The sequence below is a fragment of the Flavobacterium cupreum genome (assembly GCF_003996965.1).
GTDB classification, from domain to species: Bacteria; Bacteroidota; Bacteroidia; order Flavobacteriales; family Flavobacteriaceae; genus Flavobacterium; species Flavobacterium cupreum.
Window position 1 is genome coordinate 115343 of the sequence record NZ_QWDM01000007.1, and the last position, 57671, is coordinate 173013.

General features: G+C 36.6%; 51 protein-coding genes, 3 tRNA genes and 1 pseudogene (1 of these 55 cut by a window edge). 18 read left to right on the forward strand and 37 right to left on the reverse strand.

The features are described from left to right. The 7 genes from D0817_RS12350 to nirB all read right to left on the reverse strand — a co-directional run. Nucleotides 1-848, reverse strand: partial view of an alginate export family protein gene (locus D0817_RS12350; protein ID WP_127338683.1) — the 5' portion only. 409 nt of this gene lie to the left of the window's left edge; the window shows 848 of its 1257 coding nt (coding positions 1-848); it begins with the start codon at nucleotides 846-848; its stop codon lies beyond the left edge, outside the window. An 87-nt stretch (nucleotides 849-935) separates the two neighbouring features. Continuing rightward, nucleotides 936-2414, reverse strand: a complete 1479-nt coding sequence (locus D0817_RS12355; RefSeq protein ID WP_127338684.1) for an MFS transporter — start codon at nucleotides 2412-2414, stop codon at nucleotides 936-938. A 166-nt stretch (nucleotides 2415-2580) separates the two neighbouring features. After that, a complete protein-coding gene (locus D0817_RS12360) occupies nucleotides 2581-3240 on the reverse strand; it encodes a response regulator transcription factor (RefSeq protein ID WP_127338685.1) in 660 nt (219 codons plus the stop codon). A 293-nt stretch (nucleotides 3241-3533) separates the two neighbouring features. Continuing rightward, nucleotides 3534-5339: a PAS domain-containing sensor histidine kinase gene (locus tag D0817_RS12365; protein ID WP_127338686.1), complete on the reverse strand. Its 1806-nt coding sequence runs from the start codon at nucleotides 5337-5339 to the stop codon at nucleotides 3534-3536. Between the two features lie 10 nt (nucleotides 5340-5349). Beyond that, nucleotides 5350-5934: a DUF4202 domain-containing protein gene (locus D0817_RS12370; protein WP_127338687.1), complete on the reverse strand. Its 585-nt coding sequence runs from the start codon at nucleotides 5932-5934 to the stop codon at nucleotides 5350-5352. 212 nt (nucleotides 5935-6146) lie between these two features. After that, a complete protein-coding gene (gene nirD / locus D0817_RS12375; protein ID WP_127338688.1) occupies nucleotides 6147-6524 on the reverse strand; it encodes a nitrite reductase small subunit NirD in 378 nt (125 codons plus the stop codon). A gap of 124 nt (nucleotides 6525-6648) precedes the next feature. After that, nucleotides 6649-9162, reverse strand: coding sequence for a nitrite reductase large subunit NirB (gene nirB, locus D0817_RS12380; RefSeq protein WP_127338689.1), 2514 nt, complete (start codon nucleotides 9160-9162; stop codon nucleotides 6649-6651). Nucleotides 9163-9429: 267 nt separating this feature from the next. On the opposite strand from nirB, the gene D0817_RS26225 reads away from it, so the two are divergent. Further along, entirely contained in the window at nucleotides 9430-9834 is a 405-nt protein-coding gene (locus tag D0817_RS26225) for a hypothetical protein (protein WP_238160863.1), read from the forward strand. Continuing rightward, nucleotides 9759-10199: an META domain-containing protein gene (locus D0817_RS26230; protein ID WP_238160864.1), complete on the forward strand. Its 441-nt coding sequence runs from the start codon at nucleotides 9759-9761 to the stop codon at nucleotides 10197-10199. Before D0817_RS26225 ends, D0817_RS26230 begins: the two co-directional genes overlap by 76 nt. 87 nt (nucleotides 10200-10286) lie before the next feature. On the opposite strand, the gene D0817_RS12390 is transcribed toward D0817_RS26230, so the two are convergent. Both D0817_RS12390 and D0817_RS12395 read right to left on the reverse strand, forming a co-directional pair. Then, the gene (locus tag D0817_RS12390) at nucleotides 10287-11570 is read right to left on the reverse strand and encodes a DUF2130 domain-containing protein (RefSeq protein ID WP_127338690.1); all 1284 of its coding nucleotides are present in this window, start codon (nucleotides 11568-11570) and stop codon (nucleotides 10287-10289) included. 254 nt (nucleotides 11571-11824) lie between these two features. Beyond that, a complete protein-coding gene (locus D0817_RS12395) occupies nucleotides 11825-12709 on the reverse strand; it encodes a LysR family transcriptional regulator (protein ID WP_127338691.1) in 885 nt (294 codons plus the stop codon). 342 nt (nucleotides 12710-13051) lie between these two features. On the opposite strand from D0817_RS12395, the gene D0817_RS12400 reads away from it, so the two are divergent. Beyond that, nucleotides 13052-13759, forward strand: coding sequence for a class I SAM-dependent methyltransferase (locus D0817_RS12400; protein ID WP_127338692.1), 708 nt, complete (start codon nucleotides 13052-13054; stop codon nucleotides 13757-13759). 149 nt (nucleotides 13760-13908) lie between these two features. On the opposite strand, the gene D0817_RS12405 is transcribed toward D0817_RS12400, so the two are convergent. The 3 genes from D0817_RS12405 to D0817_RS12415 all read right to left on the reverse strand — a co-directional run bounded on the left by D0817_RS12405 (nucleotide 13909) and on the right by D0817_RS12415 (nucleotide 15905). Beyond that, a complete protein-coding gene (locus D0817_RS12405; protein WP_127338693.1) occupies nucleotides 13909-14187 on the reverse strand; it encodes a putative quinol monooxygenase in 279 nt (92 codons plus the stop codon). A 2-nt stretch (nucleotides 14188-14189) separates the two neighbouring features. Continuing rightward, on the reverse strand, nucleotides 14190-14795 hold the full coding sequence (locus D0817_RS12410) for an NAD(P)H-dependent oxidoreductase (RefSeq protein WP_127338694.1): 606 nt from the start codon (nucleotides 14793-14795) through the stop codon (nucleotides 14190-14192). Nucleotides 14796-14918: 123 nt separating this feature from the next. Then, on the reverse strand, nucleotides 14919-15905 hold the full coding sequence (locus D0817_RS12415; RefSeq protein WP_127338695.1) for an aldo/keto reductase: 987 nt from the start codon (nucleotides 15903-15905) through the stop codon (nucleotides 14919-14921). 120 nt (nucleotides 15906-16025) lie between these two features. On the opposite strand from D0817_RS12415, the gene D0817_RS12420 reads away from it, so the two are divergent. Next, nucleotides 16026-16871, forward strand: a complete 846-nt coding sequence (locus tag D0817_RS12420; RefSeq protein ID WP_127338696.1) for an AraC family transcriptional regulator — start codon at nucleotides 16026-16028, stop codon at nucleotides 16869-16871. Nucleotides 16872-18354: 1483 nt separating this feature from the next. Here the strand turns inward: D0817_RS12420 and D0817_RS12425 are convergent. Continuing rightward, nucleotides 18355-19116, reverse strand: coding sequence for a C40 family peptidase (locus tag D0817_RS12425; RefSeq protein ID WP_127338697.1), 762 nt, complete (start codon nucleotides 19114-19116; stop codon nucleotides 18355-18357). A gap of 68 nt (nucleotides 19117-19184) precedes the next feature. Next, a complete protein-coding gene (locus tag D0817_RS12430; protein WP_127338698.1) occupies nucleotides 19185-20363 on the reverse strand; it encodes an acetyl-CoA C-acyltransferase in 1179 nt (392 codons plus the stop codon). Between the two features lie 248 nt (nucleotides 20364-20611). Here D0817_RS12430 and D0817_RS12435 point away from each other — a divergent pair. From D0817_RS12435 to D0817_RS12445, 3 genes are all read left to right on the forward strand, one after another. Then, a tRNA-Ser gene (locus D0817_RS12435) sits at nucleotides 20612-20695 on the forward strand. 17 nt (nucleotides 20696-20712) lie between these two features. After that, nucleotides 20713-20787 (forward strand) — tRNA-Pro (locus D0817_RS12440). A gap of 30 nt (nucleotides 20788-20817) precedes the next feature. Further along, a tRNA-Arg gene (locus D0817_RS12445) sits at nucleotides 20818-20891 on the forward strand. Between the two features lie 105 nt (nucleotides 20892-20996). Here D0817_RS12445 and D0817_RS12450 read toward each other — a convergent pair. Next, complete coding sequence (locus D0817_RS12450) at nucleotides 20997-21503, reverse strand: GNAT family N-acetyltransferase (RefSeq protein WP_127338699.1); 507 nt, start codon at nucleotides 21501-21503, stop codon at nucleotides 20997-20999. A gap of 658 nt (nucleotides 21504-22161) precedes the next feature. Between D0817_RS12450 and D0817_RS12455 the strand changes: the two genes are divergently transcribed. Next, entirely contained in the window at nucleotides 22162-22719 is a 558-nt protein-coding gene (locus tag D0817_RS12455; RefSeq protein WP_438590672.1) for a GNAT family N-acetyltransferase, read from the forward strand. A 193-nt stretch (nucleotides 22720-22912) separates the two neighbouring features. Beyond that, a complete protein-coding gene (locus D0817_RS12460) occupies nucleotides 22913-23428 on the forward strand; it encodes a hypothetical protein (RefSeq protein WP_127338700.1) in 516 nt (171 codons plus the stop codon). A gap of 140 nt (nucleotides 23429-23568) precedes the next feature. On the opposite strand, the gene D0817_RS12465 is transcribed toward D0817_RS12460, so the two are convergent. The 3 genes from D0817_RS12465 to D0817_RS12475 form a co-directional block, all read right to left on the reverse strand. After that, nucleotides 23569-23976, reverse strand: a complete 408-nt coding sequence (locus D0817_RS12465) for a helix-turn-helix domain-containing protein (protein WP_127338701.1) — start codon at nucleotides 23974-23976, stop codon at nucleotides 23569-23571. A gap of 221 nt (nucleotides 23977-24197) precedes the next feature. Then, nucleotides 24198-25094, reverse strand: a complete 897-nt coding sequence (locus D0817_RS12470) for an alpha/beta fold hydrolase (RefSeq protein ID WP_161568431.1) — start codon at nucleotides 25092-25094, stop codon at nucleotides 24198-24200. Between the two features lie 102 nt (nucleotides 25095-25196). Beyond that, nucleotides 25197-26336 (reverse strand): helix-turn-helix domain-containing protein, encoded by a 1140-nt coding sequence (locus D0817_RS12475; protein WP_127338703.1) that lies wholly within the window; start codon nucleotides 26334-26336, stop codon nucleotides 25197-25199. A 350-nt stretch (nucleotides 26337-26686) separates the two neighbouring features. On the opposite strand from D0817_RS12475, the gene D0817_RS12480 reads away from it, so the two are divergent. After that, complete coding sequence (locus D0817_RS12480; protein WP_127338704.1) at nucleotides 26687-28060, forward strand: hypothetical protein; 1374 nt, start codon at nucleotides 26687-26689, stop codon at nucleotides 28058-28060. 640 nt (nucleotides 28061-28700) lie between these two features. On the opposite strand, the gene D0817_RS12485 is transcribed toward D0817_RS12480, so the two are convergent. From D0817_RS12485 to D0817_RS12495, 3 genes are all read right to left on the reverse strand, one after another. Continuing rightward, on the reverse strand, nucleotides 28701-29825 hold the full coding sequence (locus D0817_RS12485; RefSeq protein WP_127338705.1) for a hypothetical protein: 1125 nt from the start codon (nucleotides 29823-29825) through the stop codon (nucleotides 28701-28703). Then, complete coding sequence (locus tag D0817_RS12490) at nucleotides 29815-30873, reverse strand: hypothetical protein (protein ID WP_127338706.1); 1059 nt, start codon at nucleotides 30871-30873, stop codon at nucleotides 29815-29817. Before D0817_RS12490 ends, D0817_RS12485 begins: the two co-directional genes overlap by 11 nt. 229 nt (nucleotides 30874-31102) lie before the next feature. Continuing rightward, entirely contained in the window at nucleotides 31103-32404 is a 1302-nt protein-coding gene (locus D0817_RS12495) for a beta/gamma crystallin family protein (RefSeq protein ID WP_127338707.1), read from the reverse strand. A gap of 623 nt (nucleotides 32405-33027) precedes the next feature. Here D0817_RS12495 and D0817_RS12500 point away from each other — a divergent pair. After that, nucleotides 33028-33849 (forward strand): phospholipase A, encoded by an 822-nt coding sequence (locus D0817_RS12500; protein ID WP_127338708.1) that lies wholly within the window; start codon nucleotides 33028-33030, stop codon nucleotides 33847-33849. 92 nt (nucleotides 33850-33941) lie between these two features. Here D0817_RS12500 and D0817_RS12505 read toward each other — a convergent pair whose 3' ends face one another. Further along, complete coding sequence (locus D0817_RS12505; protein WP_127338709.1) at nucleotides 33942-34151, reverse strand: hypothetical protein; 210 nt, start codon at nucleotides 34149-34151, stop codon at nucleotides 33942-33944. A 16-nt stretch (nucleotides 34152-34167) separates the two neighbouring features. Beyond that, entirely contained in the window at nucleotides 34168-34458 is a 291-nt protein-coding gene (locus D0817_RS12510) for a hypothetical protein (RefSeq protein ID WP_127338710.1), read from the reverse strand. A 131-nt stretch (nucleotides 34459-34589) separates the two neighbouring features. On the opposite strand from D0817_RS12510, the gene D0817_RS12515 reads away from it, so the two are divergent. Then, nucleotides 34590-34910 carry a helix-turn-helix domain-containing protein gene (locus D0817_RS12515; protein WP_127338711.1) on the forward strand — a complete coding sequence of 107 codons (321 nt, stop codon included), beginning with the start codon at nucleotides 34590-34592 and terminating at the stop codon, nucleotides 34908-34910. Between the two features lie 39 nt (nucleotides 34911-34949). On the opposite strand, the gene D0817_RS12520 is transcribed toward D0817_RS12515, so the two are convergent. The 4 genes from D0817_RS12520 to D0817_RS12535 all read right to left on the reverse strand — a co-directional run bounded on the left by D0817_RS12520 (nucleotide 34950) and on the right by D0817_RS12535 (nucleotide 37795). Beyond that, on the reverse strand, nucleotides 34950-35846 hold the full coding sequence (locus D0817_RS12520; RefSeq protein ID WP_127338712.1) for a PhzF family phenazine biosynthesis protein: 897 nt from the start codon (nucleotides 35844-35846) through the stop codon (nucleotides 34950-34952). 26 nt (nucleotides 35847-35872) lie between these two features. Continuing rightward, nucleotides 35873-36490, reverse strand: coding sequence for a DapH/DapD/GlmU-related protein (locus D0817_RS12525; RefSeq protein ID WP_127338713.1), 618 nt, complete (start codon nucleotides 36488-36490; stop codon nucleotides 35873-35875). A gap of 142 nt (nucleotides 36491-36632) precedes the next feature. Continuing rightward, nucleotides 36633-37118 carry a hypothetical protein gene (locus tag D0817_RS12530; RefSeq protein WP_127338714.1) on the reverse strand — a complete coding sequence of 162 codons (486 nt, stop codon included), beginning with the start codon at nucleotides 37116-37118 and terminating at the stop codon, nucleotides 36633-36635. Continuing rightward, nucleotides 37115-37795 carry a DUF4386 domain-containing protein gene (locus D0817_RS12535; RefSeq protein WP_127338715.1) on the reverse strand — a complete coding sequence of 227 codons (681 nt, stop codon included), beginning with the start codon at nucleotides 37793-37795 and terminating at the stop codon, nucleotides 37115-37117. Before D0817_RS12535 ends, D0817_RS12530 begins: the two co-directional genes overlap by 4 nt. A gap of 329 nt (nucleotides 37796-38124) precedes the next feature. Here D0817_RS12535 and D0817_RS12540 point away from each other — a divergent pair, with 329 nt between their 5' ends. Then, on the forward strand, nucleotides 38125-38772 hold the full coding sequence (locus tag D0817_RS12540) for a M15 family metallopeptidase (RefSeq protein ID WP_127338716.1): 648 nt from the start codon (nucleotides 38125-38127) through the stop codon (nucleotides 38770-38772). Here the strand turns inward: D0817_RS12540 and D0817_RS12545 are convergent, their stop codons facing one another. From D0817_RS12545 to tsaD, 8 genes and pseudogenes are all read right to left on the reverse strand, one after another. Then, nucleotides 38773-39339, reverse strand: coding sequence for a hypothetical protein (locus tag D0817_RS12545; protein WP_127338717.1), 567 nt, complete (start codon nucleotides 39337-39339; stop codon nucleotides 38773-38775). A 2-nt stretch (nucleotides 39340-39341) separates the two neighbouring features. Further along, complete coding sequence (locus D0817_RS12550) at nucleotides 39342-40523, reverse strand: THUMP-like domain-containing protein (RefSeq protein WP_127338718.1); 1182 nt, start codon at nucleotides 40521-40523, stop codon at nucleotides 39342-39344. Nucleotides 40524-40525: 2 nt separating this feature from the next. Further along, nucleotides 40526-41617 carry an AI-2E family transporter gene (locus D0817_RS12555; protein ID WP_127338719.1) on the reverse strand — a complete coding sequence of 364 codons (1092 nt, stop codon included), beginning with the start codon at nucleotides 41615-41617 and terminating at the stop codon, nucleotides 40526-40528. Between the two features lie 111 nt (nucleotides 41618-41728). Next, the gene (locus tag D0817_RS12560; RefSeq protein ID WP_127338720.1) at nucleotides 41729-42679 is read right to left on the reverse strand and encodes a zinc metalloprotease; all 951 of its coding nucleotides are present in this window, start codon (nucleotides 42677-42679) and stop codon (nucleotides 41729-41731) included. Between the two features lie 158 nt (nucleotides 42680-42837). After that, a pseudogene (locus D0817_RS12565) lies at nucleotides 42838-43331 on the reverse strand (TrmH family RNA methyltransferase). Nucleotides 43332-43341: 10 nt separating this feature from the next. Continuing rightward, a complete protein-coding gene (locus D0817_RS12570; protein WP_127338721.1) occupies nucleotides 43342-43980 on the reverse strand; it encodes a DUF4159 domain-containing protein in 639 nt (212 codons plus the stop codon). Between the two features lie 135 nt (nucleotides 43981-44115). Further along, the gene (locus tag D0817_RS12575) at nucleotides 44116-44826 is read right to left on the reverse strand and encodes a 16S rRNA (uracil(1498)-N(3))-methyltransferase (protein WP_127338722.1); all 711 of its coding nucleotides are present in this window, start codon (nucleotides 44824-44826) and stop codon (nucleotides 44116-44118) included. A 2-nt stretch (nucleotides 44827-44828) separates the two neighbouring features. Further along, complete coding sequence (gene tsaD / locus D0817_RS12580) at nucleotides 44829-45851, reverse strand: tRNA (adenosine(37)-N6)-threonylcarbamoyltransferase complex transferase subunit TsaD (RefSeq protein ID WP_127338723.1); 1023 nt, start codon at nucleotides 45849-45851, stop codon at nucleotides 44829-44831. Between the two features lie 205 nt (nucleotides 45852-46056). Between tsaD and D0817_RS12585 the strand changes: the two genes are divergently transcribed. From D0817_RS12585 to D0817_RS12605, 5 genes are all read left to right on the forward strand, one after another. Beyond that, nucleotides 46057-50544 (forward strand): translocation/assembly module TamB domain-containing protein, encoded by a 4488-nt coding sequence (locus D0817_RS12585; protein ID WP_238160866.1) that lies wholly within the window; start codon nucleotides 46057-46059, stop codon nucleotides 50542-50544. 304 nt (nucleotides 50545-50848) lie between these two features. Beyond that, a complete protein-coding gene (gene pfkA, locus D0817_RS12590; protein ID WP_127338724.1) occupies nucleotides 50849-51835 on the forward strand; it encodes a 6-phosphofructokinase in 987 nt (328 codons plus the stop codon). An 89-nt stretch (nucleotides 51836-51924) separates the two neighbouring features. Then, nucleotides 51925-52929: a type I glyceraldehyde-3-phosphate dehydrogenase gene (gene gap / locus D0817_RS12595; protein ID WP_127338725.1), complete on the forward strand. Its 1005-nt coding sequence runs from the start codon at nucleotides 51925-51927 to the stop codon at nucleotides 52927-52929. Between the two features lie 130 nt (nucleotides 52930-53059). Beyond that, nucleotides 53060-53911, forward strand: coding sequence for an N-acetylglucosamine kinase (locus D0817_RS12600; RefSeq protein ID WP_127338726.1), 852 nt, complete (start codon nucleotides 53060-53062; stop codon nucleotides 53909-53911). An 8-nt stretch (nucleotides 53912-53919) separates the two neighbouring features. Then, entirely contained in the window at nucleotides 53920-54294 is a 375-nt protein-coding gene (locus D0817_RS12605) for a methylglyoxal synthase (RefSeq protein ID WP_127338727.1), read from the forward strand. 143 nt (nucleotides 54295-54437) lie between these two features. Here the strand turns inward: D0817_RS12605 and D0817_RS12610 are convergent, their stop codons facing one another. Further along, a complete protein-coding gene (locus tag D0817_RS12610; protein ID WP_127338728.1) occupies nucleotides 54438-54818 on the reverse strand; it encodes a RidA family protein in 381 nt (126 codons plus the stop codon). Between the two features lie 86 nt (nucleotides 54819-54904). Then, the gene (locus tag D0817_RS12615; protein ID WP_167470942.1) at nucleotides 54905-57613 is read right to left on the reverse strand and encodes a putative LPS assembly protein LptD; all 2709 of its coding nucleotides are present in this window, start codon (nucleotides 57611-57613) and stop codon (nucleotides 54905-54907) included. Nucleotides 57614-57671: the final 58 nt, after the last annotated feature.

The window sequence follows — 57671 nt, forward strand, 5'->3', positions numbered from 1 at the left end:
GTGCTTCCGTCCGTAGTGTTTTTTCCGGATAAGAATTCATATCCTACACCAGCTTTAAACGACTGGGTTATATTGTAACCGAAATTTGCAGCGGCATTCCACGCACTTACTTGTCGGTCTGTACTTTTTCCGGTTTGTCCGTACACCCAAAGATTAGCATCTATTTTGTCCGTTTTATAAGTTAAATAGGGTCCGAAAGTTTGTTTGTAATCAACGAGTAGTTTTTTATCAATATTGGCATATTCATATCCTGTATTCAATGCTAGAAAACTAAATCCTAATTTATCTAAATTAGCATGGTACCAGGCGTATTGTAGGGCTTTATAATTTGCGACAGTATACGGAGTCTGAAAAGTGTTCTCTGCATCAGAATTATAAGCACCCCCAAAATCCAGTTGTTGTTTTTCAGTATGAAAAGAAAACGTTAAGGCATCATGGCTTTGTGCCTGCTGCCCCCAGTCCTGTTCACCTAAAATACGCTGATTGTCGTAGGAAAGGACCTGACGCCCCATTCTGGCACTCCATTTTTCTGTTAAATCATATTGCGCCCATGCTTCGAAGACAGCAATACCATTTTTATCAGCGGTTGCAGTAGTGGCAACATCTCCCCAGGTTCTGGTATTTTGTAAAGTCAGTTTTACCGTAAACTGATCTTGTTTATAATTAAAATTTAATCGGGAACGCTGTGAAATTTGTGAGGTACCTTCCTGTCCTTCAGGCAAAAGTGTTTTATATCCGTTTCTATATTCAAAACGCGGCCTTATCTGTAAATTTACATCTAATTCCTGAGCCTGAACTTCGAAGCCTGTTACTGCCAGTAATAAAATAATTAATTTTAGTTTTTTCATGAGTATTTTGTTTAATTCTGCGGCAAATTTAGAAGTTTAAATGATTTTTTACGGATAAAAATTACAAGTTTTTACTTTTTGTTGTACTTATTGTCTGTCAATCACCTTTGCTAAAACAGGTTGTTTTTCATTCATAATTTTAGTGATGGTATAATGCATCCAGATCAGGCAAATCGCTGAAAAAATTAAGATAAAAATCCATGAACTGGACCAGATTCCGGTTGCAGTCAGTAAGTATCCGAAAATTATGGGACCGAAGAAACCGCCCAATCCACCAATCATGCCTACCATACCGCCCACAACACCGACTTCCGTAGGGAAATATTCGGGGATATGTTTGTATACGGCTGCCTTTCCGATTCCCCATGATATTCCGATTAGGATGACCAGCACGAGGAAAACCCACATATTGGCATCAAACTTAATGACGGTGATTCCTTTGGCCAGCAGTTCTTTTTTCTTAACGGTTTGATTTTGCGCTACAACAACTTGTTGCCAGGAGGTGCTGGTTGGGAAAATTGAATTTTCAGCACCGTTTTCTTTTTGCTGGGCAACTGGAAATTCAGTTTCGCCAATCTTAATTTTTTCTTTGGAAACAGCGGTAACAGTTCCTTTTTTAGTTGCCAGAACGCCGGGTCCCGTAGTTGTAATTTCCATTTTCGGAATCATCAGTAAAGCGCTTAAAATAACAGAAGAACTTAAAACCCAGTACATGACTTTTCGTGCGCCGAATTTATCCGATAAATAACCTCCGAATGCTCTGATAACACCGGAAGGCAAACTGAAAAGCGTTGCAAATAAACCGCCCATTACTAAACTGGTCTGATATACGTTCATGAAATTGGGCAGCAGCCACTGGGAGTACGCTACAAAACAGCCGAAGACTAAGAAATAGTAAGCTCCGAATCGCCAGACACGGGCACTTTTTAAAGACTGCAGCATTTGGGAAACCGTTTTGGTTTGGTTTTCTATTTTTTTGTTTTTGGCGAAAATTAAAAAGGCTGCTCCAATGACAAGAAGTGAAACAGCATAAATTACAGGAAGTATTTTCCAGCCATTTTGTGGATCTTCTATCGAGAAGTGATTCAATAAGGAAGGCGCTAAAAAAGTCGTTATGGCGGCACCCGCATTTCCCATTCCGAAAATGCCTAAGGCGCGTCCCTGCCATTCTTTCGGGTACCAGATAGAAGTATATCCAATTCCGACCGCAAAGCTGGTACCGACCATTCCGAAAAAGAAACTAAGTAAGGCAAACATAAAAAAACTATCGGCCAGGGGAAGCAAAAACAGCGGAATGGAGCAGAGGAGGAGCAATAGCGAGAAAACATATTTCCCGCCATATTTATCGGTCAGGATTCCAATGGGCAAACGCATGATGGAACCGGTCAGGATCGGAATGCCAAGCAACCATCCGACCTGTACAACGCTCCAGTGGAAAATACCGTTATCGACCAAAAAAGTCACCAATACGCCATTTAAGGTCCAGCATGCAAAACATACTGTGAAGGCCAAAGTATTCAGAAATAGAATCTTGTGTGATTGTGATAAAGGGTTTGTGTTTTTCATAGTACTCAGATTTGTTTTATCAAATATAAGTACTGTATAAGTATTAATACGTATTTTTAATTAAGTATTTTTATCTAATTCGATAGATTTGCCAACATCCTAAAATTGATTCCGTATTTTGTTAAAACACTATTTTTAAAAGGAGATTTTTAACTTTTAAACAGAATTACAGAAGTGAATATTCCGTTGCTTTATTCGAAAGTTCCATTAAATTCTTCACTTTCAGCTTTTTCATCAAATTAAAGCGATGCACTTCGGCGGTACGTTTGCTAATATCAAGGGCTTCAGCGATTTCTTTATTTCCTTTTCCGGATAATAATAGTGTCAGGATTTCTTTCTCCCTTTTAGTAATCATCATTTCTTCGCCTATCGTTTGCTTCGGTTCTAAGGAATTCGAGGCGTTTGTCAACTGATTGATCAGGATAGAAGAAATATCCCCGCTAAAATATTTTCCGCCTAAGGCTACGGTATGTAAGGCTTTTAAGAATTCTTCCTTGCTTGAACCTTTCAGTAAATAACCGTCGGCTCCGGCTTTGATCGATTTTAATACGTATTCTTCGGATTCGTGCATAGAAAGCATGATAATTTTGAGATTGTTATTATCATTTCTAAGTTTTTCTACTACTTCTATCCCCGTCAGCTGAGGCATACGAATATCTACTATAAGTAAGTCGGGTTTAGCAGCAGCCACTACTTCAAGAGCATCAGCTCCGTCAATAGCTTCTCCCACAACCTCAATGTTTGCTTCGTTTTCCAGTAAAGATTTTATTCCATCTCGTACAAATACATGATCATCTGCAAGAACTACCCGAATTATATTGCTCATCTTTTACTTAATTTTGATTCTGAATGTTTACGTATTTTCATCTAAAGAAGATGCTAAGATACGTAATTTTTGAATTGGAAAATTTGATAATTTGATAATGAGATAATGTGCTAATTAGAAAATTAGATAATTAGATAATGGGATCATTGGAGGATTGGAAATGATTAAATGAAAATCTAAAAAAAAAATCAATCAATTCGACATTATAAAATTGCATACCTAAAAAATGACCGACACCTAAAACAGCTAATCATCACATCATCTAATTGTCAAATTATCTAATTATCTAATTGTTAAATCGGTATATTAAAAGTAATCCTGGTCCCTTCGCCCGGAATAGATTTGATAAAAACGCGTCCGTTAATATATTGGACCCTTTCTTTCATAAATAACAACCCCATTCCGGACTGGCTGTTTCGTTTCTTGTCAACCGCTGTAATGTCAAAACCTTTTCCGTTATCATCCACAATAACACTGAGTAAAGTCTGGCTGTGGGAAAGCTGCACAATAATATGGGATGATTCGGCATATTTTATGGCGTTGTTGATGGCTTCCTGCGTCAGACGGTAAATATTGATCTCTATTAACGAATCCAAACGCTGGTTGAAATCCGTTTTGTTATAAAAAAGAATTTCTTTTCCGGTTAGTTTTGAAAGTTCCTGTGTCAGTTTAGAAAGGGATGAAACAATACCGTGATCACTTAATTCGGGAGGCATTAAATTGAAAGTTGCCGTGCGTACCCCTTTGATGATGTCGAGTGATAGTTTTTTTAAATATTCAATTTTTTGGGCCGATTTTTCCTTATCGTCCAGATTGATGCTTTCTAAACTAAATTTCAGGCCAGTAAGCATCTGTCCAATCCCGTCATGAATTTCTTTGGCAATCCGGTTTTGTTCGTTCTCCTGGTTTTCGACAATTCTGCTGGAGATAATCTTTTGCTGGTTGATTTTTTCGGTGCTGTTTTCAATATTCAGGCGTTCCACTTCACGCTGTGCTTTTTTGCGTTCCGTAATATTAAAACAAATGATTAAAAGTTCAGATTCCTCTTTTTTGATGGTCACGGGAACCATAGATAAATCCAGCCAGATATTTTGTCCTTCTTTATTGATGATATTAATTTCGCCCTGCCAGCCGCTGCGCTGTTTCTCAAAAATAAGACGGTCCATGTTAAGCTGTTCCTTTTCATCTGTGGTTAAAACCTGGGAAAACGTTTTGTGCGAAGAGAAACGGGTGTAGTTTAAAAGCTTGGCAAATTTTTCCCCAATATGAATAATCGAGCCATCCGGTGCTATACGGCAATACAAAAGGGTATTTTCCATGGCATAATTCAGTGACTTTAATTCTTTGACCGAGTTTTCTTTGATCTCACTAATGATTTCGGTATCGTATGCGAGTTTTAAGGCTTTCTTTTCAGAAGTTAAAAGCTTGGCAATGAGTTTTTCGATTTTTTTATTGGTCGGTCTAAAGATGAAGAAAAATTCCATCAGCAGCACAAATAGCGTAAAGGCGAAAATCCAGTATTCTATTTTGCGTTGTTCGGTTACTTTTTCGTGCGCTTCAAGATCGTACTGGCTTACGATTTGGTTCATTTTCGAAAGAAAAGCACCTTCGTTCTTCAGGATATCCTGAACGAGTTTCTGATTATGGGCCGGATTCTGTTTGTTTTTTAAATTTAGAAGAAACAAATCGGTATCCTCAGCAATACTGCTAAAAATCGGATTGATGTCGGAGTATAAGTTACTAAGGGTTTCGCTTTTTTCTTTTGGAAAAGCCAGGCTGTCGCTCCCGTTTTCGAGTGCATTTTGAGTTGTTTTCCAAAGTTCCAAAACACTTTTTAAATGCGAAATTTGTTTGGCAGGTACTGTGTCGGAAACATAATGTAAAATCAATATCTCTTTGACAATTTTCTGGCTGAGCATTCTTTGCTTTCCGGAAATATTGATGATTTTAGAATCACTGAGCTGCTGTTTTAAGTTGTACTGCACTAAAACCTGACTTAAAATAATGGTTATGGCAATAGTCCAAAGTGCAAAAAAATACAGACGGCGTAAATTTTTGAAGGTAATTTTATCCGCTGCTTCCTGATTGCTTTTTTTCATAAAAAATAAGTTACAACCCTAAAGACGCTTTTATTAAGTTTAGGTTTTCTTCAGAATAATTGATTTTCAGGGCTTCCTGATGTCCTTTGTCAGACATTTTATCCCATGTTTTTTTGATGATATTTTTGAGTTTCTCTTCATCGTGTTTGTGTACAAACGGATCAAGGTAATATTCTAAAAATACCAGACAGATGATATCTTCCAGTAATTGTGTTTCGGCATCTTTTTTAAGTAATTTTTTTTCAATCAAAAAAGAAACACGATCAATAAAATCCTGATCGTAACCCGCTTTTTCTAAAATTCCGGCTGTAGTTTTAGCATGAAATTTTTTCAGGTCTTCTCTCCATCTCAAATAACCCACACGATCCATTGGGTAGGATTCGCGTGCAACTTTCCATCGGCAGATATGCTGCGCTTTTGAAGCAATCTGAATTTCTTCGGAGGCTTCAGGTTCAAACTGCATCAGCCTTTCGTACATCCTGTTGGAATACAGTAATTCTTTCGGATATTCGGTATCCTGATCGGATTCGATGTTAGGATCCTGAGCATTTTCGGCATCAATCCACTCGCTTGCTTTTTGAAAAGGTGTGTTCATTTTTTTGGTTAAATAATAGATTTCAAAGATACAGAATTAACTTGTTCGCGTAAATGTTTTGAAAATGTACTTTTATTGAAATTAGGAGCTGTGTTTTTTCCCGCAGATTTTGCAGATCAGGCAGATTACTTATAGCTTCCTTAAAAAAATCTGCAAAATCTGCAAAATCTGCAAAATCTGCGGGAAACAAAAGAATATTGAGTTGAAAATAATCAATCTGTAAAACCAACAAACACTTCGTTTTCAATTACTTTAACAGGATAGGTGGCAATTTTAAAATCGTCTCCGTTTAAGTTGGAACCATCTACGAGGGAAAACGTTTTTTTATGCATCGGACAGGCAATTTTCGGGATATCATCTGCGGATCCTGTCATGCCTCTGGCCAAAACCATTTCCATTTTATGCGGGCAGGCATTCTGGCAGGCATACCATTCGTTACGTCGGGCGAAATTGAAAATGGCAATTTGTTTGTTTTTGTATTTAATGCAGCCGCCGCGATTGGTTGGAAAGTCATCTACTGTACCCACTTTAAACCAGGTCGTTGCATCCTTTAACTGTACGGTTTGGTATTGATTTAAGATTTCTTCCATTGGAATATTTTTTAAGTTCCTGTTTCTTAGCCCTCTTTTTACAATCATAAAGCTGATGGCGCAGTAAAAAGAGGGTAAGAAGGACAGCAAACGTTTTTGATTTTTTTCTTTTTTTTTGGAGCTTTTACGACCAGGATTTTGGCATTTTCTGATCTCTTAACGGAACAAAAACAACATTGTCGTCTTTCTCTTCAGAGTTCACAAAATGGTTGAAACGTTTTAATAATCTTGGTTTTTCGAGAACTTGTTTCCATTCGCATTCAAAAGTATTCACCAGGGTTTGCATTTCAGCTTCAAGAGTTTCGCAGATTCCCAGGCTGTCTTCGATTATTACTTCTTTCAGATAATCCAAACCTCCGTCGAGTTTTTCAAGCCAGGTGGCAGTTCGGACCAGCGGACCAGCGGTGCGGATGTAATACATTAGAAAGCGGTCCAGGTATTTAATGACAGTTTCCTTACTGATTTGTTCTGCCAGTAAAACGGCATGTTTTGGGTTTGCACCGCCATTTCCTGCGATGTATAAATTCCAGCCCCCTTCAACAGCGATTAACCCGAAATCTTTTCCACGCGCTTCGGCACATTCGCGAATACAGGCTGAAACTCCGCCTTTGAGTTTATGAGGAGAACGGATTCCCTTGTATCGGTTTTCCAGTTCAATGGCAAATCCGGCACTGTCATCCATTCCGTAACGGCACCAGGCATTTCCGACGCAGCTTTTTACGGCACGAAGTGATTTTCCATAGGCATGGCCGCTTTCAAAACCGTTATCAATTAAAATTTTCCAGATTTTTGGCAAGTCACTCAGGTGTGCTCCGAATAAATCAACACGCTGGGCGCCCGTTATTTTGGTGTATAAATCAAATTGTCTGGCCACTTCGCCGATTACGATTAATTTCTCGGCAGTAATTTCACCACCGGCCACTCTTGGCACCACAGAATAGGTTCCGTTGCGCTGAATATTGGCCAGAAACCTGTCGTTTGTATCCTGGGTTGTGACATGTTTATTGGCTGTATCATTGTAAATGCTGGAAAAGATTGAAGCAATAACAGGCTTGCAGACTTCACATCCGTCACCTGAACCATGATGGTCGATAACGTCATAAAAATTTTCATATTTATTGATTTTTACCAGATCGAATAATTCCTGACGCGTATAATTGAAATGTTCACAAATAACATCTTTGACTTCTTTGCCTAACGATTTTTGCGTTGCTTTTACCAGATCCGAAACCATAGGTTTACAGCCCCCGCAGCCAGTTGTGGCTTTGGTTTGTTTGACGACATCTGAAAAACCGGAACAGCTTTCGTCCAGAATTTTGCAGCAGATCGCTCCTTTGGTCACATTTTCGCAGGAACAGATTACGGCGGTATCCGGCAAATCCATTACGCTTCCAATAGAAGAGCCTTCCGCACCATCACGGGAACCTAAAATCAGGTCCTCCGGATTTTTGGGTAAAGCCATTGCATTGCTGAAAATCTGAAAAAGAGAATTATAATCGCTGGAATCTCCTACCAGAATTCCGCCCAGCAGGGTTTTGGAATCTTTAGTAACATTTATTCTTTTGTACACACCGCTTAGTTTGTTTTCATAAATAATGGCGGTAACATTTTCATTTTCTATAAAAGGATCACCGAAACTTGCCACTTCCACACCAATTAATTTCAATTGTGTAGACATGTCGATGATTTCTCTCATGGTTTTAGAACCTTTTAGGATCTGTTCGGCAGCCACATCGGCCATTTCGTAACCCGGAGCTACAAGGCCGTAAATGTTTTGATTGTAAAGTGCCGCTTCGCCAATCGCATAAATAGAAGGATCTGAGGTCTGCATCTGATTGTTTACCACAATTCCGCCTCGCAAACCAACTTCAAGCCCTGACACCCTGGCCAATTCGTCACGCGGTTTAATTCCGGCTGAAATAACCAGCATGTCCACTTTCAACAATTCATCATCGGCAAACATCATTCCTGTTATACATTCTTTCCCGTCAATGTATTGGGTACTTTTATTAAGATGAATTCCGATGTTAAGTTCTTCGATTTTAGACTGGAGCATGTCACTGGCACCTTTATCCAGCTGTCTTGGCATTAATCTCGGTGCAAATTCAACCACATGTGGGTTCAGGCCTAAATCTCTCACCGCTTTTGCTGCTTCAAGACCTAATAACCCGCCACCCAAAACCGCAGCTTCTGTTGCCCCTTTTAGTTTTATTTTTTTGGCATACGCCATGATCGCATCCAGATCTTCGATGGTGCGATATACAAATACACCTTCTTTTTCTACGCCGTCAATAGGAGGAACAAAAGCAGAAGATCCGGTGGCCAGCACTAAGTAGTCGTACTGATGTGTTTTTTCTAAGTGTGTATGTATGGTTTTATCTTCCCGGTTAATATCTGTAATGAGTTCGGAAGTGTTTAAAGTAATATTGTTTTCTAAGTACCATTCGCTGGTGGATAGCGATAAGTCATCTGCGGTTTTTCCTCCGAAATATTCGCTTAAATGAACTCTGTCATAAGCACGCCTTGGTTCTTCACCAAATACGGTAATCTGATACTTTTCCTGTCCTGATTTTGCAATGAATTTTTCGCAAAACTTGTAACCCACCATTCCGTTTCCAACTACTATTACTTTAATCATCACTTCTTTAATTAAGTATTACTGAGCAAATATAAGTATTTATACTTATAAAAATACGTAAAATATTTATTTTTTAAGTATTTAAAAAAATCATATATTACGTATTTTGACGTAATCTTTTACGTAGTGCGGATTTTGTGCAAATTTAACTGGGAGTATTTTTATAAATTTGAAAAGATTCTAAATAATAATTTCAAAAAAATGTTGTAAATTCATAAGAATTTTACAGCTGTTTTAGCAGAATAAAATAGTCTTAACATAAATGCTATGAAAAAATCACTTTTAATATTGCTATTACTTTCATTGATAACAGGTTGTAAACCAACAGCCGGTAAAATTTCAGAGACAAAAGAAACCACTTCTGAATATGGAACTCAGGAAGATCAAATGAAATATTACTTTACAGGAACCGGAAACGAACCTTTCTGGGGAATAAAAATGGGAAGGGAAAATATCGAATTTACATCTTTAATTACAGGGAAAGAGAAATTGATTTTTCCTGCAGGGGAAGCCATAAAAGCGATGGATGCCAATATAAAAATGTATAAAGTGGCTAATGAAACAGCAACGGCAACCATTTCGATTCAGCAGCTGGAATGCCAGAATTCGATGTCGGGAGTCATTTCTCCATTGAAATTAAAAATAATGCGGAACTTACTTTTACAAAATTAGAGGGCTGCGGCAATTACAATACTGACTATCGCCTTCATGATATCTGGGTTCTGGAAGAACTAAACGGATTCAAAGTTTTTGTAACTGATTTTCAAAAGGAATTGCCAAGAATCGAAATCAATTCCTCAGAAAATAAATTTATGGGTTACGGAGGGTGTAATGCGATCAGTGGCAGTATTTTTTATGAAAAAGACCTGTTGCGATTTTCAAAAGTAATTTCGACGATGATGGCCTGCGCGCCCGGAAATAAAGAAAGCGAATTTACCAAGGCGCTGCAAAGTACCACTACCTATTCTATCGAAAATCTGAGATTGACACTTTCTAATCCTTCCGGAAAACTTCTCGTTTTCAGGAAGGTTGATTAGCTTTTTTTTGTTTTCACAAGCAAAGAAAAAAGAAAAATCCGTGTCATCCATTTAAATCCGTAAAACCCGTGTACAAAGAATCAGGTATTATTCTAACAATTCCTTAGAATCTTCTTCTTTATCGTCTTCAATAAAATCCAGTTCTAAAGCCCTTACGGTCTGAACGGCGTTTCCGGCGATACCGCGAATCGAACCGTACATTCCTAACGTATTATGGACTACCTTCTCGATTTGTTTTTCGCGTTGTTTCCAGATCCGCTGCATGGCTCTTTTTTCGGAATCGAGGTCACTTTGCATTTGCGTAAAACCTTCCACAATTCCCTCTACCTGCAAACGGAATTCGTTGCTGGTTAAAAAATCATACAACATCGACATTTTATCGCCTTTGTTTTCCTGTGCCTGAACCGCCTGACTCACTTGTATCAAAGATTGACGCAAAACGGCACTTAGACCTTTAAATTCTTCGTACGTACAAATCCAGATGCCGTCACGCATTCCCATTCGGTCCATTCCTGCCGGCATCACTTCGGTCACCAGCACACCAATATTAGCCCTTTTGGTCCGGATATCATTTTTGAATTTCTCAATCCATGCGGGTTGGAAGGCTTTGGTACGCTTGCTTTCGTAATAGATAGAACCGCAATTTTGCAGCTCGCGGGTATTGACAATCTGAAGGCAGTCGGCCCCGTTGGCGCCTTTTTTAACTTCGTCTATACTGTCCAAAGGGAAATTATTGGCCAGCCATTCCTCAATCGCTAATTCCATTACTTCACCCTGCAACTGCATGGAACCTTGTTCCTGCTTGCGTTTCATTTCCTCAATCAGTTTCTTTTGATCGTCTGATTGCTTTTGGTATTCTTTTATTTTGAGTTCGTTTTTCTCCTCTTCCTGTTTTCTTATTTTATCTCTTTCTAAAACCAAAGTAGCATTAAGCTGTTTTTGTGCTTCGGCTTCGATGGCTTCTTTCATTTCCAGTTTTTCGCGCTGCAATTTGGCAATTTCACCTGTCATTTTATTTAATTCGCGAAGTTTTTCCGATTTCTCCGAAAGTTCCTTTTCCATGGCGAGTAAGCGATCTTTGTTTTCTTCGTCCAGTTTGGTTTTTAGTTTTTCGGTGATTTCTTTTTCGGCTACTTTTTTCTCACGGTCCAGACGTTCTGCAAAAAGTTCGTTTTCCTGTTTCTTTTTGGCTTCAAATTCCAATTTGGCTTTTTCGAATTGCTCATTTTTAAGCTCCATTTCTCTCGATTGGGCGTTGGCCTTTTGCTGGAATTCCTTACGGATACTGTCTTCTAACTGATGTTTCAGTATGTCATTTACATCGATAGTCGTTCCGCAGTTTGGACACTGAATTGAAGATTGCTCCGCCATTTTTGTTGAATTTATTTAGGTATTATAATAATCTGCTAAGGTATTTAAAAGTTCATTCTTTTTAAGTGATTTCAATGTGATAAATTGTAACTTTTTTGCCACGAATTTCACAAATTTTCACGAATTGTTTTTGTGCTTATTTTTCAAATTTTAGTTTTAAAAAGTGCAATTTAAATGTTTTGTAATAGTAAATTTTACGGATTTCCATATTAAAATTAATTTGTGAAAATTTGTGAAATTCGTGGCTAACTTTTTCATTTCTTCGGAAAATTCAATAAAAAATTAATTGCTGATTTTGTGATTTCCGACTCGTCTCCTTTTGAGGTAATCAGGGAAACATCGGTAAACAGATTGACTTTTTTCAATTCGATAAAACCGATTTCGGGGTCAGAATTGTTTCGTGCAATATTAGATGGGACAATCGAAATTCCCAAACCATTTTTAACCAGCTGTACAATCGAATTGATATTGTTGGATTCATGAACTACTTTGGGTGTAAAACCGTAAAAAGCACAGAGTTCCAGTAAAACTTCGTGATAATGCGGCGCATAATCTTTGTTGAAAAACACAAAAGTTTCCTCTTTCAGATCCGAAATCTCTTCCTCAGTAGTAATTTGAATCAGCTTTTTGTTATAAACTACCGAAAACCCATCCTGAAACCATAATTGCGATTTTATTTTAGGTGATTTTACGGGAGAACGAATGATTCCCAAATCTATTTTTCCCAATTCTAAAGCGGAGATTTGTTTGGTGGTGGAAATTTCAAACAGCTTAAAGCTGACATAAGGAAATGCGGCTTTTAAATGTTGTATTAATTCTGAAATCACACCGGAATAAATCGAACTGATGTAAGCGATGCTGAATTCTCCCGAAACATTTTGTGCTATCTTCTTCGTTTTGATTGTAATTTGTTCCAGGTCCTGAAAAAGTGCTGTCACTTCTTTTTCGAAATATTTTCCGGCTTCGGTCAGTATTACTTTTTTATTATTCCGATGGAATAAACGGGCACCGATTTCCGTTTCCAGTTCAATGATCTGACGACTTAAAGGCGGTTGTGAGATACAAAGTTTCTCTGCGGCTTTTGTAAAGTTTAATTCTTCGGCTACCGCCAGAAAGTATTTGAGATGACGTAATTCCATAAATACCTTTTAAGTATTAATAATTTACAAAATAAGTATTTTTGAAGTATATAAGAAAGAAATACTTTTACAAAAAAAGTAATACCCACGGATTTTAATGGGTTTGCGTGGGTTTTTTTGCCACGGATTAAAAGATTAAAAGGATTTTTGTTGGCCACGAATTGCACTAATTTCCGCGAATTAAAAATGTGTAAACCCATTAAAGCCCTCGTTATCAGTGATAAAAATAAAAAATTAGTGCAAATTCGTGGAATTCGTGGCAAACATATTTCCACACAGTATTAAAAAAATCTTTTAAATCTTTTAATCTGTGGCAAAAGCAAAAAGCTAAAACTAAAAATTATGAAAAAATCAACTATTGAAGAAATCAGAACACGTTTTGACAATGATGTCGAACGGTTTTCGAACTTAGAAACGGGTCAGGTGGCTACGATTGACGCTACAATTTCTTTGGAGCTCATCACGGAAGCTTCAAAAAGAATTGTTCCGAATGCCAAAAATGTCCTGGATATTGGCTGCGGAGCCGGAAATTATACTTTAAAGATGCTTTCTAAAGTTCCTGACTTAAATTGTACTCTGGTCGATTTGAGCTTGCCGATGCTGGAAAGAGTTTTAGAAAGAGTGTCAAAAGAAACAGGCGGAACGGTAGAAGTAAGGCAGGGAGATATTCGCGAAGTAGATTTACCGGAAAACCATTTTGATATTATTCTTGCCGGAGCTGTTTTACATCACCTGCGTGATGATGCCGATTGGGAAACCACTTTTACTAAAATATTTAAATTACTGAAACCCGGAGGCTGTTTTATGATTTCGGACCTGATTATCCAGGATACCGAGTTGCTAAACGACTATACCTGGCAACGATACGGCGAATATCTGGAAGGAATCGGCGGCGCAGCGTACCGTCAGAAAGTATTGGATTATGTGGAAAAAGAAGACACGCCAAGATCGATGAATTACCAGTTGGACCTGATGAAGAAAGTTGGTTTTACGAGCGTTGAAATTTTACACAAGAATATGTGTTTTGGTGCTTTTGGCGGGATTAAGTAATATTTAAAAAAGTTTGCCACAGATTATAAGATGAAAAGGATTTTTTTGTTTGCCCCGAATTACACGAATTAGCACTAATTTTTTTCGCAATTTTAAAAGCTTAATTCGTGAAAATTCATGCAATTCGTGGCTAAAAAAACTTTATTTCTTTACAAAATTTGTGTTGTTTTATACACCTGAATCGGAGTAGATACCAGTGCTTCGCTTTGTGCAATAAAATTAAGTAAATAGGATTGATTGTTGTGTATATCAAGTCCCGGCTGATCCTGCCATTCTTCCCAGAGAATAAAAATATTTTCAGACTGGTGAAGATCGTAACGCACGCAGGCGGCTTCTTTTCTGGTTTCGGTCACCAAATGATGTAACATACTTTGTAGTTTTTCAGTATGCTCCGTTTTGCTGTTAAAGATTGCTGTAATTGAAATCATGATTATAAATTTTTAAAAGTTGCTTCTAAATGTCTCGTATAATCTTCCTTAAAGATACTAATATTTTCAGCGGTCGCGCCCTTTTCGACATCGTGAAAATGAAAGCTGTTCAGTTTTTCCATTCCTGTAAATTTGTTCATTTTGTGAAAACCAAACATGGCACCGTCATCCACAGAAGTTTCTTCGAAGAATTCCCCCGGTAAGGTAAAAGCTGTTTTTGGAGCGTTCCAGCTTGTGGTCAGCATGTATTTTCGGCCGTGTAAAAGTCCGCCTGTTCCGTAATTGATATCGGGATTTACGCGGCTTCTTCCGTCACTTTTGTAAATTCCGTTGTTGTGGCCCTGCGTAAAAACATCGTCAATATATTTTTTGAAAAGGTTCGGCAACTGAAACCACCAGACAGGCGTATGATAGATGATTACATCTGCCCAGACGAATTTTTCGACTTCTTCCTGAAGATTGATTTCGTTGTTGATATTGGTTGTTTTTATTTCGTAATTGTTGTTTTGGGAAAGAAATTCAGTTGTCCAGTCCTGAACTGTCTGGTTGAATTTTCCGCCTGAATGAGCAAATTTTTGCCCGCCGTTGATGATAAATATGTTCTTCATAATGTAAATGTTCTGCTGTATTTGTAAGGTTGTGTGAGGGATAGAGGCGGTATCCTTTTTTTGAGGAACGAAAAAAAAGATATAGCCGAAAGCCCGACCCGAAGGGACACACCCAAATTATTTTTATTTTAGTTTAGAAATGGCCTGATTAATGAATTCTAATTCGGAAACGGATAGGTCGAAATGCATTGCTTTGGCATTCGAAATTGCCTGTTCTGCATTTCTTGCTCCGGCCAGCACTATGGTAATGCCTTTTTGTAAAGTGGTCCAGCGTAAAACCAACTGCGCTAAACTTGCTTCTTTGTCATGTGCTAAGGAAGTTAATTCTTCGACTAAAGTTTTTACTTTTTGAAGATCGAACTGACTGAAATATCCATTTCGGTGATCGTTGTCTTTTAGTTTGCTGTCGGTGAAATATTTTCCGGTCAGTAAACCTCTTTCCATTGGGCTGTACGCAATGATTCCGATATTTTGGGCAACCGTAAGCGGAATCAAATCAGCTTCGATACTGCGATTCAGCATGCTGTAGGAAACCTGATTCGATGCCAGCTGAATGGTTTTTTGCGCTTCTTCCAATTGCGAAACGCTGTAATTACAAACTCCCGCAGCCCTGATTTTTCCTTGTCGGATCAGTAAATCCATAGCTTCCATGGTTTCGTGAATTGGAGTAGTGGCGTCAGGCCAGTGGATTTGCAGTAAATCGATATAATCGGTTTTAAGTCTTTTCAGGCTTTCTTCAACTTCTTTGATGATGTTTTCTCTGGAAGCGAATTTGTATACCGGTATTTTTTTTCCGTTGTCAGCGGCGTCAAAGAAAAATTCACCTTTGCCGTTATTGCTTCCGTCCCAAACTAGACCAAATTTGGTCAGTATTTGCACTTTTGAGCGGTCTTGTGTTTTTAAAGCTTCCCCAATCATTTCTTCGCTTAAACCAAATCCGTAGAACGGAGCGGTGTCTAAAGTGGTAACGCCATTAGCTATTGAAGCGTGAATGGAGTTGATTGAATCCTTTTTTTCGTTTCCGCCCCACATGTTTCCGCCAATTGCAAATGCACCGTATGTAATGGCTGATAATTCGAGTTCGGTAGTACCTAATTTTCTATATTCCATATTGTTGTATTTTGTGTTTGAAAAATTATGGAGCAAAATTATACCATTTTTACAACCTTTAATTTGTATATATTTGTGTTTTTTAGGTATATTTGCATCCGCAATCAAAATACCATCTAAATGAAAAAGGAAAATTTATACGAACCGTTTACGGTTTCATTTGAGACACTGGAGGAATATCCGGATGTTGGAGATCGTCATAACTTTTTTGAACTGGTGTATATTTTAGAAGGTACCGGATCACAATGCATCAACAAAAATATTTTCACCTACGATGCGGGGCACATGTTTTTACTGACGCCTGAGGATTGTCATAATTTTACTATTGAAACCCAAACGACCTTTTTCTTTTTGCGGTTTAATGATATTTATCTGAAGAATTCGAGTTTGCAAAATGAAAATATTCAGCGCTTGGAATACATTCTTCAAAATGCCAATCATCAGCCGGGCTGTATCTTAAAACTGGATTCTGATAAGTGCCTGGTAAAAGTGATGATCGAAGCGATTATGCGCGAACATCAGGATAAAGATGTGTATAATAAGGAACTGATTCAGCAATTGGTCAATACGCTGATTATTATTGTAGCCAGAAATATTGCTAAATACCTGCCGGAACAGGTCAATATTGGCTGTGAGGCTAAAGCAATGGATATTCTGCAATACATTCAGAACAATATTTATTATCCGGAACGACTAAAAGCGGAATCGCTTAGTGAATATTTTGGAATTTCGAATACGTATTTAGGACGATACTTCAAGAAACACGCCAATGAAACGATGCAGCAATATATCAGTAATTATAAAACGAAATTGATCGAACACCGTTTGCAATTCAGTGAAAAGCGCATCAACGAAATTGCGTTTGAATTTGGTTTTACGGATGAAAGCCATTTTAATAAATTCTTTAAGAAACAAAGAGGGAATAGCCCTTCGGAGTTTAGGAAAACGATTCGGATTAGTGCTTAAGGTTTTGCCACGAATTGCCCGAATTTCTCGAATTTGATTTTTGCCACAGATTGATGGATTGGAAATGATTTAAAAAAATCTGTGTTAATCTGTGTAATCCGTGGCTAAATAATTAATGCGTAAAATTAAAACGCGGATGACACGGGTTTAAAATTCTCTCGCAGATTTAACTGATTTGGCAGATTTTCTCTTTATAGATCTCCGTGATCTGCGAGAAAAAATTATATGATTTTCTTGATTATCCTGAGGTTATGTGTGTGTTTGTTGAGTTCAGGATTGTAAATTACTGAGTAGTCTAAAGTCTTACCTTTTTGAAAAGATAAGCGTATGGCGCGGGTTTAAAAGAATTTTTTTGCCACAGATTGATGGATTGGAAATGATTTTTTAAATCTGTGCTAATCTGTGTAATCAGTGGCTAAATATCTAATGCGCAAAATTAAAACGGGGATGACACGGGTTTAAAATCCTCCCGAAGATTTAACTGATTTGGCAGATTTTCTCTTTATAGATCTGCTAAATCTGCGAGAAAAAATTATATAATTTTCTTGATTATCCTTAAGGTATGTTTGTGTTTCTTGAGTTCGGTATTGTAAATTACTGAGTAGTCTAAAGTCTTACCTTTCTGAAAAGCTACGCGGATGACGCGGGTTTAACGGATTTTTTGTCGCAGGTTAATCGTATTGGAAATGATTTTTTAAATCTGTGTTAATCTGTGTAATCCGTGGCTAAATATCTAATGCGTAAAATTATAACACGGATGACGGTGGTTTAAAATCCTTCCGCAGATTTAGCTGATTTAGCAGATTTTCTCTTTATAGATCTGCGTGATCTGCTAAATCTGCGAGAAAAATTATATGATTTTCTTGATTATCCTTAAGGTATATTTGTGTTTGTTGAGTTCAGTATTGTAAATTACTGAGTAGTCTAAAGTCTTACCTTTTTGAAAAGATAAGCGTATGGCGAGGGTTTAAAAGGACTTTTTTGCCACAGATTGATGGATTGGAAATGATTTTTTAAATCTGTGTTAATCTGTGTAATCAGTGGCTAAATATCTAATGCGTAAAATTATAACACGGATGACGCTGGTTTAAAATCCTCCCGCAGATTTAGCTGATTTGGCAGATTTCTCTTTATAGATCTGCGTGATCTGCTAAATCTGCGAGAAAAAATTATATGATTTTCTTGATTATCCTTAAGGTATGTTTGTGTTTGTTGAGTTCGGTATTGTAAATTACTGAGTAGTCTAAAGTCTTACCTTTCTGAAAAGCTACGCGGATGACGCGGGTTTAACGGATTTTTTGTCTCAGATTAATGGTATTGGAAATGATTATTTAAATCTGTGTTAATCTGAGTAATCAGTGGCTAAAAAATTAATGCGTAAAATTAGAACACGGATGACGCTGGTTTAAAATTCTCTCGCAGATCGGGCAGAGTCATTTAAGGAAAAAAATTCTACGATATCTGCAAAATCTGCGGGAAAAAATTAAATAATTTTCTTGATTACCCTGAGGTTATGTGTGTGTTTATTCAATTCAGGATTGTAAATTCCTAAGTGGTCTAAACGGTCAATGCGGACTTTTCCACTGGCGTGAATGATGTAGTTGTTGTCCATAATAATACCGACATGAATGATTTTTCCTTCCTCGTTATCAAAAAAGGCCAGATCACCGGCTTCACTTTCTTCAATAAAACTCAGGGGTTCTCCGTCAAGTGCCTGTTGTGAGGCATCGCGGTGAATTTTGTAGCCATTTAGTTTATACACCATTTGCGTAAAACCGGAACAATCGATTCCGAATGGTGTTTTTCCGCCCCAAAGATAAGGTGCGTTCAGATACATAAAAGCAGTATTGATTAAAGCACTTTTAGGTTTTATACCGCTGGTTTTGGTTCCTTCAAAATCAAAATTAGAAGTATTGATTTCGCTGTTATTCAAAAAAGATAGAGAAGCACCAAGCGGAATAGGTAATAATAGATTTTCCGGCGCACTGATATAGTCAATTAAATCCGCATTAAGAATTATGGCTTCATTGCTTAGTTGCTTATAATTGGCCTCCGAAATAATCTGATATTGTTTGGAATCTACCCAGCCTTCATAGTCATCGAACTGAATTTTTATTCGCGCCCATTGGTTTTGACGTTCTACTATTTCGATGTGCTCGCCAAACAAAAGTTGCGTAACGATTTCACTTCGGTCACTTGGTTCAGCTCGAACAGGTACTATGGCAAGGTTGCAAATTCCGAACATTTAGGGTAATTTATAAGATGAAATCAGGAGTTATTTCTATTTGAAACAACTCCTGAAATAATATAGTTTTAAGCTCTTTCGATAACAATTGCCGAAGCACCGCCACCACCGTTGCAAATGGCTGCAGCACCGGTTTTAGCATTGTTTTGTTCTAAGACATTTAATAAAGTTACGATAATTCTCGCTCCCGAACATCCCAGCGGATGGCCTAAAGAAACGGCACCGCCATTTACGTTTACTTTGTCGTTATCAAGACCAAGAATTTTTGAATTGGCCAATCCAACTACCGCAAAAGCTTCGTTGAATTCGAAATAATCCACATCGCCAATGGCAATTCCTGCTTTGTCTAATGCTTTTGGTAATGCTTTTGCCGGGCTTGTGGTAAACCATTTTGGTTCCTGTGCGGCATCGGCGTAGCCTTTTATATAAGCCAGAGGTTTTAATCCAAGGGCGATTGCTTTTTCTTCAGACATTAAAACCAATGCAGCAGCTCCGTCATTGATTGTAGAGGCATTTGCAGCAGTAACTGTTCCGTCTTTTGTAAAAACGGCAGCCAGAGAAGGTATTTTGTCCAGTTTTACATTGGTGTATTCTTCGTCTTTGGAAACTATAACAGGTTCTCCGCGTCTTTGCGGAACTTCGACCGGTACAATTTCATTGTCAAATTTTCCGGCATCCCATGCTTTGGCGCTTCTTTCGTAAGACTGAATGGCAAAATTATCCTGTTCTTCACGAGTAATTTTATACTCTGATGCACATAGGTCAGCGCAAACTCCCATTGCGTTGTTATCGTAGGCATCTGTCAAACCATCTTTTTGCATTCCGTCCAGCATGGTAGCAGGACCAAATTTGTTTCCGTTACGCATTTGTACGTAGTGCGGAATGAGGCTCATGTTTTCCATTCCTCCGGCCACTACAATTTCAGCATCTCCGCAGGCAATAGCCTGAGCGGCGAACATTACAGCTTTCATTCCGGAAGCACAAACTTTGTTTACGGTTGTAGCCGCAACTTCTTCAGACAAACCGGCAAAAAGTGCCGCCTGACGTGCAGGTGCTTGTCCAACTCCGGCTTGAACTACGTTCCCCATGAAAACTTCATCAACTAATTTTGGGTCCAGGTTAATTTTTTGAAGGGCTCCTTTTATAGCGGCAGCGCCTAATTTTGGTGCGGGTACGGTAGATAAACCTCCCATGAAACTTCCGATAGGTGTTCTAACGGCAGAAACGATAACAACTCTTTTGTTCATTTTCTGTTAATATTAGTTAATCAAGCAAATTTACGGTTTATTTGAATATATTCAAATTTTGAGTCAATTTGTATTAATTGACTGAATTTTAAATTTAATATCAATTTTTTGTTAATTCTATTCGTTTGATTGTGAAGCGGTTTAAAAAAAATATTGAAAAAAGATTAAAAAAAGCGCAGAAATAGTTGTGAGATATGGAATGTTGTCTTACATTTGCAACCGCAAAACAGGACACGTTCCTTGAGCTTGGAGAGGTGCCAGAGCGGTAATGGAGCAGATTGCTAATCTGTCGACGGGTAACCGTCGCCAGGGTTCGAGTCCCTGTCTCTCCGCATAATAATTTGCTTTTCGGGGTGTAGCGTAGCCCGGTTATCGCGCCTGCTTTGGGAGCAGGAGGCCGCAGGTTCGAATCCTGCCACCCCGACTAAACTTTTCCATAAGTTTTAAAACAAATGGACGCATAGCTCAGCTGGATAGAGCACCTGCCTTCTAAGCAGGCGGTCGAAGGTTCGAATCCTTCTGCGTTCACAAAAAGCCACTCAATCGAGTGGCTTTTTTGTTTTGTGTTAGATTTTGTTTTAGTGGTATGTGTCGCTTAATTGTGCTGAGTGATTTCCTTCGTCCGAAATCCGTTTAAAACAAGGGTCTTTCTATTCTGAAGTAGGCCAGCTCTTCTTCATTTCTTATTAGATTATTCAACCGCTCAAATCCGGATTTTTGTAAAACATTTTGTGAGCCAGTGTTGTTTAGGTCTGTTATAGCTACCACTTCTTTGGTATCTGTATTGGTAAAACTATATTCAGTCATAGCCCTGCATACTTCGGTAGCAATGCCTTTTCCCCAGTAGGGTCTGCTAAGTACGTAACCGATTTCTATCTGGCTGGTGTTGTGTATAAAAATGCGGGCAACACAGATTCCTATGAAATTATTATTTACAGTATCGAAGATCCCCCATCGGCTAAGATTTTTGTTTTTATAATTTTCAATGAGTTCCTGAAACATCTCCACATATCTTTCCGGTGAAGTTACAGGGAGGTACTGTGTAACCTGATTGTCTTTAAAGAGATCTAAAAATGTTTGTTGCTCCTGAGGTAAAAATTCGCGAATAATTATTGCTGGGCTTTGGTAAAGAATATGCATTGCTGAGTTGATTAATAAATTAGGTAAGAGTTTTTAAAGTTAGCTAAAATTAAGTATTGGGGTTTTAAGGATTCGACAAAATCACTGATAGATTTTGATTAAGTACTAATCTTATTGAAAATTGGCATTTACAAACCACCTTCTGCAAAAGTCCGGTTATACCTATCATTTTGAATGTCCAATCGTATCATTTTGATAAGGATTTGAAAGTGAAAACAGAACCGTTTTTTGTATTTGATTGTTGGTCAGTGTTTTGACGTGTGTTAAGTTCTTTGGCATACCGTTTGGGTTTTATGGAGCAAAAATAAATTCAGATGTACTAATAATAAAAAGAAATATGAAAGCAAATAAGACCACAAACAAGGAGATTACGAAACAATATGTAACAAAGAAATCGATGCGAAATAAAGACAGTATCATCAACTTAATAGTGTTTACCCTAATTTTCTTTATTACTGTTTTGCTAATCTCTCAAATAGTGTAGGTACAATTTTTATGTCCAGTCCTTCCGTATACCAATAATTAAAACAGCATTACACAAACTATTATGAAAATTATAGACCCTGTTATAGACCCTAAAATTAATCTAACGAAGAAAAGTTCTTTGTTTTCCAGCCCATTTCGCAGCAAAATAAGTTTTTCAGCCGACGAAGCTGTAGTGGATCCGGTTGAATTTACTATTGAAAAGGCCAGATCTGCTCACACTTTTTGGATCAGACAAATTTGTGAAGTGACACTAGCATCTGCTATAGCCCGTGGAACCGGTATTTCCGGGCGTTCTCAGGAAATGCTGGAAACAAAAATGAAAAAAGGAGAAGCTGTCATCGCTTTTGCATCAGATGGCAGATGGGCAGGTTTTTCTTTTATTTCTGCCTGGGAAAATGGAAAATATGTTTCTAATTCAGGATTAATTGTAGCGCCTGAATTCAGACATACCGGACTTGCAAAAAGAATTAAAAGAAAGATTTTTGAACTCAGTCGCGAGAAGTATCCGGATGCCCGTATCTTTAGTTTGACCTCCGGTCTTGCCGTAATGAAAATGAACCATGAGCTCGGTTTTTCACCGGTTACCTTCTCAGAACTTACTACTGACGATCTTTTTTGGGAAAATTGCAAAACCTGTGTCAATTGCCCTATACTCGTCAGCAAAGAAAGAAAAAACTGTTTATGCACCGCAATGCTTTATAATCCGAAAGGGACTGGTACAACGAGTTAAAATATAATTAATTTTCCGTAAGATGCTCCCGGTTAGCTTTTCTGTTAGGTTGTTTCAAAATAGAATTACAATAATTTTAAAACAGAAACTGTTTCAAAAAAAGTAAAATAAAGATTCGAAACCATTTTTGTTTCAAATAAGAAAGTAAGTAAATTTGAAACAAGACTAAAATATAAACCTAAAAGAAGGAGTGATGAAAAAGGAAGAAAATGTTGTTATGGGGTACTTTAAAAAAACGAAATTGAAAATGACAAAAAAAATATTTCATCTACTTTTATTATTTTGTTTTATATCGTGTGGAAAGTCAGGATCAGAAAGTAAGAGTATTAAATCTGGATTTATTAGCGAGCCTGGAATTTATTATATTCATAATTCCAAGCACCGAAATGTATTAGTAAAAGAATTAAAAGATGATTCGATAATATTTGCTATTAGAGATTCACAAAATAAAATTCTATTTCAACAGAGCCTAAATGAAACTTTTAGTAACTATCATTACTGGTGTTTATACGTTGATGAAAACTCAAATATTTGGTTTTATAATTCAGATTATATGTCGTCAAAAGCAATACTATTCAATGAAAATAAAAAGCTTTATGAAATGAAGGACTTTTGCAATGTGAAATTAAAAATGCCTAAAGAATTTCAAGAAGAATTAAAATTAAAAAATTCATTCGAAAATTATAATTGTAAATCGTTAAGTAAATAAAAAAGTGTCCTACGATAGCTAGTGTAACGGATTTTTGCCCCCATGCTATCCCGAGCGTCCCGCGCGTGCATTACTTTGTGAATAAACAAATAAAGAGACTCGAAAGTCTCTTTTTGTACTAAATATTTTTTTTATAAAGCTTATTTATCTTTTAGTAATTTCTCCAAAGTCTTAATATGTTCCTCTTTGGTTTTCAAAAGTTCTAAATTTAATCTCTTAATTTCGTCTAAAGCCTCTATCCATTTTTCTATTGGATTTACATTAAAAGTCGAATGATAATTGTATCCGTAAGACTGATCATTGAAGGTGTTAGTTATTATATTTACAGCATGCTCCTCATCAAAATTTTGAAAAGCTTCAACCGGAATTCGTAATGAGTTTGAGATCTGTTTAAGCAGGCCATGTTCAATTACATCTTTCTGCTCCAGTAGGGAAATTTTTTTCTGATTCCATTCCTCTCCCAAATCATAAGCCAGCGCTTCCTGTTTGATGCCAAGCATTTCTCTGAAACGTTTTACGTTTCTTCCCTGATGTATTTTCTGTTCCATAATCGGTATCTATTTTCTAAAGGCTCAAAGATAAAGCCATTTGGATTAAAAATTGTGAGTTTCAAAGATAAAAAATTATCCCATAAAATATTTTTTTTGTCAGAATATTATATCTAATTTTGGAATAGCTTATCTTCTTGAAAAGACTAGAATGACTCATTCCCATTCCAGCAGAAATTTTTTTAGGCTTTCAGTACCATTCACTTAATTATCGATACATTTTAAAGCGGCAGTTTTGCTAACAATGCTTTAATGTTCCCCAAAACAAGTTCAGGCTCTTCAAGCTGGATAAAATGCCCTGAATTTACGGTTGCAATATGAGTAAAATCAGTCACACCGGCTTTTAGTGCTTCTTTAGAATCATACCATAGTTTTCTGTCGGCGGCATCATGTTCGGCATCAGTTTTCATACTGGTTAGGGCAATAACAGGGACGTCAGGCAGATTAGGAAGCGTGGCGGCGTATTTAAAATCCGCAATCAGCTGCAGTGTTTCCAGGGCGATACCGGAATTTGCACCGTAAGTATTTTTATAGGTATTGTAAAACCCATCGATTTGGTCTTGTGAAAAATGATTGTACTTTTCGTGAGAAGCATCAACAAATACCAAACCAGCCACTTTTGCCGGATTTTTTATAGCATAATCACGAATGATCACGCCTCCTAGCGAATGCCCAACCAGTATTATTTTTCTGCCTTGTGCAAACTGATCCACGACTTTTTCAAGTTCAGATCGTAAGGTATTTATATTTCTGGGTGCCGTGCTAACACCTGATTTCCCATAGCCGGCCCTGTCATATAGCAAAACATCCGAATCTAAAAAATGGGCTATAGACAATATCTCTGATGATTGTCCGGTGCTGTACCACGAGGTGTGATCATTTCCGTGACCTGATTCAAAAACAACCAGATATTTAGATTTATCCAAAACCGTATAGGTCATGAGTTTATGGGTTCCTAAGTCTACAGCAGTTCCAGAATATTCTAAAGCAGCCTTTTTATTATCGTCTGAGCAGGAGATAAAAGAGAAAGTACCTGTAATTATTATAAAAAGAAAGGGTAATCCGGCTTTTCGCAGCTTTAATTTTGCTTGTGTTTTTTTTAAAATTGTCAATACCATTTTGGTTTTTTTTAAGTAGATTTCGATACAAATATTGGTATTATTTGCCATCCTGCAGTTCGGATTGATAAATCAGAACCTATTCTTAAAAACCTAAAATGTTTATACAGTTTTGGCAGCTGTTTTTTTAAATTCGGACGGCGTCTGATGGGTCGTTTTTTTGAAAGTAGTATTAAAGACGGTCTTGGAATTAAAACCGACTTCAAAAGCAATTCCCAATAAACTTAAATGATTCATGTCAGGATTCTGAATCAATTTCTTTGCCTCTTCGATTCTATAGCGGTTAATGAACTGATAAAAATTTTCATCAAATCCTTTGTTAATAATGTAAGAAAGAATATGAGATGAAATATCCAGTTGGGATGCCAGTCTGAACAAACTCAGTTCAGGGTCCAAAAAAGGTTTTTTATCTTCCATCACTTGAAGTAAGAGCGATTTCAAGACTTCTAAGTCCGTATCGGAAATTAGTTTTTTCTGTTTTACCTCCGGATTTGAGGCTTCAGTGATAAGGACTTTAATTTCTTCTTTTTCCTGTTTATCAGGCTGATAAAATTCCTTTTGTTGTAAAGAAAAATAGGTAATAAAAAAAATCGCACCCAGATAAATCAGACTGGCAAAATGGTCAAAAAAAGCATTGGTTTTTGCTGCTTTAAAAACAATATCAAATAACCAGAGACCGGTGATTATCAACACGCAAATCACCACTTTCTGTAACCATTTTAAATTGATTGCCCTGGTATTGGAAGTGTAAAGAAACAAATGCTTCTGATAGGCAGTAATTTTGCGGTAAGCTGCAATACAATACGCAGTAACCTGAAAACAAAAAACAAAATTAAAAACGGCAGTAATTACGGCGGCATTCTTTTTATCGGCTGCTGTAGGCGGTGGTACTTCGATCAGGAGTGACAGAGAGAGTAAGAGCAGGATTATCAAAGCAAATGCAAAATGCAAATTATCTTTTACCCGCCATTGCCGGTCAGGCTGAATAAAATAAAGGATGCTAAAATAAAAAACAGGTGCTACTATAAAATCGGTTATGCCGAGAAAATCGTTGAGAAGCTTTCTTGTTTGTAAAAACTCAGTTTTCTCCAGTAAATCGTTAAACTGAATCAGGAAAATGCATAAAATAAAGGCACCAAACCATCGGTTAACGGTACCATTTGCATGATTGATATTGGCAAACAGCAAAAATGCCAGTAATAAAGCTGTTCCCGCAACAAAGAAGCTAAGTAGTTGATCCATTTAAGGCAATTTTAAATCTGGTATTTTTTAAATGTATTTTCTGCAAAGATAAAATTACTACTATTTTTTTCAGCATTGCACTATATTTTTCACATCTGTTGGAGCACCAATTCAATAGCAAATAGTTGGCGTGGCATTTATTGTTCTTGTTTGTTGAAGAACATCTTTTCCATTTATGAGTGCAAAACTATATTTCCCAATAATTATCAATTAAATACCACTTATTACAGTAAATAGCCATTTATTGTAATTAGGAAACCCTGCTGCTTATTAGGTTATAACTTTGTGCTCGATTTAAAAAAGCATGAAAATTTAAACTAAATTTTTTTAAACATTTTAAAAATAAAACAATGAAAAAGATACTATTTTTAAGTTTCGTTCTAGCGTTTATGTCTTGTTCTAAAGACGAAGATATAGCTGTTAAAGGGGACGATAAGCCGGTTGTAGTGGAAGAAACGAATGGTGATCTGTTAAAGGATTATTCTTCTTTTGAGGTAACATTACCCGAGAACCTGAGAGCATTGACTTCTGGCGCAAATGCGACATTTGCTGTATGGCCAAGCATCTTCTTTTCTGCAAATGACGATAATACGATTGATGTATATTGGGAGGGAAGCAATACGGCACTGGATGGACACAGGCATTTTACAAAGATTTCATTGCTGAGTAAACAGATAGTCGCAGAGAATCCGTTGCCGGCAGCTTTAAATCTTGGGAACACACGCTTTTTGGGTTATGATAAAATCAGTGGCGGGCGCTATATAATGGGAACCTCCGATGTAAATTCCGATAATACATTGCGAAAAAATCCAAAGCTTTATTGTTTTGATAGTAATGGAACTGTAAAATATACTATCGATCTATGGAAAGACTGCGATCCGGCCAATATTGCTACAGGACAGGCCGGACAGGCGATAATGACATACAATAAAGCAGGAGATACTTTCGGCGTTTACATGGGGCACAGGGCGTCAGGACATCAGGCCGGCTGGTTAGGTTTCTATAAAGCTGAAACAGGCGAAAGAACTTTTTTGAGGGACTGGTATATTTCGCACAACTTCGATCAAAGACTTCTGCCGCTTCCGGATGGTCGTTATGTGGCACTTGCCCATGGTGATGCGCTTCCGAAACGATCTTTGTTTGTTGAGGGCTGGGATGTTAATAAAGGGAGATTGGGCTGGCTGAACTACTTTGATATTCCCGGCAAAAGTGGTGAAAACGTCACCAAATCATCAACCGGAGAGGTCATTAATTTACCGAATGGTAATCTGGCTATTGTGTATGCTACGCAAAGGGATCATAGTACAGATAAAATCGTAAGGGATGTTCGCGTTGCTATTGTTTCGGGTATTGCAACCAGTGCACAGAAAGTAATCAAAGAGAATTGGCTGACCAATTATGCGAGTACAGCTATAGACGAAACAGCAGGCTGGGGAATGCAGATTGGACGTTATTCTGAGGACAAACTGTTTTTAGCCTGGAATGTTTTTAAGACTCAGCAAAGTGATAAAATTCAAAAGACCACTTTTGCCCTGCTGGACAATGAGGGGAATCTGCTAAAAACAAAAGATACCATACTAAATACTTCAAAAAAGGAAGGCATAAAAATGATTCAGCCGGCACAGACCATGAGAAGAACCAGTGACGGGAAGTATTTGGTTTTCCTTTCAGAAGGTTCTGATCCTAATAAGCTAAGGATTAATATGATGCAGGTGAAAAAGTAAATAGGTTTTGTAGCGTTTCAGATGAGGTTTTTTACAAAATAGCGATATAATTAACTGAAAAAGAAGAGATGATCTTAATAGGTTGTCTCTTTTTTTTGATTTAAAAGACTAATTAATGGAATTATAAATATTCAAGCTTACACCCTCTTTTTTTTAATTTTACTTCACCAAACTCAGTAAATAATTTATTCTGTCTTTAAAATATTGGGCGTTTTTTTGGTAAAACACCCTTGCATCTGCTGTTATTCCGGGGCCTTTAGTCCACACAAATTTACCGGGATGTGTTTTCTGGAACTCTTTCATCATTTTGGCTAAATACCAATAAGAGGAATCTTTCCATTTAACTTCTGCTTTGATGAATTCATCTGTTTGCGCTTTGGTATTGGTTTTATCCCTGATTTTAGAAACTGCATAATAAACTTCTTTCTCGTAATATTGCAGGGCATGATAATATTCCTTTCGACAATCGAGTTCTTGATCGCTATGTTCTTTGATTCATTTTACTAAATCCTTTTCCAGCAGCACCAGTGAATCCTGATAACGGACATTAATTTCCTGTGCCAGGCAAGAGCCCAGCGGAAAAATCAGCAGCAGCATTATTTTTAGATTCATAGAAACTTTTTAAAATAGGGAACTGGTTTTATTGAAAGTATTCAATCTTTCTTTCTGCGATGGCAGTTGCTTCATTCTTGTTGCCCTCCAGGTACATTTTACATTTGATCCAGTTTTTGTTACTGTCGTATTCGTATTCATAATACCGAACAAGAGGCTGATTAATTTCATCTTCAGTAACAAACCTTGTTTCTAGTATGTCCCTGTTCTCGTTATAGGTATATTCCACATTGTCAGACGGAAGATAGGATAACAACCGATTGGTTCTGTTTAGCTTTTTTACAGTTGAATTTTCAGGGTCATACGTATAAGTTTCCGCTACGAAGATTTCTTTAGTGTCGTCTAAGCTCTTTTTGATCAGTTGGTTTTTGTCGTTGTAATAATATTTTAAATTAGCCCTGCAAATATTAAAACGATTATCGAACAGGTACGATTCAAACTCGATACCCGGATCACCACGTAAAAAAGTACATGTAACCAAATTACCTTTGGTATCGTATATGAATTTTTTCAGATAGCATAAATTATCCGGAACAGGTTTCTCATCTTCATCATAAAGAGCAGCCATTTTTTCATCCATTTTTCGGGGTTTGTCTTTATACATTTTCTCTTCTGTTATTTTATTATTTTCAATTTTGTATGTAAAATAATAATATTCTTTTTTACCGGAAGATTCGCTGTTTTTTCCGTTTTCTCCTGTTTGTATGACTCTTGAAATGTGTTGGTTTGTTTTTACAAAATTGTCCACTTCAAAAGAATTTAACGGGGTAAGAAAAGGAAAGAATTTCTTTTTTTCTTCAGAATCATTTGGCTCATACTCATACATAAAAACAACGGTAGGGATCATGACCTCCAGACTTTTTTCATCCCGATGGTAGTTGATTTTTTTGGTGACAAGGCCATCTGTATTAAATTGATACGCGATATCTTTTGTCACATCATTTTCAAAAAATACCCTGAATTTTCTTTTATGATCAAGATCTTGTTTGATAGAGGAGTATACCGTATTTACGGATTTAACGGGTCCTTTTAGGTTTAACTCTGCCTTGCTTTTAATTTGCATTTTCGAAGTATAGTCTCCCTGAGCACTTGCCGATAGAGTGAAAATCAATAGAATCCAAACTAAAATCGTCTTTCTGAATTTATTTTTCATAATATAATATACTTCTTTTTACGCTGGCAGTCACTTCATTGTTTTTGGAGTCGAATCTTAGTTTGCAGGAAACCCAATTGTTATGGGAGTCAAATTCATATTCATAAAATATTTTTTTTGTAGTGACGGAATTATCGTAATCACTTTTTTTAAAATAATCAGACTCCATAACATCCCCCGACTTATTGTAAAACAGATTCAGGGTTTTGAAATTTTCATATAAAGAAAAACCTAAGCCATTTTCTTCAAAGACATACTTTTCCGTAATATAATTTTCGGTTGGATGGTATTTGTATTTTTCTTCAAATATGGTTTCTCCTCCCTGCGATTTTGTAGTTCGGTTCAACCTGTTTTTGGCATCATATTCATAATTCCAGACCTCGTAGGCGCCATCTTTATACGTGTAATAAGGTGGATTCTCTTCTTTAGGAAATAGTCTTTGCTGGATGAGATTGCCTTTTGCATCATAAATATACTTTGTAGTCTCATAAAGATCTTTTTCGTCGTATTTCGTAGTTATGGTATCCCGGTCTCCCAGCGGGAAATATTGTTTTTCAGCGGTAATATTGCCGTTTTTATCAAATAGATATTTATAGGATAATTGTGTTGTGCCCGAGAAAGAGTCATTGACATAACAATGTGAAATATTCCAGGTAACCGTATTGGCTTTTAGCAGGTTATTTTTATAAGCGGGAGAAGGCATTTGTGTTTTTACCGTGTGCCCTGCCTTTATCTGAAGGTCTTTTTCATCATATTGAATAGTATCACCGGCTAATGATTCATCTAATGACATTCCGTATCTATTGAAATGTAAAACGTGATAAGTGTCTCTGTATGAAAAGGCATCGCTATATAAGTCATTCCTTGCTTTCATGTCAAGATCTTCCTTATAGACAATTCTTGAATATTTTACGGATTTTACGGAGTCTTTTAAATGGTATCGGTACAAATCTTTATCAAGGGCACTATTTTTTGGATTATTACCCTGTGAATAACACACGACTGTAAAAAGCAAAACCGCTAAAGCCAGATTAATTTTTGTATACATGAACTTTATATTTGACATGAAGGAATTAGAAGAGTTTGTGGCAGTACTTTATTTTTTATTGAAATTTAAGAAGCTAATATAGAATTATTTTATTTACAATAAATAAAACGATTTCAGTATTTCATTATAATTAAGTTTCCATCAGTTAAAATCAAAAGCCACTCTATTGAGTGGCTTTTTTGTTGTATAAATTTAAAATTAATGTAGAGACGATAGATAAAAAGAAAATTTAAAGAGCACTAATTTTTACAGAACTGGCTTTATCATTAAAACCTCCTAAACAACCATTGTTTGCTGTTACTACAACAGCTTCTCCTCCAAAATTGTCATTTTGATACAGGGTAATTTTATAACCATTTTCCAAACGAACAGAAGACAGGTCATCATTGACAACCCCATACGATTTTAGCTGGGCCAATGTATAATTTCCCACAGGCAAAGCAATCGCATAACCTGTGTAATTGCAATTTTGGTAAACGGTTACAATACCCCCGGCTGCTGCATTATATTTATTATCAGTGTAAGTACGGGAAAAATTGCCCACACCATCAAAATAATTATCTGCTAATTTGGCTGGGTCCGTTGCAAACTCGCCACCTTGTACTATGGCATCATTTCCGTCATTCCATGCCCATGGCGCGTTGGCACCACCGGTTTTAAAATCATTTCCTGTAAATCCACCGGCCGGGCTGGAAAACAATTGGGTGTTGAATCGCTGGTCCCATAATCCTCCGGTTTCAAAAATATCGACCAGTTTATACTCCACATAGTTGTCGTAATTATCAGATGGTATTTGTGCTACTCCACTTGCAGAAGGGTAGTAGATAATGCCATCTCCGTCTATATCATGCTGTGGCCACGCTTTAAGACTATGTCCTTTAGCGTCCTGGGCTGTAACAGGATGCAATTCCCCGTTATAATCTCTCATTTGTAATGTTCCGTCAATACTTTCCAGTCCGTTTACAAAAGAACTTCCGGAGGGTACATACGAAAAGAAGTCGGAATGGCTTACCGTAACAGCTCCTCTTAAGGTACCATAGGCAGAACCATTTTTTTCGACAATCATTAAAACACCTTCCAAATCATTCTCATGCTGGTCTAATTGGTACAAAAGGGCATTATCTGTCCAGTCTCGCGGAGAGAAAAATGCATATGTAATAAAGTAATGTGTATTTGATTCTACTACCGAATAATAACAATGTGCGGCTAGAGAATTGGCATAAGCAGGAAGATTGTTCCAGTTGTTTTCCCCGTTCCAGTCATTGTCATAGTTAATAGCCGTAAGGTAATCTGATTTCCCTCCTTCGGCATAAGTTCCTGTGGCATCTACATCTTTGTAGTGGATAGGCGCCCATCTTCTGGCCAGGTCAGAACTTGCTGCTGTACTCATTTTTTTGAAATTTTGTTCTTTTTTTACCGTAGCGGTAACTTCTGCTTCCTCCAATGTTGTGTCCTGACAGGAGAATGTAAGAGCCGATAGCATCATAATGAAGACCTTACCTAAAATCTTTTTTGGATTCTGTTTTTTCATAATTCTAGTTTAATTGTTTATAACCTATTTAAAATTCAATTGATAAATTATGGGATAGCTATAACCGGCAGACAATTAAAAAATGCTTATCGGTAGTAGCAACTTTGCTTTTGAAAATGGCACTTCTAAATATTTTGAATTATAATTCTTACTTACTTTTAAGTACTTAAAAAGAGAAATCGTACTATCCGGAAATATTATGATACTGTTACTAAAAGGTTATTGGTCAGAAGTTAATTTTAGTTTTTTTGGGAAAGGGTAGATGAGGCGTTTGAAAGCAAGATGGAAAGTGCAGATCAAAGTATATCCTACTCAAAAGCGATGTATGTTTTATAAAAATGTACAAATCCTTTTCAGGTAAAATGGACTCAGGTGCTGTTCTGTTTTGCAGTCAGTTATGAAATTCGTAATCTGTTATCAAATTTCATGAGATACTCAGATTACACGATTAGTTTCTATTGTCTTTAAGGAAGCTATGTCCGAAAAAAAACATTGTTGTAATAGGCGAATAAAATGCAGATGGTTTTTGGGTTAACTCTTGTATTTATTGAGTTAATTGCAGTCATTGAAATAGCGTACCTTAGTATCGAAACTTAAGATAACTCCAATTTACACCCTAAAGAATGTATTTAAAATACCTATTGATTTGCTTCGTTTTGTTTTCAATCACTGCAAATTCACAACTAGTAGAGCCTAAAAAAAATTTCCGCGCCGCCGATTCGCTGCTGAAAGAGCCTAGTTTTTCGGTTCACAAAGACAATTATTTTTTAACAGGAGTGCCAGTCAATACAGACATTACCCGCAATACTGCAGATGTAAAATACCAGGTAAGTTTTAAGCTTCGATTAAACTCAAAGCCATTATGGGGTGGTTTTTTCCCGTACCTGATGTACAGTCAAAAAGCTTTTTGGGATATATATGCCAGCTCAAAACCCTTCTCAGAAATTAATTTTAATCCCGGTGTGGCGCTGGTACGTCCCTTTTATTTAAAAGGAGGAAGGCTGACCTATGGATCGGTTGCTTTTGAGCACGAATCAAACGGAAGGGATTCCATTTATTCCAGAACCTGGAACATGCTTGCTTTTTCGCTCAAATCACAAGTTTCCCCGCGATGGATTGTAGGGTTAAGAGGATGGATCCCGCTTGTTGATAAAGACGATAACCCAGGACTAACCAAATATGTGGGCTACGGTGAAGCGAGCGCCACTTACCAGATACAACCCGGAAGATGGAGTGCCGATATCCTTTTCAGAAAGGGTAGTGGCCTTATCAATTACGGATCCTTACAGACACAGGTAAACTGGCGGCCTTATAAAAGTGAAAATTATTATCTGACACTGCAATGGTTTGTAGGATACACAGAAAGTTTAATTGATTATCAGGAACATAAAAGCATGTTACGACTGGGATTCACCATTAAACCTGAAAATATGGGGATTTTTTAATCTTTGAATTTTCGAACACGTAGATTTTTCCCGAAAATAGTACTAAGAAAACCACTCAATTAGCGGTTTTCTTAGTACTTCTTAAATCCGGATCAGAGCTGTTTAAGCTTATAAAAGCATTCGTTATGTTTCCTGACTCCTTCCAGATATTCCTCCGGTGACATTCCGTATAGCGGTTTACTAAAATCGATGCAAATTTCTGTACCGCTCAGGTCTTGCTGACAGTTTTTAGCTGAAGTTAGCTCCTGGCAGTCTAAGGCTATAAGTACAGCATTTGATGTTTCTGGATTTTGGTGTGACATACTCGCCTTCATTAAATTAACATTCGTCAGTACTTTTCTGAGACGTTAAAAGTTTTATTTTTTCAACAGCTTCTTTGTTTTCGTTAGCAACTTCAACCAATGCAAGAAGAATGTCGTTCCTGAAAATTATTTTATTTCTTACATTTCTGATAATAGTTTTGCTCGGAGCTTTGATTCCTTTTCTGCTTAAATATTGAATCGTTGGCTCAACATAGGTATACGGCAAATACTCATCTATAAAGTTATAAGCTTGCACAGTGTGTGAAGACGTTTCATCATCCTTATTATTTTTTACTAATTTTGACATATATTTGATATTTATTACTTAATCTTGCATTAGAATGTAAATGTAAGAAAAATAATATACAAAACATACGTTTTATCCGAAAAAATGTACGAATTGTTTTATTTTAATTAAAATTATAAAAATTTATAAATATGTATAATGTAAAATTGGCAAGATTTTTTAAAGCGAAGGGTCTTAAGCAAAAAGAGGTAGGATTGATTATGGGTTTTAGTGAAGCTATGGTTGGAAGATATTTGAACAGAACGGCTAAGATGAGCCCTGAATTTTTAATGAGTTTAAGCAGGAATTTTCCGGAAGTAGATCTGAATGATCTTTTTGCTGCTGATAATGGAGATCCAAATACCCTTAATGAACCACACGAAAAATATCACACTACGGTTTTGAGTGATATAGGAGAAATTGAAGCCAGACTTCAGATCATAAAGAAAAAATTGTCGCAAAGTAAAGACTAAAAGAAATGCGCTAAATTTTGTAATGCAATTTTTCAGGATTTAATCTTCGATATAAATTTTTCCTTCCATTGTAATTACAGAAGATCCCCCCACCAATACGCCATTATCTTGTACTGCTATTTCTAGTAAGGAGGGCTGATTTAACTTTACACCCTGCAATATCTGATAGCTGCTGTTTTTCTCGATGATTTTTTTATGCAGTAATAAACCTGCCAGCGGACCGGCGGCAGTTCCTGTTGCGGCATCCTCATCAATACCTATCAAAGGATTAAAAAAACGGGTCTGGACCATAGTGCCATTCTTTTCGCCGGTAAATGCAAAACAGTAGAATCCCTCAAAATCATATTGTTTTGATAGTTGTATGAGCAGCTTGTTGTCGGGTTTGATCAGATTTAATATTTCAATATTTTGTATCGGTATCATGGCATGTGCAACCTCTGTTTTTACAATAACAGGAGCGAAATTTCTAACATCGAGGTCTTCTAAGGATATTCCGAGGGCTAGTGCAATTTGTTCAGCCGGAATTGAATCTCCGATAACCGCCGGTTTTTGCAGCATTTTTACAACAGGTAACTCATTTTGTTCGTTAAAGCTTATATAGATAGGAATCGATGCCGTTTTCATGATTACATGCTGCAGCGAATTTTCAGGAAAAAGATCTTTGTCTTTTAACATTGCTGCACACACTGCCCCGAGTAAATTATGTCCGGCTCCGTCTACCTCAAAGCCAATTGGTGTAAACGACCTGACACACAGTGTTTGTTTTTGTTCGGAATAGGTTACAAAAGAAGTTTCAGAATAGCCAAATTCCCGGGCAATATTTTCATAATCAGATAAGGGTAGTTCATTTTCTGTAAAGACCACAGACAACGGATTTCCCTTGTAGCTCTTGTCGGTAAATACATCTAATACAAAATAGTCTAATGCTTTTTTCATGAACTGTCAATTAAAAGAAGAAAATATTATTGGGCTGTAGGTACCACCTGTTCCACCAGTTCAAGCCTTTTTACAATAGACTTTTTAATTAGTAGTGTTCCGGGAGATAAGACGGCATTGGCCCCAATTTTGGAATGGTCGCCCACCAGTGAGCCAAATTTTTCGGAATGGGTTTCGATTATTTGGGCATCATGAAGCACAGAGATTTTTTTGTTTTCTCTTTCATTATAATGATTGGCAGCAATCGAACCGGCTTCGAAATTGACATTTTTACCAATAATACTATTTCCGATATAATTAAAATGAGCAATTGCAGTGTTCGAAAAAATAATGCTGTTTTTGATTTCACAGCCCGGACCAATTCGGACATTCTCCTCTAAATAAACACCTTCCCTGAAATAGGCATGCGCCCCAACATAACAATTGGCGGAGATGATTGCCGGGTTTTTTAGGGTAACGTCTTCCTCAATAATGGCAGATTTATGAATAGCGACCTGATCTGTAATTACGTAATCTTCGTTCAGGGTTGGAATTATGTTTTCAATAATACGTTTCAGGTCATTGGTAATTTCCCAGGGCTGGAAATCTTCAAAACCTTTGAAAGTAATGAAGAAATCTTCTATATAATGTTTAATGATTATCATTTAAAATGTTGTTTGCAGGTTGTTGGCTTTTTTTTTAATTGCGTTTCAGAATCAAAAAGTGGATTTCTTTTCGACGGGTAAAAACAAATTTAAGGAATTATAGTTTTCGATAGATTAAAAAATTAATGGCCGATTAAGCATTTTACATCCATTCTTTAGTAACTAATACTATTTTTTTGTTCCCATAGTCTACTGCAATAAGAGGATAATCACTTTCTCCTTCACCGGTAAGAATTGCTTCTTTGTTCAGAATTTGGCTCATATCATTCATAAACTCAATAATAATCTCTAAATCACTATTTGAGTTTATTTCCTTGGGATCAATATCAAATTCTATTTCTTCATCAGAAAAAAAATGAAGGTTTATCATTATCTTATCGATGAAAATAGATGCCGATTTTGTTTCCATCTCTGCAGTTTCATCAATAAAATATTTAAGAATGTACTCTTTATCTATTTTATTTATGCTTTTGTTCTCAATACTGGGACCATACCTTATATTATAGTTTTGATTGAGATGATCTATTAATACAATCCAGTCTTCAGCCCTTACATTTTTAATATAAATGTCTCTTAATGAGCCTTCAGGTTCAAAAATCCAATTAACGTCGCTCCAGTTTAAATTCATTTTTTAGTTTTTACTCCTTTTATCAATAACCAGCCAACCATGGCAGACTCTGCGGTTGCAGATGTAATTCCGACTAAGATACCGGTTATGGAATGATATTCGGGAAATAAAATAAAGGCCGTTGTGTCTATCAGATAACATAAGCCGCCAAGAATCAAAAGCACACCAAGGATTTTTGGGATAAACCCCGACTGATACGATAATTGCCCAAACGGAATAAGCCAGAGTCCCCAGAAAATTCCAATAATAACGTTTCCGTTGCCATACATTTTTAAGCTTAACATCGCCAGTGCATTTTGCTGAACAGAAGGGAAGTTGTTCATAAAATTCTCTTTCAGGATAAGCAGGATATAATATTCATTAAAAATGATAAAAAACGCAATCGGAACACCCACAATGACTAACGCGACCAGAGTCCGGGCTAAATGGGCATTCACATTTTTAAATAAATTGTATAATGTCAAAGCCAAAAATACAAAAACGGTCTGACAAACTAAATTGCTAAAGATCCCAAAACGGAAGAGTAATTCGTTTTCCAGAATGTTTTTTGCAGTCAGGTTAATGTCATCGCCCGCAAATAATTGTGTCGGAACATACATGATTCCAAAAGCACCGGTAATTGCAATGATGAGATACAATAAACCTGCTATTCTTGCTGTTTTTTTCGCTGATTCCATATTTATATAAATTGGTAACGATAAGACGATTATTTAATGCCTTTGTTACAGTTCAAATTTATTATCGGATGGCTTTGCAAAGATTGTACTAAAAATAAAAAGCGCTGATCCAGCCCCGATAGCAGCGGCATCCTTTTGCTTTTTTCTTTAAAAAGCAAAAGATACAGCGGATAGCGGGACGAGATGTCTTTTGAAAAGGAATTTTGTGCTGCAAAAAACAAATAATACCGAAACAGCCTTTTTACTTTTTACGTTTGAATCCACTTTAGATTAATTTCCTTAAATTCGTAAATCCGTTTTTTGATTATTTACCTTACAACAGAAATTTCATGAATCCAGATATAAAAAAAATATTTTTTGCAGGCATTTTTTTAGTGGCTTTTGCCGTAAATGCCCAAAATGAAACGTACACCAGCAGTCCTGAAGTTGCCGATACCACCTTTGTCAACTTAAAAGAGTACAGTGATGATTTTATTTATGACATGAAATACGCCACAGCAGATAATTTCCTGAAAGCGAAAGTCTATGATTGTGCCGAATGCATGCTGCGGTATAAGACGGTCAAAGCACTGATAGCCGCCAATAAGGAATTTATGAAAAATGGCTGCAAAATAAAGCTTTTTGATTGCTACAGGCCTTTGTCTATTCAGGAGAAAATGTGGGAGATTGTGCCGAATCCGGAGTATGTGGCAGACCCTAAAAAAGGCTCCATCCATAATAGAGGAGGAGCCGTAGATATTTCGTTGGTGAATGCTGAAGGTACAGAACTGGAAATGGGAACCAATTTCGATTTTTTCGGAGCGGAGGCCGGTCATAATTTTAAGAAGCTTCCGACATCGGTCCGTGCAAACAGAAAGTACCTTAAAAGTGTAATGGTACAAAGCGGTTTCAATTCTTTTGATTCGGAATGGTGGCATTATAATTTAAAAACAGGTCTGAAAGATCCTGTTTCTAACCAAAAATGGAAATGTGACTAATTATTCGACGCATCTGATGTTTTCCATGAAATACGTATTCGGATGCGATACTTTGCCATTGAGTTCAGACGTCAATTCTCTTTTTACGATATAATCTTCCGTATCGGTTAAATACTTAATTCGCATAATGGAGATCGGAGATTTTTTAAGCTCTTCGTAATTGTCTTTCATAAACATAAAAATCCCGGTATTGACACGATTGCTAAAATCTTTTTCATCCTGAATAAGCGTACCGCAGCTTTCCTGATTAATGTGCATCAGCGTTACTATTTTGCCGTTTTCCAGCTGAAGGAATATTTTTGAGTTTTTGTCGAAACAATTTGCTTTTATAAAATCTTTGCTTTTCTGGATAAGCTGTAAGTTTAAAGTAGGCAGGCCGTCTGTCTGTGCGAGCGAAAAGAAAACATAACTGAAGCTGCCTCCAAAGTATTTTTCGCTCATCAGGTATTCATTTGTTACTTTATAAGTACCAATGGAGTCGTTTACGTTTACGCTGTATTCACAAGGTTTTTGGGCAAAGGCAGTAAGGGTTAAAAGAAAAAAAGTTAAAGTAATTAGTTGTTTCATTTTTAAGTAATTTTTCTGCAAATTAAAACTATTTTATGATCATTTTTATCAGTTGTGAAAAAACAATAAACATTTCCTCCATTTTTTATTTTCCATTTTTTTCTAATGTTCTCTACCGTGTCCGGAAAATTTCTGGTGGTCACATTGGCCTGTTGGTTGTGGAGTTCCGTTTTCATCTCATTTTTGGAGTACGAAATGGATTTTTCAATCTCAAAAACTCTTCCGGGAAAATCGATTAGTTCGTCTGAAGTATATAAATGGGAATGTTTATGCAGCTTATTGATTTCGAAAATAGTACTGACTTCATCAAAGCCACCCGATTTCATAATAGCTGAATTGGGCTCGTACAGGTATTTTTGAGGTAAATGGTACGATGGAAAATTCGAATTGTCACCCAGGATGAATTCAAATGTTTCGGTTTTGTCCTTCAGGATATTGGCCGTCTTTATGGCTATTCGACCTGAATATTTATTATGGATTTCGAAAAGTAGTTCTTTGACCTCATTTTCAAGCGCGATGATATGAATGTTTTTTACGTATTTCAATTCAGAAAGGCCGGCTGAAATATCCAGTAACGGGGCGGTTTTTATTAAGACAGCATCCGTTTTTTCAAAGTAAAAATCTAATAATTCCGGTACATTCGGTAAGCAGTCCCTAAGCATGAAAACCTTGCCTTTTGCATCATTTCTTCGGGAGGGATCAATATAAATCCAGTCCCATTTTTCGCTGGAGTCACTTAAAACAGTGGTAGAATCAGCAGCATAAAAGGTACAGTTCTCCACTTTTAACTGTTCAAAATTATGTTGTACGATTGCTGATAAATCTTCACTGATCTCGCAATGCGTGATGTTCCTGAAGTTTTTTGAAAAATAATAATCGTCGACACCGAAACCTCCCGTAAGATCGATTAAGGTTTCTCCGGAAATTAATGAAGCTTTGTAAGCCGCAGTACGTTCGGAAGACGTTTGTTCAACCGAAATTTTGCCGGGATAAATAATATTTTCTGTTGAAAACCAAGTTGGTAATTTGTCTTTTGCTTTTGTTTTGGCTTCAATCTGATTCAAAATTAAAATCCAGTCCACGTCCGGAAACGGATTTTTTTGTAGGGCTAATTTTGAAATCGAAGCACCACTATTTTCGGTTATAAATTCCTGAATAGGTTTGCTTAAAATTGAAGTGTTCAAGGCTAAATTCTTTCGGTTAATACGGAGACAATTTTGTTGTCAGGAAAAAATTCTTTTAAAATTACTTTTATCATCGTAAAAACCGGAATAGCGATAATCATTCCGACGATTCCAAAAGTGATTCCGCTGATTAATGTAATCAGGAATATTTCTAACGGGTGCGAATTTACACTTTTTGATGAAATTATAGGCTGACTTATGTTATTATCAATCGCCTGAACCACTAAAAAACCAATAATTACATAGATGGTTTTGGGCAGGATTTCGCTTTGGAAATCCATTCCTATCATACTAATCATCGTTAAGATTCCTGCCAGTATCGTTCCGATAATTGGCCCAATGTACGGAATGATATTTAAGATGGCACATAAAAAGGCAATGACAAAAGCATTTTTATTTCCGAAAATGATCAGAACGATTAAATACAAAATAAAGACCACCGTTAGTTGCAGTAGCAAACCAATGAAATAACGGGTTAGAAAATGATTTATTTTGGTAATCGAGTTCAGGATTTTTTCTTCATTACTGTCCGGAAGAATTCTTCTGGCCGTGGCTTTAAAAGCATCCTGATCTTTCACAAAGAAAAAGGTGATGAAAAACACAGATACCAGTCCCATTCCCATATCTGCCATAAAACCTAAAATAGAATTAAGGAAGGACGTGAAATAACTAAGATCAAGCATGGATGTTACCCTGGAACTTTTAAGGACTTTATTTAAATCAACATGCGGAATATTGAAATAGAGTTCAATACTGCGTTCCGTTTCCATAAATTGTTTCTGTAAGTTATGGGTATCCAGTAAAGATAAATTATTGGCCTGCGAGATAATCAGCGGAACAAATAAGAAAATAAAACCAACCAGTAACAACAGGAACAGGAGGAGCGTGGTTGTTGCCGCTAACGAATTACCGAATTTTAATTTATTTTTTAAAAATTGTACGAACGGATTGGCAATAAGACACAATAAAAGTGAAATGCATAAATAGACAATTACAGTTTGTATCGAATATAAGAAGTACAGAACAATCCCAATAATCAGGATGGTTGCCAAAGCTCTTAAAATTCCGTTAGATATAATTTTAGATGTGATCATGTTTGATTTTTAGAGTAAATATAGGCAAAAAGCTTTTGAATATATTCCGGAATACAAAAAAAGCGGGATGAAATAACATCCCGCTTTTAATCATACCATTATTTTTTTGGATTAAATTCCAAAAGCAGCTCTTGGCCCTCCGGAAAGGAAAACAGCAGCCATTCTTGTTTTTTGTCCATTAGAGAACATGTACATTCCGTTATCATCAGTATAATCCATGTAGTTCATTGTCATTTCAACAGGAGTTCCTGAACAAGTACTGTAATGTGGGTAAGCTGGTACACCATAATTTGCAGTATTGTGGGTTGGAGTATCAGATACTAAATCGCTTCCGCAAGTTGCATCTCCCCAGATGTGACGTAAATTCATCCAGTGTCCCACTTCGTGAGTTCCGGTTCTTCCTAAGTTAAAAGGAGCATTTGCACTACCTGATAATCCGAAATATTTTGAATCAATTACAACACCGTCAGTAGCCGAAGATCCGCCTGGAAATTGCGCATAACCTAAAATTCCTCCACCAATAGCACAAGACCATAAGTTAAGTTTTGTTGTTGGAGAAGTAGGTGCTAAACCGCCCTGAGCTGTTTTTTTCATAGCATCATTGGTTCCCCATGATGTTTTTGTAGTCGATTTTCTAATCACCTGATCCAGTACAAAACTAATTCCTACGTTAGCTTTAACTCCGGCAAATAAAGCAGGAACGCTATTGTAATCAGAATTTAAGGCATTAAAATCTTTGTTTAAAACATCAATTTGACTTTGAATCTGAGCATTAGAGATGTTTTGAGCAGTCGTTCTGTAAAGAACATTTACGACAACCGGAATTTGAACCTTGCCATTTACCAATTTACCTGTTAGCATAGCTTTGTTGGTAAAAGCTTCAATTTCATTCATTCTGATCGCTAATGTCGGATCAGCTTTTAATTGGGCTTCTAAAACTTCCTGAGAGGCGCATCCTCTGCGGGCAATTGCACTTACATCTGAACCTTTTGATTCTGTCTGGTCATTTTGACAAGAAAACAGCAACAAAGCTGTAATTGCGGATAAAAGAACTTTTTTCATAATAATAGGGGTTTTTGTTATAATATTGTTGATTAGTTAAACAATGTAACAATTTTATAACAAAAACTTTACGTAACAAAATATTTACAAATAATTATTTGTGAGATTTTTACAAACCCTTGTATAGTCTAGTTCTTACAAAAAAATCAACTATTTTTTTACGAAGTAATTTCGTACAAAGCAATACTTGCAGCTTGTACAACGTTCATACTACTGTTGTTACCAAACATGTTTATGTGTACAATCTGGTTCGAAATTTTTAACAGTTCGTCAGATATTCCGTCAATCTCACTTCCGATCAAAAGTGCTATTTTTTTGTGTTCAGGAATTGTAACTTCTTTAAGGGGTTTACTATTGCTGGCAATTTCCAGGGCAATAATTTCGAAGTTGTTTTCGATTAGGTACGCGATGAGATCGCTTGTTTCTTCAATAATGGAATGCGGTACATGAAGATGTGTACTTCTGGAAGTTTTGTTTATTTTTCGGGGTGTCAGCGGGATATCTTTTCCTAAAAGATAATGTTTTCCACACCAAATGCTTCACCGATTCTAAAAAGCGAACCGATATTCTGCTGGAAATAAATATGGTCACAAACCAGCGTTATGGGAAACGTTTTTCTTTCAAATTGATTTTCTTCGTGGGTAAGCTGCACTTGTTGACTCTTAATTGGTAAATATATAATTGATAATGTTAGCGCCCATTTTAAGCGCTTTGTCTCTTACCGCAACGGGATCATTATGTACCTCCGGATCTTCCCAGCCGTCACCCAAATCACATTCGTAAGTGTAAAGCAGCACCAGTTTGTTTTCGATAAAAATCCCAAAAGCCTGTGCGCGGGTACCATCGTGCTCATGAATTTTTGGCAATCCATTCGGGAAAGGATAAGGTTTCTGAAAAATAGCGTGATTCGCCGGAATTTCAACCAAATTAGTATTGGGAAATATTTTTTTGATTTCTTTTCGAATGTAATGGTCCATTCCGTAATTGTCATCAATATGCAAAAATCCTCCGCCGGTTAAATAATTCCGAAGATTGCTGATATCACTGTCGCTAAAAACCACATTTCCGTGTCCTGTCATGTGTACAAAAGGATACGAAAGCAAATCAGGGCTTCCGGGTTCAACGGTGGAAGGTTTTGCTTTGATCCGCGTATTAATGTTCGAATTGCAAAACTGGATTAAATTGGGCAGGGAAGTAGGATTTGAGTACCAATCGCCGCCGCCGCTGTATTTTAATAAAGCAATCTCCTGAGAAAAAGAGGAAAGGGAAACGAGTAAAAACAAAAGAAATATTTTTTTCATAATAATTTAATATTTTCTGTCATTTCGACGAAGGAGAAATCACATCCAGAGAGCACGCACTGTTAATTCATTATATGATTTCTCCTTCGTCGAAATGACAAAGCCAGCCTAATTGTGGCGGCAAACTATCTTTAATTAATTGTTCTCATTAAAAAAAACAATACTGTGACAGGCGACTAGCGCAGCCGTTTCAGTGCGTAAACGCGTATTTCCTAAAGCCACAGGCTTGAAATTATTTTCTAAAGCCAGTGCAATTTCTTTTTCCGAGAAATCACCTTCAGGTCCAATTAATATGGTCACATTTTCATTAGGCTTTAAAACTTCTTTCAGTGATTTTTTATCGGTTTCCTCACAATGTGCAATCAATTGTAAGCCTTCGTTTTGTTGTTTTATAAATTCTTTGAAGGAAATCGCCGGATTCAATTTCGGTAAAAATGTCTCGTTGGATTGTTTCATGGCCGAAAGGATGATTTTCTCAAAACGTTCCGGATTGATGTTTTTTCTCTCGGAACGATCGCAAAAGACAGGTGTAATTTCCTGAACACCGATTTCAGTTGCTTTTTCCAAAAACCATTCGTAACGATCATTCATCTTGGTTGGGGCAACAGCCAGATGCAGCTTAAATTTTGGCTGAACGGCTTTTGTTACAGAAAGTACCTGTACGGTACATTTATTGTCGGAAGCCAGCGTTATTTCCGTTTCAAATAAAAATCCCAGGCCATTGGTGACGTGCAGGATGTCCGAATCTTTTTTACGTAAAACCTTTATGATGTGTCGGCTTTCTTCCTTATCGAAAGAAAAACTTTCAGTGGTTTCGTCTATATTAGGGTTGTAAAATAATTGCATAATTAAAATTGAATTCGTGCTTTCGAAACAACAGCAGAAGTTTCGAAACGATTGGATAAATATTTTTGATAGCCCACAATTCCGATCATTGCGGCATTATCGGTGGTGTATTCGAATTTCGGGACAAAAGTTTTCCAGCCATATTTCCCTTCGCTTTCTTTCAGCCGGGTTCGAATACCTGAATTGGCAGAAACGCCGCCGCCAATGGCAATTTGTCTGATTCCGGTTTCTTTGACGGCTAATTTTAATTTGTCCATCAAAATTTCGATAATCGTATACTGAATAGAAGCACAAATATCATTTAGGTTTTCTTCAATAAAATTCGGGTTTTCTAATTTTTTCTTCTGGATGAAATACAAAATCGCAGTTTTTAATCCGGAGAAGCTGAAATCGAGTCCCGGAACTTTTGGTTTTGTAAAAGCAAAAGCTTTCGGATTTCCCAACTGTGCATATTTATCAATTAACGGACCACCCGGATAAGGAAGTCCAAGAATTTTGGCACTTTTGTCAAAAGCTTCCCCAACAGCGTCATCAGTGGTCTCCCCGATAATTTCCATGTCAAAAAAGCCATTCACTTTTACAATCTGCGTATGTCCGCCGCTAATGGTTAAGGCTAAAAAAGGAAATTCGGGCTTGTCAAAACCTTCTTCCTCTATAAAATGCGTCAAAATGTGTGCATGCATGTGATTTACAGCAATTAACGGAATTTTTAAGGCTAAGGATAATGATTTGCTAAAAGAACTTCCAACGAGAAGCGACCCCATTAAGCCGGGTCCCTGCGTAAAGGCAATGGCAGTTAATTGTTCTTTTTGTACATTTGCTTTACGAAGGGCAGCATCAATAACAGGAACAATATTTTGCTGATGGGCTCTTGAAGCTAATTCAGGAACCACACCGCCGTATTGATTGTGAATTAACTGATTGGCTACAACATTTGAGAGTACTTTATCGTTATGTAAAACTGCAGCAGCAGTATCATCGCATGAACTTTCGATGGCAAGAATAAAAACCTCTGAATTTTGCATATAAAGGCACGAATTTTGAATTATATTTGACAAATCAAATTTTTAAAATTTATTTGATTGAAGTAAACGCCAAAATTAAAGAAATTTTATCAAAACAGTCGTCCTTTGTCTGTTCAAAATAAATTTAAAAGAAAACTAAAATAAAAGAGCTATCAAAAAAGTAAAGAAAATAATATCCAGGACCCTAATTGGGTTAATCTTACTTTTGTTGGCATTGGCTATCATTTTGTCTTTGCCTGTAGTTCAGACCAAAATTGCTACTTATATAACGGAATCGCTAAATTCTGATTTTAAAACCAAGATCAGCATCGATAAAGTGGCTGTAAATATTTTTGGAGGTGTTAAACTGAAGAAGGTTTTGATTTTAGATCATCACAATAAGGTTCTAATTTATTCGGATATTATCAGCACCGATATTTTAAGCGTAAAAAGACTGCTTGATGGCGACCTGATTTTTGGGGACCTTCGACTGACTGGTTTAATCTTTAACCTGAAAACGTATAAAAACGAAACCGAAAACAATATCAATAAATTTATCCGGTTATTTGACTCCGACAAGCCTTCCAAAACAAATAAGCACTTTTTACTGACTGCTAAAAATGCCTATATTTCCAAGGGGATTTTTACCGTAGTTGATGAAAATAAAAAAACACCGAATTTTATCGATTTCAAAAAACTGAATGCGTATATCAGTGACTTTAAACTATACGGACCTGATGTTACTACAATTATTCACAGGTTTTCTTTTTTAGATCATCGTGGTTTGTATGTGTCTAATTTTGCCGGGAAATTCAGTTATACCAAAAAGCAGATCAAGGTTGAGAATCTGGCCATAAAAACCAAAAGATCGTCTATTTACGGCCAGGCAATACTGAATTATAAACCAGAAGATTTTTTAAATTTTACTGATAAGGTTAAGTTTAACGTAGTGCTGGATTCTGCATCTATTGCTACCAACGACATTCGTTATTTTTATGACGGATTGGGGAAGAATCAGCATTTTAAAATCAAAACAAAAATAAACGGTACCCTGAACAATCTTAATTTGAGACGACTCAGGCTTAGTGATACTAACGGATCAAAAATTGCCGGAACTATTAATTTCAGAAATCTTTTAGGGAATAAAGATCAAAAATTCTCCATGAACGGAAAGTTTGATAAACTGATTTCAAGCTACCATAATCTGGTTACTCTGATGCCGGTAGTGCTGGGCAAAAAACTTCCGAAAGAACTTCAGAGGCTGGGCAGATTTAATATTGTGGGTAAAGCAAAAGTTTCGACAACTGCTTTGGAAACCGATTTTAAAATGATAACCGATTTAGGAAATGGACAGGTTAATCTGCATATGAATAATATGGATTTTATCGATAAAGCGTCCTATTCCGGAAATATAATCCTGGATAATTTTAATGTCGGCGCATTACTTCAGCGCAAGGATATTGGCAGAACGACCCTGGATCTGGATGTGGATGGCGTTGGTTTTACCGAAAAATACCTGAATACAATTGTAAAAGGTGACATTTCCAAATTAGATTACAATAAATACACGTACAATAATATTGTTATAAATGGTAATTTTAAACTGCCTTATTATAAAGGACAATTATCGGTTAACGACCCCAATTTGAGTCTTACGTTTGATGGTCTGGTTGATTTAAGCAAGCGCGAAAGTAAATATGATTTCCATATTAATGTTGAAAATGCAGATTTGCGAAAATTAAAATTCGTCAACGATTCTATTTCGCATTTTACCGGGGATGCCATTGTGGAAGTAACCGGAAACTCTATTGAAAACCTGCAGGGAAATATCTATATTAAGGATGCGGAATATCAAAATCCAAAATCTACCTATGCTTTTGAAGAAGTAACGATCAACTCTAATTTTGATGCCGACAAATTACGTACCATTACCATAAACTCTTCGGATGTTGTGAATGGTAAAATCGTCGGTAAATTTCAGTTTAAGGAATTAAAAAAACTGGTCATGAATTCCGTTGGAAGTCTTTATACCAATTATAAACCTTATAAAGTTAAAAAAGGACAGTTTTTACGTTTCAACCTTCATGTCTATAATAAGGTAGTAGAAATGTTATATCCCGATATAGAAATCGATTCCTCAACGGTTTTGCTTGGTAAAATTGATTCGGATTTAAAAGAATTCAAGTTCAGGTTCAAATCCCAAAAAATTACGGCGGCACAAAATACCTTTGATAATATCAGAATCAATATCGACAATAAAAACCCGCTTTACAATGCCTTCATCGAATTGGACAGTATCAAGACGCCTTATTACAAGGTTCGTGATTTTAGTCTGATTAATGTTACTTCGAATGATACGCTGTTTGTGCGCTCTGAGTTTAAGGGTGGCAATAAAGGCGAGGATTATTACAACCTGAATTTATATCACACCATAGATAAAAACAAAAATAACATTGTAGGTATTCATAAGTCGGAGATGAAATTTAAAGACTATTTATGGTACCTGAACGAAGACGCCGAAAGAGACAATCAGATTATTTTTGATAAAGAGTTTAAAAATTTCACCATTGATAATATTGTACTCTCGCACGAAGAACAGAAAATTGATCTGAATGGTGTTTTAAAAGGCAGTGATTACAAGGATCTTGTCCTGAATTTTGAAGATGTTGATATTAATAAGATTACCCCCTTCAATTCGAAATTTGTATTTAATGGTAATCTGAACGGAACCGTCAATTACAAACAGAACAAAGATGTTTATCAGCCGACAGCCTCTCTGGTCATCGATCATCTTAATTTGAATAAAACGGAGCTCGGAACTTTAGATTTTGATATCTCCGGAGATGAAAGTTTTAAAAAGTTTACGATAAATTCGTCTATACATAATGGGTTTACGGAATCGTTCAAAGCTTCAGGAACTTTCGCAGTAGAAAATAAAGAAACCTTTTTAGACCTGAATTTAAAACTTGAAGGATTTAATCTGGCTACTTTAGGAACAGTCGGAGCGGGTGTTCTTTCCAATATAAGAGGATCAGTTTCGGGTAATGCGGCGATTGTAGGGAATCTTAAGAAACCCGAAATCAACGGAAGGTTATACGTAGAAAAAGCAGGGATGACGATTCCGTACCTGAATACGGATTACGAATTAAGCGACCGAACGGTGATTGATTTAACAGATGAGAAGTTTCTGTTTCGAAATAACCAGCTCACGGATACTAAATACGGCACCAAAGGTCTGCTGAATGGTAGTATCGAACATCATAATTTTGGGGACTGGAAACTGGACCTGAATATTAGCTCGAAACGATTACTGGCGCTTGATACTAAAGACAGCGATGATGCCGCTTATTTTGGTACAGCTTTTATTAATGGTACTGCCAGTATTACGGGACCTACGTCAAATTTATTTATTAAAGTTGCTGCCAAATCCGAAAAAGGCACCGAGGTCAAGATCCCTATTAATAATGTGCAAAGTGTCGGAGAAAACAGTTTTATACATTTTGTAACGCCAAAAGAGAAATACAATCTGGCCAACGGTATTGTCGAAAAGACAAGAAATTATGGCGGTCTTGAATTAGAATTTGATTTTGATATCACACCCGATGCAGAAGTAGAAGTGATTCTGGACCGAAATTCCGGACATGGTATGAAAGGTAAAGGATACGGATCGCTATTGTTTAAAATTAATACACTGGGTAAATTTAATATGTGGGGGGATTTCCAGGCTTATGAAGGAACTTATAACTTTAAATACGGAGGTTTAATTGACAAAAAATTCGCCGTTAAAAAAGGAGGATCCATTATTTGGGAAGGCAACCCGCTGAAAGCCCAGCTGAATCTTGAAGCAGTTTACAGAACGTCTGCAAATCCTGCCGTATTGCTGGATAATTCGTCCTTCAATAAAAAAGTACCGGTGGAAGTAGTCATAGGACTAAGAGGAGATTTAACAAGTCCGGAGCCTAATTTTGATATTCAGTTTCCTTCGGTAAGTAATGTATTGAAATCAGAGATACAGTATAAGCTGGATGATAAAGATGTACGCCAGACTCAGGCATTGTATTTACTGTCGACCGGATCCTTTATGAGTCCGGATGGATTTAACCAAAGCGATTTGTCCGGAACATTTGCCGAAACAGCTGCCAGTTTACTGGGCGGAATTATAAAATCAGATAATGATAAATTCAATATTGATTTAAATTTTATCTCGGCAGACAAACGAATAGGACAGGAGGCAGATGGTCAGTTTGTGGCTAATATCACCTCTCAGGTAAACGAGAGAATTACTATAAACGGTAAGGTTGGTGTACCGGTCGGCGGGGTCAATGAATCGGCAATTGTGGGTGATATTGAAATACTTTACAGGGTAAATGAAGACGGGTCAATGAACCTGCGTTTGTTTAACAAAGAAAATGATATCAATTATATAGGTCAGGGAATTGGGTATACACAGGGAGTTGGTATTTCCTATGAGGTTGATTTTGATACTTTCAGTGAGCTGGTCAATAAAATATTTAAAAGCCACAAATTAGAAAGGTCTCTGAAAAATTCTTCTGATGAATTGCAGGATTCCTATCTGAATCCGGAATACATTAATTTTTCGAATAAGAAAGATGCTGATAAAAATAATAAGAAAACGGATAAAAAAGAAGAAGAAAAACCACAGCCCACTACTATCAACAATCAGGGTGTAATACCTGATAATGAAGATTTTTAATTGTTAAAAACACATTATTCAAAACCATTATGTTTCATAATGGTTTTTTTATGCCTAAATTTAGAGGTTCAATCTATTTTTCATGATTTCGGGAAAACGTAAAATTTTGTAACACTTCATTAATGTATTGTTAATTTTAAAGATTTAATTAAAAAAAGAGCCTTTTATTATTTTTAATGAATTTTTTCATATCGAAAAACTTATTAACGAAAACGTTTGAATTTAACATATTTTATTAATTTATTATAATCATAACCCGAAAAGTGGTGAATGTTTGCTAATTTTACACTTTAATACTTAAATAATGCCAAAAACAATAAAAAAAGTAGGTGTTCTAACCTCAGGAGGTGACTCACCAGGAATGAATGCTGCAATACGATCAGTTGTTCGAACATGTGCTTATCATAATATAGAATGCATAGGAATTTATAGAGGGTATCAGGGAATGATCGAAGGAGATTTCAAAGAAATGGGTCCCCGAAGCGTAAATAATATTGTAAACAAAGGCGGAACGATCTTAAAATCGGCTCGTTCAGTTGAGTTTAGAACTCCCGAAGGCAGAAAAAAAGCACATGAAAATCTATTGAAAGCCGGGGTAGATGCCTTAGTTGTCATTGGTGGTGACGGAAGCTTTACCGGAGGATTGATATTTAATTCAGAATTTGGTTTTCCTGTAATGGGAATTCCGGGTACAATTGATAATGATATTTTTGGAACCAGTCATACACTGGGATATGATACAGCCTTAAATACGGTTGTTGACTGTATTGATAAAATCAGGGACACTGCAAGTTCGCATAACCGATTGTTTTTTGTTGAGGTTATGGGTAGAGATGCCGGACATATTGCTCTTAATGCCGGAATTGGCGCAGGTGCCGAAGAAATTCTTATTCCTGAAGAAGATTTAGGTTTAGACCGATTACTGGATTCTCTTCAGAAAAGTAAAGCTTCAGGAAAATCATCAAGTATAGTGGTAATTGCAGAGGGTGATAAAATTGGTAAAAACGTATTCGAATTAAAAGATTATGTGGAAGCTAATTTACCGGAGTATGATGTAAGAGTATCTGTTTTAGGACACATGCAGCGCGGTGGTTCACCATCTTGTTTTGACCGTGTTCTGGCAAGCCGATTGGGGGTAAAGGCAGTAGAATCCTTAATTGAAGGAAAATCAAACTACATGGTAGGTTTACAATCAGATAAAGTAGCTTTGACTCCTTTGGAGCAGGCCATTAAAGGAAAATCAGAAATTGATAGAGAATTACTAAGGGTGTCAGATATAATGTCAACCTAAAATATAAGTTTAAAAAAGAAAAGAAGTTTATTGTGAGGAAATTAGACTTTAATATAGTGTAATAAAAACAAAAGCAAAAATCAAGTAAAATGTCAAAAGTAAAATTAGGAATAAACGGATTTGGACGTATTGGAAGAATCGTTTTCAGAGAATCTTTCAATAGAGATAATGTAGAAGTTGTTGCAATCAATGACTTGTTAGATGTAGATCACTTAGCTTATTTATTAAAATATGATTCAGTTCACGGTCGTTTCAACGGAACTGTAGAAGTAAAAGAAGGAAAATTGTATGTAAACGGAAGAAATATCCGTATCACTGCAGAAAGAAATCCTGCTGACTTAAAATGGAACGAAGTTGATGTTGATGTAGTGGCTGAATGTACTGGTATTTTCACAACTATCGAAACGGCAAACGAGCACATTAAAGGTGGTGCTAAAAAAGTAATTATTTCTGCTCCGTCTGCAGATGCTCCAATGTTTGTAATGGGTGTAAACCACGAAACGGCAAAAGCTACAGATACAATCGTTTCTAACGCTTCCTGTACTACAAACTGTTTAGCTCCTTTAGCTAAAGTAATCCACGATAATTTCGAAATCGTAGAAGGTTTAATGACAACTGTTCACGCAACAACTTCAACGCAAATGACATCAGACGGTCCTTCAAGAAAAGACTGGAGAGGTGGACGTGCTGCTGCAATAAACATCATTCCTTCTTCAACAGGTGCTGCAAAAGCGGTTGGAAAAGTAATTCCTGCTTTGAATGGAAAACTAACAGGAATGTCTTTCCGTGTACCTACTGCTGACGTTTCTGTAGTTGATTTAACTGTAAAAGTAGCTAAAGAAACTACTTACGAAGAAATCTTAGCTGTTTTGAAAAACGCTTCTGAAACTTCAATGAAAGGTATCTTAGGATATACTGAAGATGCTGTTGTTTCTCAGGATTTTATTTCTGATAAAAGAACGTCAATCGTTGATGCTACTGCCGGAATTGGTTTAAATTCAACTTTCTTCAAATTTGTATCATGGTACGATAATGAGTACGGATACTCTAGTAAATTGATTGATTTATCTGTGCACATCGCAGGTTTAAAATAATATTATATATTTTTGCAAAATCCCGTTATTTCAAAGTAACGGGATTTTCTCTTTTTGTTACTCCTTTAATTAATGTAAAAAATACACTTTTTATTTAGTTAAAGAAAAACTAATCCAAAAACTAAATAAAATGAAATTAATAGTTGATAGTGGATCTACTAAAGCCGATTGGATTGCAATTGATGATAATGGAAAAGTATTATTCACCACACAAACTTTAGGATTAAATCCTGAAATACTTGACGGTCCGGAAGTTATTACAAGAATAAGCGATCGTTTTGATATTTTACAAAATAAAAATAATGCAACACATTTGTTCTTCTACGGAGCAGGTTGCGGAACAGAAAGAATGCAAACCGAATTAGCGCGTATATTTCGCGAATTTTTTGTGAATGCAATTGTAGAAGTTCACGAAGACACTTATGCGGCAGTTTATGCTACGACTCCAAAAGGGGAAGAAGCGATTGTAAGTATCCTGGGAACAGGATCTAACTGCAGTTATTTTGATGGAAAAGTATTGCATCAGAAAGTACAATCGTTAGGCTATATTGCTATGGATGATTGCAGCGGGAATGTTTTCGGAAAAGAATTAATCAGAAAATATTATTTCAATAAAATGCCTAAAGAACTGGCAGTTGAATTTGAAAAAGAATATAATTTAGAGCCTGATTTTATCAAAAACAAATTATACAAAGAACCGAATCCAAATGCGTATCTGGCGACTTTTGCTAAGTTCTTAATCAAACATAAAGACACTGAGTTTTGTAGAAAAATCATCTTCAAAGGGATGAAATCTTTCGTTAAAAACTACATCAAACAATATGATAACTGCAAAGAAGTTCCAGTACATTTCGTGGGTTCTATTGCTTTTTATCTAAAAGACGAATTACAGGAAACATTTGATAAATACGAACTTCAGTTAGGGAATGTACTAAGAAGACCTATTGATGGATTAATTGCCTACCACGTAGCGAATCAATAGTATTGTTTATGGAAATAGCGATTATTGCACATGACGGGAAAAAAGCAGATATGGTTCAGTTTTTAAACAAAAACAAAACCCTCCTGCTGCAGGAAAATATCAAGCTGATTGCCACCGGTACAACGGGAAGCAAAGCGGTAAATGCAGGCTTTAAGGTACGAAAAATGCTTTCCGGTCCATTGGGCGGTGATGCTCAGATTGCTGCAAGAGTTGCTGAGGGCAAAACCAAGATGGTTTTCTTCTTTAAAGACCCGTTAGCAAGTCATGCCCATGAAGTTGATATTAATATGTTAATTCGTGTTTGCGATGTGCACAATGTACCATTGGCGACTAATGAAGCTTCTGCGCAATTGTTGCTCAATGCGATTACAATGCAATTATAAGAAGCTGTACTAGAAAAAACAGGGCAATTTTGCCAGTGGAAACCGTTTCATTTTGAAGCGGTTTTTTTATGCTTCTTTGTTTAAAATAATGTGCCGCTGTCAGCAAACAGACAGCGGCACATTTATTTATTATTTTAAAACTATTATTGTACGGCAATTACAGAAATTTCGACATTAACATTTTTTGGTAAGCAGGACACCTGAACGGTTTCGCGTGCCGGAGCGGTTTTTTCGTCAAAATAAGATCCGTAAATGGTATTTATAGCACCAAAATTATTCATGTCCATAATGAAAATAGTGGCTTTAACTACGTTTTCAAAAGTCATATCAGCTGCTTCTAAAATGGCAGCAATATTCTGCATTACCTGATGGGTTTCATCATTGATATTGTCTGTAATCAGTTCTCCTGAAGCAGGATTGATGGCAATCTGGCCGGAAGCATACAACGTATTTCCCGATAACACAGCCTGACTGTACGGACCGATAGGAGCCGGTGCTTTTTCAGTAAAAATTATTTTTTTCATAGTAATTGATTTTAAAGTCAGAATAGCGGTTTGTAGAATCTATTAGTGATTTACAGGGTAAGAAGAATACTCTAAAATTACGATTTTTATCTATTAATAGCGCTTCGTTTGTTCCATTTAATGTCACTAAGGACTCCTGATTTGATTCCGATAAAGAAATTCCAGTTGGAGTTTGTTCCAAGCGGACTCCAGTTAAAAGCCATTCTCCAGCTTAATAAATCTCTTTCAAAACGAAATTGGGTAAACGTGACCCCTTTTTGTACAAAGTCATAACCGGTAGAAACCCCGCCTTTCCATTTCGGCGTAATATCCATATTGGCAGATATCATAATCGAATTTCCTGTTATTTTACTCTCACGATTGATATTTGAATAGGTCAACGAGTATGCCATAGTCATATCCCAGGGGATTTTTGAATTAAAAAATTCAGTGATTACATTCTCGTCATCATCATTTTTATCATTGGCAAACTGGCTGTTCCGCGGATCATTTAAGTCTGTATTGGTACCAAATAAATCATCTTTACGGCCACCATTCCGCTCGCTTTGTTTGTTTTCTTCTTTTCCGCCTTTATTCGAGAACGAATAATTCATCGTTACATTGGCACTTGTTAGTCGGAATAAGCTTCCGCCATTGTCAATATTATAAGTGTTTATTCTCGTTCCGGAGTTATCAATCGCATACGGATCAAGTGTAGCTCCGAAGTTGACATTCATTTTATTGTCAAAAAATTGGGTTCCGCCACTTACAAGTACAGGCTGCCAGGCTAAAATCTGTTTTCCGTCAGCATTAAAATTATAACTGGTATTGAAATTCAGGTTGTTCAGCAGCATGATTTTTTTAGGTTCTGTCTTCGTACTGTCACTGTCTCTTACTTTAGCTTCAAAAGTATTGCTTAAAGAGAATCCTACGATATTAGAGTTCTCTTTACTCGGAGCACCATAAACTCCATTTTCAAAACGGGTATATGAATTCGTAATTCTTCCGGAAGCATCGACAGCGTAATTGTTGTAATATTTTTCAAAGCTTGGCGTATAGGCATACGTAATGGAAGGCCTCATGACGTGACGAATTGACTGTATTCTTTTGTTGTCACCAAAGTTAAAAGTTCCGTAAATGGTAGTTCCTAAATTTGTGCTGAAATTGTACGTCCTAAAAGCATCAAAACCGTTAACGGTCCTGTCGACCACCCTGCTTTGGTCCAGATCGTACGTTCTGTCTATTGTTTTGGTTACCCAGGTCTCCTGGTAATTGGTAGACGCCCCGGCGCTGAAATACTTGAATATCTTAAAGTTAGTGCTCAAGGGAATACTGTGCTGCATTCCGATTTGCGCATCTCTGAACATTTGTGGTTTGAAAAATAAAGAATCCGTTGTCACGATATTATTTTTACCACTCAGGTTGTATTGCAGGTTGATGTTTTTAATAAAACCTTTTTTAACACCGTCTTTTCCAACAAACGGATAGACACGATCAATACTGGCCTGCAAGGTTGGTAAGGTCATGTTGATTTGCTCTGTCTGTGTGTTTTGCGAATGTGTTGCTGTCAGGGAAATACGGGCCTGTGGAATCGTATTAAAGGTCTTGTTGTACGATATCGAAGAGCTTAAAGTGTTATTAAGATTGGAACCAACGTTAGCCTGATTGATGGATTGCTTAAAGTATTTACTGCTACCCATGTTTACAGAAGCAGAAAATGTTGAATTCGGGTTTGATTTGGTGTCTTTGGAGTGTGACCACTGAATGTTGTAAATGTTTTGTTTTGAGTAGTCAGGATAGCCTCTTTCGCTATTTATTAAATTCTCAAAACGGACATTGATATTCCCCCTGTACTTGTATCTTGTGGCATAAGCCGATTCAAAACGCATGGCGTAACTACCATTGGTATAGTAATCTCCGAGTACGGTTAAGTCGTAATTATCACTTAAAGCAAAATAATACCCCATATTCTGGAGTGAAAATCCACGGGTATTAGAGTCATTATAACTTGGTATGATAATCCCCGATACACTTTTTTCCTGACTCATCGGGAAATAGGCAAAAGGCAAAGCGATTGGAGTAGGAACATCGGCAATAACCATATTGGTTAAACCGGTTATCACTTTTTTTCCGGGAATGAACTTTACTTTATTGGTCTGGAAATAATATTCAGGATTGTCGATATCTTTAGAAGTGGTAAAACGAGCACCTTTCAAAAAGTAAACAGAGTCATTTTCTTTCTTGGTGATCGCGGCTTTTATCTTAAATTCACCTTGTTCTGTCCTTGAATTGTAGATTAAAGCTTTTTTGGTCTTAAAATTAAATCGGATAGAATCGGGCTGCACTTCACTTGCGCCCTGCTTAAAATTGGGATATTGGGTTAAAACTCCCGCAGAATCCCTTATCCTCCCGGCATACACTTCGTCTTTTTCGTAATCCAGTACAATAATACCTGATTTCAGTTCGACATCTTTATAGTAGAGTTCAGCTTCGTTGTAAAGAGTGATCGTTTTCTTCTTCTGATCAATTTTAGCATAGTCTTTGGCTACGTATCTTACCTTTCCGTCCAGAAATGTCTTCTTAGGCCTGACAGTATCTAATTTTATAGTATCAGTCGCTGTTATTTCAGGTTTTACAACCTTATCTGGTTGTTTTACAGCCGGTCGTGCCGTTTTTTTTGTTTTTATCTCTTGCGAATATAGATTACCACATCCTATTGTTAGGAAAAATGATATTAAAACGATATTAAATAAGTTTGTATGCAAAGGTTTAAATGCTATTTTTGTAAAAGTATGGCTTGTTTTTTGACGTGTCAAACTTACATATAATTTTTTGTCAAAAATAATCAATTATAAAAATTATAGCAGTTGGATT

Coding starts and splice junctions, on each gene's coding strand:
- D0817_RS12355 (WP_127338684.1), bottom strand. CDS start 2,414: ATGAAAAACACAAACCCTTTATCACAATCACACAAGATTCTATTTCTG.
- D0817_RS12360 (WP_127338685.1), bottom strand. CDS start 3,240: ATGAGCAATATAATTCGGGTAGTTCTTGCAGATGATCATGTATTTGTA.
- D0817_RS12365 (WP_127338686.1), bottom strand. CDS start 5,339: ATGAAAAAAAGCAATCAGGAAGCAGCGGATAAAATTACCTTCAAAAAT.
- D0817_RS12370 (WP_127338687.1), bottom strand. CDS start 5,934: ATGAACACACCTTTTCAAAAAGCAAGCGAGTGGATTGATGCCGAAAAT.
- nirD (WP_127338688.1), bottom strand. CDS start 6,524: ATGGAAGAAATCTTAAATCAATACCAAACCGTACAGTTAAAGGATGCA.
- nirB (WP_127338689.1), bottom strand. CDS start 9,162: ATGATTAAAGTAATAGTAGTTGGAAACGGAATGGTGGGTTACAAGTTT.
- D0817_RS26225 (WP_238160863.1), top strand. CDS start 9,430: ATGAAAAAATCACTTTTAATATTGCTATTACTTTCATTGATAACAGGT.
- D0817_RS26230 (WP_238160864.1), top strand. CDS start 9,759: ATGCCAGAATTCGATGTCGGGAGTCATTTCTCCATTGAAATTAAAAAT.
- D0817_RS12390 (WP_127338690.1), bottom strand. CDS start 11,570: ATGGCGGAGCAATCTTCAATTCAGTGTCCAAACTGCGGAACGACTATC.
- D0817_RS12395 (WP_127338691.1), bottom strand. CDS start 12,709: ATGGAATTACGTCATCTCAAATACTTTCTGGCGGTAGCCGAAGAATTA.
- D0817_RS12400 (WP_127338692.1), top strand. CDS start 13,052: ATGAAAAAATCAACTATTGAAGAAATCAGAACACGTTTTGACAATGAT.
- D0817_RS12405 (WP_127338693.1), bottom strand. CDS start 14,187: ATGATTTCAATTACAGCAATCTTTAACAGCAAAACGGAGCATACTGAA.
- D0817_RS12410 (WP_127338694.1), bottom strand. CDS start 14,795: ATGAAGAACATATTTATCATCAACGGCGGGCAAAAATTTGCTCATTCA.
- D0817_RS12415 (WP_127338695.1), bottom strand. CDS start 15,905: ATGGAATATAGAAAATTAGGTACTACCGAACTCGAATTATCAGCCATT.
- D0817_RS12420 (WP_127338696.1), top strand. CDS start 16,026: ATGAAAAAGGAAAATTTATACGAACCGTTTACGGTTTCATTTGAGACA.
- D0817_RS12425 (WP_127338697.1), bottom strand. CDS start 19,116: ATGTTCGGAATTTGCAACCTTGCCATAGTACCTGTTCGAGCTGAACCA.
- D0817_RS12430 (WP_127338698.1), bottom strand. CDS start 20,363: ATGAACAAAAGAGTTGTTATCGTTTCTGCCGTTAGAACACCTATCGGA.
- D0817_RS12450 (WP_127338699.1), bottom strand. CDS start 21,503: ATGCATATTCTTTACCAAAGCCCAGCAATAATTATTCGCGAATTTTTA.
- D0817_RS12460 (WP_127338700.1), top strand. CDS start 22,913: ATGAAAAAGGAAGAAAATGTTGTTATGGGGTACTTTAAAAAAACGAAA.
- D0817_RS12465 (WP_127338701.1), bottom strand. CDS start 23,976: ATGGAACAGAAAATACATCAGGGAAGAAACGTAAAACGTTTCAGAGAA.
- D0817_RS12470 (WP_161568431.1), bottom strand. CDS start 25,094: ATGGTATTGACAATTTTAAAAAAAACACAAGCAAAATTAAAGCTGCGA.
- D0817_RS12475 (WP_127338703.1), bottom strand. CDS start 26,336: ATGGATCAACTACTTAGCTTCTTTGTTGCGGGAACAGCTTTATTACTG.
- D0817_RS12480 (WP_127338704.1), top strand. CDS start 26,687: ATGAAAAAGATACTATTTTTAAGTTTCGTTCTAGCGTTTATGTCTTGT.
- D0817_RS12485 (WP_127338705.1), bottom strand. CDS start 29,825: ATGAAAAATAAATTCAGAAAGACGATTTTAGTTTGGATTCTATTGATT.
- D0817_RS12490 (WP_127338706.1), bottom strand. CDS start 30,873: ATGTATACAAAAATTAATCTGGCTTTAGCGGTTTTGCTTTTTACAGTC.
- D0817_RS12495 (WP_127338707.1), bottom strand. CDS start 32,404: ATGAAAAAACAGAATCCAAAAAAGATTTTAGGTAAGGTCTTCATTATG.
- D0817_RS12500 (WP_127338708.1), top strand. CDS start 33,028: ATGTATTTAAAATACCTATTGATTTGCTTCGTTTTGTTTTCAATCACT.
- D0817_RS12505 (WP_127338709.1), bottom strand. CDS start 34,151: ATGTCACACCAAAATCCAGAAACATCAAATGCTGTACTTATAGCCTTA.
- D0817_RS12510 (WP_127338710.1), bottom strand. CDS start 34,458: ATGTCAAAATTAGTAAAAAATAATAAGGATGATGAAACGTCTTCACAC.
- D0817_RS12515 (WP_127338711.1), top strand. CDS start 34,590: ATGTATAATGTAAAATTGGCAAGATTTTTTAAAGCGAAGGGTCTTAAG.
- D0817_RS12520 (WP_127338712.1), bottom strand. CDS start 35,846: ATGAAAAAAGCATTAGACTATTTTGTATTAGATGTATTTACCGACAAG.
- D0817_RS12525 (WP_127338713.1), bottom strand. CDS start 36,490: ATGATAATCATTAAACATTATATAGAAGATTTCTTCATTACTTTCAAA.
- D0817_RS12530 (WP_127338714.1), bottom strand. CDS start 37,118: ATGAATTTAAACTGGAGCGACGTTAATTGGATTTTTGAACCTGAAGGC.
- D0817_RS12535 (WP_127338715.1), bottom strand. CDS start 37,795: ATGGAATCAGCGAAAAAAACAGCAAGAATAGCAGGTTTATTGTATCTC.
- D0817_RS12540 (WP_127338716.1), top strand. CDS start 38,125: ATGAATCCAGATATAAAAAAAATATTTTTTGCAGGCATTTTTTTAGTG.
- D0817_RS12545 (WP_127338717.1), bottom strand. CDS start 39,339: ATGAAACAACTAATTACTTTAACTTTTTTTCTTTTAACCCTTACTGCC.
- D0817_RS12555 (WP_127338719.1), bottom strand. CDS start 41,617: ATGATCACATCTAAAATTATATCTAACGGAATTTTAAGAGCTTTGGCA.
- D0817_RS12560 (WP_127338720.1), bottom strand. CDS start 42,679: ATGAAAAAAGTTCTTTTATCCGCAATTACAGCTTTGTTGCTGTTTTCT.
- D0817_RS12570 (WP_127338721.1), bottom strand. CDS start 43,980: ATGAAAAAAATATTTCTTTTGTTTTTACTCGTTTCCCTTTCCTCTTTT.
- D0817_RS12575 (WP_127338722.1), bottom strand. CDS start 44,826: ATGCAATTATTTTACAACCCTAATATAGACGAAACCACTGAAAGTTTT.
- tsaD (WP_127338723.1), bottom strand. CDS start 45,851: ATGCAAAATTCAGAGGTTTTTATTCTTGCCATCGAAAGTTCATGCGAT.
- pfkA (WP_127338724.1), top strand. CDS start 50,849: ATGCCAAAAACAATAAAAAAAGTAGGTGTTCTAACCTCAGGAGGTGAC.
- gap (WP_127338725.1), top strand. CDS start 51,925: ATGTCAAAAGTAAAATTAGGAATAAACGGATTTGGACGTATTGGAAGA.
- D0817_RS12600 (WP_127338726.1), top strand. CDS start 53,060: ATGAAATTAATAGTTGATAGTGGATCTACTAAAGCCGATTGGATTGCA.
- D0817_RS12605 (WP_127338727.1), top strand. CDS start 53,920: ATGGAAATAGCGATTATTGCACATGACGGGAAAAAAGCAGATATGGTT.
- D0817_RS12610 (WP_127338728.1), bottom strand. CDS start 54,818: ATGAAAAAAATAATTTTTACTGAAAAAGCACCGGCTCCTATCGGTCCG.